The organism is Bradyrhizobium sp. 157, assembly GCF_023073815.1.
GTDB lineage: Bacteria > Pseudomonadota > Alphaproteobacteria > Rhizobiales > Xanthobacteraceae > Bradyrhizobium.
In genome coordinates this window covers 514,164-571,834 of sequence record NZ_JADPKF010000091.1, presented here as the reverse complement: position 1 = coordinate 571,834, position 57,671 = coordinate 514,164, and the positions used below count along the sequence as shown (strand labels likewise).

At 57.4% G+C, this 57,671-nt stretch carries 46 protein-coding genes and 8 pseudogenes (1 of these 54 only partly in view); 20 read left to right on the top strand and 34 right to left on the bottom strand.

Annotated elements, in window-relative coordinates; genetic code table 11:
• Position 1: 1 nt before the first annotated feature.
• The 4 genes and pseudogenes from IVA95_RS29445 to IVA95_RS29430 form a co-directional block, all read right to left on the bottom strand.
• Positions 2-436 (bottom strand): DUF2478 domain-containing protein, encoded by a 435-nt coding sequence (locus tag IVA95_RS29445; RefSeq protein WP_256470312.1) that lies wholly within the window; start codon positions 434-436, stop codon positions 2-4.
• A gap of 304 nt (positions 437-740) precedes the next feature.
• Positions 741-1,952, bottom strand: a pseudogene (modC, locus tag IVA95_RS29440) (molybdenum ABC transporter ATP-binding protein).
• Positions 1,928-2,614 carry a molybdate ABC transporter permease subunit gene (modB, locus tag IVA95_RS29435; RefSeq protein ID WP_247513643.1) on the bottom strand — a complete coding sequence of 229 codons (687 nt, stop codon included), beginning with the start codon at positions 2,612-2,614 and terminating at the stop codon, positions 1,928-1,930. The pseudogene modC and the gene modB overlap by 25 nt, the downstream one beginning before the upstream one ends.
• A complete protein-coding gene (locus IVA95_RS29430; RefSeq protein ID WP_247513642.1) occupies positions 2,551-2,952 on the bottom strand; it encodes a substrate-binding domain-containing protein in 402 nt (133 codons plus the stop codon). The genes modB and IVA95_RS29430 overlap by 64 nt, the downstream gene beginning before the upstream one ends.
• Before the next feature lie 953 nt (positions 2,953-3,905).
• Here IVA95_RS29430 and IVA95_RS29425 point away from each other — a divergent pair.
• Both IVA95_RS29425 and IVA95_RS29420 read left to right on the top strand, forming a co-directional pair.
• A complete protein-coding gene (locus tag IVA95_RS29425) occupies positions 3,906-5,078 on the top strand; it encodes a TlpA disulfide reductase family protein (RefSeq protein WP_247513641.1) in 1,173 nt (390 codons plus the stop codon).
• A gap of 636 nt (positions 5,079-5,714) precedes the next feature.
• The gene (locus IVA95_RS29420) at positions 5,715-5,999 is read left to right on the top strand and encodes a hypothetical protein (RefSeq protein ID WP_247513640.1); all 285 of its coding nucleotides are present in this window, start codon (positions 5,715-5,717) and stop codon (positions 5,997-5,999) included.
• Between the two features lie 295 nt (positions 6,000-6,294).
• On the opposite strand, the gene IVA95_RS29415 is transcribed toward IVA95_RS29420, so the two are convergent.
• The 9 genes from IVA95_RS29415 to IVA95_RS29375 all read right to left on the bottom strand — a co-directional run bounded on the left by IVA95_RS29415 (position 6,295) and on the right by IVA95_RS29375 (position 13,476).
• Complete coding sequence (locus IVA95_RS29415) at positions 6,295-6,627, bottom strand: hypothetical protein (protein WP_247513639.1); 333 nt, start codon at positions 6,625-6,627, stop codon at positions 6,295-6,297.
• A gap of 2,248 nt (positions 6,628-8,875) precedes the next feature.
• Entirely contained in the window at positions 8,876-9,418 is a 543-nt protein-coding gene (locus IVA95_RS29410; protein WP_247513638.1) for a hypothetical protein, read from the bottom strand.
• Entirely contained in the window at positions 9,415-10,545 is a 1,131-nt protein-coding gene (locus tag IVA95_RS29405) for a hypothetical protein (protein WP_247513637.1), read from the bottom strand. Before IVA95_RS29405 ends, IVA95_RS29410 begins: the two co-directional genes overlap by 4 nt.
• Before the next feature lie 327 nt (positions 10,546-10,872).
• Positions 10,873-11,109 carry a hypothetical protein gene (locus IVA95_RS29400; protein ID WP_247513636.1) on the bottom strand — a complete coding sequence of 79 codons (237 nt, stop codon included), beginning with the start codon at positions 11,107-11,109 and terminating at the stop codon, positions 10,873-10,875.
• Positions 11,106-11,528, bottom strand: coding sequence for a hypothetical protein (locus IVA95_RS29395; RefSeq protein WP_247513635.1), 423 nt, complete (start codon positions 11,526-11,528; stop codon positions 11,106-11,108). The genes IVA95_RS29400 and IVA95_RS29395 overlap by 4 nt, the downstream gene beginning before the upstream one ends.
• A gap of 181 nt (positions 11,529-11,709) precedes the next feature.
• Positions 11,710-12,231: a hypothetical protein gene (locus IVA95_RS29390; protein ID WP_247513634.1), complete on the bottom strand. Its 522-nt coding sequence runs from the start codon at positions 12,229-12,231 to the stop codon at positions 11,710-11,712.
• Positions 12,228-12,545 (bottom strand): hypothetical protein, encoded by a 318-nt coding sequence (locus tag IVA95_RS29385; RefSeq protein ID WP_247513633.1) that lies wholly within the window; start codon positions 12,543-12,545, stop codon positions 12,228-12,230. Before IVA95_RS29385 ends, IVA95_RS29390 begins: the two co-directional genes overlap by 4 nt.
• Before the next feature lie 163 nt (positions 12,546-12,708).
• On the bottom strand, positions 12,709-12,909 hold the full coding sequence (locus IVA95_RS29380) for a hypothetical protein (protein ID WP_247513632.1): 201 nt from the start codon (positions 12,907-12,909) through the stop codon (positions 12,709-12,711).
• Between the two features lie 318 nt (positions 12,910-13,227).
• Positions 13,228-13,476, bottom strand: a complete 249-nt coding sequence (locus IVA95_RS29375) for a hypothetical protein (RefSeq protein ID WP_247513631.1) — start codon at positions 13,474-13,476, stop codon at positions 13,228-13,230.
• A 3,478-nt stretch (positions 13,477-16,954) separates the two neighbouring features.
• On the opposite strand from IVA95_RS29375, the gene ald reads away from it, so the two are divergent.
• From ald to IVA95_RS29360, 3 genes are all read left to right on the top strand, one after another.
• On the top strand, positions 16,955-18,067 hold the full coding sequence (ald, locus tag IVA95_RS29370) for an alanine dehydrogenase (RefSeq protein WP_247513630.1): 1,113 nt from the start codon (positions 16,955-16,957) through the stop codon (positions 18,065-18,067).
• A gap of 319 nt (positions 18,068-18,386) precedes the next feature.
• Positions 18,387-19,331 carry a CBASS oligonucleotide cyclase gene (locus tag IVA95_RS29365; protein WP_247513629.1) on the top strand — a complete coding sequence of 315 codons (945 nt, stop codon included), beginning with the start codon at positions 18,387-18,389 and terminating at the stop codon, positions 19,329-19,331.
• 1 nt (position 19,332) lies between these two features.
• Positions 19,333-19,833 (top strand): hypothetical protein, encoded by a 501-nt coding sequence (locus IVA95_RS29360; protein WP_247513628.1) that lies wholly within the window; start codon positions 19,333-19,335, stop codon positions 19,831-19,833.
• A 71-nt stretch (positions 19,834-19,904) separates the two neighbouring features.
• Here the strand turns inward: IVA95_RS29360 and IVA95_RS29355 are convergent, their stop codons facing one another.
• Positions 19,905-20,057 (bottom strand): hypothetical protein, encoded by a 153-nt coding sequence (locus tag IVA95_RS29355; RefSeq protein ID WP_247513627.1) that lies wholly within the window; start codon positions 20,055-20,057, stop codon positions 19,905-19,907.
• 27 nt (positions 20,058-20,084) lie between these two features.
• On the opposite strand from IVA95_RS29355, the gene IVA95_RS29350 reads away from it, so the two are divergent.
• The 3 genes from IVA95_RS29350 to IVA95_RS29340 are packed head-to-tail and all read left to right on the top strand — an operon-like array spanning position 20,085 to position 22,443.
• Positions 20,085-20,726, top strand: coding sequence for an ATP-binding protein (locus IVA95_RS29350; RefSeq protein WP_247513626.1), 642 nt, complete (start codon positions 20,085-20,087; stop codon positions 20,724-20,726).
• Positions 20,726-21,892, top strand: a complete 1,167-nt coding sequence (locus tag IVA95_RS29345) for a hypothetical protein (protein ID WP_249810484.1) — start codon at positions 20,726-20,728, stop codon at positions 21,890-21,892. Before IVA95_RS29350 ends, IVA95_RS29345 begins: the two co-directional genes overlap by 1 nt.
• Positions 21,889-22,443: a 3'-5' exonuclease gene (locus tag IVA95_RS29340; RefSeq protein ID WP_247513624.1), complete on the top strand. Its 555-nt coding sequence runs from the start codon at positions 21,889-21,891 to the stop codon at positions 22,441-22,443. Before IVA95_RS29345 ends, IVA95_RS29340 begins: the two co-directional genes overlap by 4 nt.
• A gap of 888 nt (positions 22,444-23,331) precedes the next feature.
• On the opposite strand, the gene IVA95_RS29330 is transcribed toward IVA95_RS29340, so the two are convergent.
• The 3 genes from IVA95_RS29330 to IVA95_RS29320 all read right to left on the bottom strand — a co-directional run bounded on the left by IVA95_RS29330 (position 23,332) and on the right by IVA95_RS29320 (position 27,571).
• Positions 23,332-24,027, bottom strand: coding sequence for an HAD hydrolase-like protein (locus IVA95_RS29330; RefSeq protein WP_247513623.1), 696 nt, complete (start codon positions 24,025-24,027; stop codon positions 23,332-23,334).
• Positions 24,020-25,606 (bottom strand): hypothetical protein, encoded by a 1,587-nt coding sequence (locus tag IVA95_RS29325; protein ID WP_247513622.1) that lies wholly within the window; start codon positions 25,604-25,606, stop codon positions 24,020-24,022. Before IVA95_RS29325 ends, IVA95_RS29330 begins: the two co-directional genes overlap by 8 nt.
• Before the next feature lie 1,182 nt (positions 25,607-26,788).
• Entirely contained in the window at positions 26,789-27,571 is a 783-nt protein-coding gene (locus tag IVA95_RS29320) for an enoyl-CoA hydratase-related protein (RefSeq protein ID WP_247513621.1), read from the bottom strand.
• Here IVA95_RS29320 and IVA95_RS29315 point away from each other — a divergent pair.
• Positions 27,524-28,144 carry a DUF3800 domain-containing protein gene (locus IVA95_RS29315; protein ID WP_346658068.1) on the top strand — a complete coding sequence of 207 codons (621 nt, stop codon included), beginning with the start codon at positions 27,524-27,526 and terminating at the stop codon, positions 28,142-28,144. The two genes, IVA95_RS29320 and IVA95_RS29315, sit on opposite strands and share 48 nt — an antisense overlap.
• Before the next feature lie 27 nt (positions 28,145-28,171).
• On the opposite strand, the gene IVA95_RS29310 is transcribed toward IVA95_RS29315, so the two are convergent.
• The 4 genes from IVA95_RS29310 to IVA95_RS29295 form a co-directional block, all read right to left on the bottom strand.
• On the bottom strand, positions 28,172-28,867 hold the full coding sequence (locus IVA95_RS29310; RefSeq protein ID WP_247513619.1) for a hypothetical protein: 696 nt from the start codon (positions 28,865-28,867) through the stop codon (positions 28,172-28,174).
• Positions 28,867-29,490 (bottom strand): hypothetical protein, encoded by a 624-nt coding sequence (locus IVA95_RS29305; RefSeq protein ID WP_247513618.1) that lies wholly within the window; start codon positions 29,488-29,490, stop codon positions 28,867-28,869. The genes IVA95_RS29310 and IVA95_RS29305 overlap by 1 nt, the downstream gene beginning before the upstream one ends.
• Before the next feature lie 278 nt (positions 29,491-29,768).
• Complete coding sequence (locus IVA95_RS29300) at positions 29,769-30,278, bottom strand: hypothetical protein (RefSeq protein WP_247513617.1); 510 nt, start codon at positions 30,276-30,278, stop codon at positions 29,769-29,771.
• Positions 30,275-30,784, bottom strand: a complete 510-nt coding sequence (locus IVA95_RS29295; protein WP_247513616.1) for a hypothetical protein — start codon at positions 30,782-30,784, stop codon at positions 30,275-30,277. Before IVA95_RS29295 ends, IVA95_RS29300 begins: the two co-directional genes overlap by 4 nt.
• Before the next feature lie 192 nt (positions 30,785-30,976).
• Between IVA95_RS29295 and IVA95_RS29290 the strand changes: the two genes are divergently transcribed.
• Both IVA95_RS29290 and IVA95_RS29285 read left to right on the top strand, forming a co-directional pair.
• Complete coding sequence (locus IVA95_RS29290) at positions 30,977-31,351, top strand: type II toxin-antitoxin system RelE/ParE family toxin (protein ID WP_247513615.1); 375 nt, start codon at positions 30,977-30,979, stop codon at positions 31,349-31,351.
• Positions 31,348-31,668, top strand: a complete 321-nt coding sequence (locus tag IVA95_RS29285) for a helix-turn-helix transcriptional regulator (protein ID WP_247513614.1) — start codon at positions 31,348-31,350, stop codon at positions 31,666-31,668. The genes IVA95_RS29290 and IVA95_RS29285 overlap by 4 nt, the downstream gene beginning before the upstream one ends.
• Positions 31,669-32,641: 973 nt before the next feature.
• Here IVA95_RS29285 and IVA95_RS29280 read toward each other — a convergent pair.
• A complete protein-coding gene (locus IVA95_RS29280; RefSeq protein WP_247513613.1) occupies positions 32,642-33,661 on the bottom strand; it encodes a zinc ribbon domain-containing protein in 1,020 nt (339 codons plus the stop codon).
• Between IVA95_RS29280 and IVA95_RS29275 the strand changes: the two genes are divergently transcribed.
• Positions 33,660-34,352: a helix-turn-helix transcriptional regulator gene (locus tag IVA95_RS29275; protein WP_247513612.1), complete on the top strand. Its 693-nt coding sequence runs from the start codon at positions 33,660-33,662 to the stop codon at positions 34,350-34,352. The genes IVA95_RS29280 and IVA95_RS29275 overlap by 2 nt on opposite strands.
• Positions 34,353-34,624: 272 nt before the next feature.
• Here the strand turns inward: IVA95_RS29275 and IVA95_RS29270 are convergent, their stop codons facing one another.
• From IVA95_RS29270 to IVA95_RS29255, 4 genes are all read right to left on the bottom strand, one after another.
• Complete coding sequence (locus IVA95_RS29270) at positions 34,625-35,683, bottom strand: hypothetical protein (protein WP_247513611.1); 1,059 nt, start codon at positions 35,681-35,683, stop codon at positions 34,625-34,627.
• A 100-nt stretch (positions 35,684-35,783) separates the two neighbouring features.
• Positions 35,784-37,097 (bottom strand): DUF2130 domain-containing protein, encoded by a 1,314-nt coding sequence (locus IVA95_RS29265; protein WP_247513610.1) that lies wholly within the window; start codon positions 37,095-37,097, stop codon positions 35,784-35,786.
• Positions 37,098-37,112: 15 nt separating this feature from the next.
• On the bottom strand, positions 37,113-37,454 hold the full coding sequence (locus IVA95_RS29260; protein ID WP_247513609.1) for a helix-turn-helix transcriptional regulator: 342 nt from the start codon (positions 37,452-37,454) through the stop codon (positions 37,113-37,115).
• Complete coding sequence (locus IVA95_RS29255; protein ID WP_346658067.1) at positions 37,451-37,819, bottom strand: type II toxin-antitoxin system RelE/ParE family toxin; 369 nt, start codon at positions 37,817-37,819, stop codon at positions 37,451-37,453. Before IVA95_RS29255 ends, IVA95_RS29260 begins: the two co-directional genes overlap by 4 nt.
• A 139-nt stretch (positions 37,820-37,958) precedes the next feature.
• Between IVA95_RS29255 and IVA95_RS29250 the strand changes: the two genes are divergently transcribed.
• Positions 37,959-40,643, top strand: a complete 2,685-nt coding sequence (locus IVA95_RS29250) for an AAA family ATPase (RefSeq protein ID WP_247513608.1) — start codon at positions 37,959-37,961, stop codon at positions 40,641-40,643.
• Here the strand turns inward: IVA95_RS29250 and IVA95_RS29245 are convergent.
• A complete protein-coding gene (locus tag IVA95_RS29245) occupies positions 40,546-41,079 on the bottom strand; it encodes a recombinase family protein (protein ID WP_247513607.1) in 534 nt (177 codons plus the stop codon). The two genes, IVA95_RS29250 and IVA95_RS29245, sit on opposite strands and share 98 nt — an antisense overlap.
• A gap of 1,197 nt (positions 41,080-42,276) precedes the next feature.
• On the bottom strand, positions 42,277-43,308 hold the full coding sequence (locus IVA95_RS29240) for an IS110 family transposase (protein ID WP_247513606.1): 1,032 nt from the start codon (positions 43,306-43,308) through the stop codon (positions 42,277-42,279).
• 43 nt (positions 43,309-43,351) lie between these two features.
• Between IVA95_RS29240 and IVA95_RS29235 the strand changes: the two genes are divergently transcribed.
• Together IVA95_RS29235 and IVA95_RS29230 are read left to right on the top strand one after the other, a co-directional pair.
• Positions 43,352-43,813: a (2Fe-2S)-binding protein gene (locus IVA95_RS29235; RefSeq protein ID WP_247513605.1), complete on the top strand. Its 462-nt coding sequence runs from the start codon at positions 43,352-43,354 to the stop codon at positions 43,811-43,813.
• Positions 43,810-46,091, top strand: a pseudogene (locus IVA95_RS29230) (molybdopterin cofactor-binding domain-containing protein). The gene IVA95_RS29235 and the pseudogene IVA95_RS29230 overlap by 4 nt, the downstream one beginning before the upstream one ends.
• 487 nt (positions 46,092-46,578) lie before the next feature.
• Here the strand turns inward: IVA95_RS29230 and nodU are convergent.
• Positions 46,579-48,242: pseudogene (gene nodU, locus IVA95_RS29225) on the bottom strand (nodulation protein NodU).
• Between the two features lie 694 nt (positions 48,243-48,936).
• Here nodU and IVA95_RS29220 point away from each other — a divergent pair.
• Positions 48,937-49,863, top strand: coding sequence for an FkbM family methyltransferase (locus IVA95_RS29220; RefSeq protein ID WP_247513604.1), 927 nt, complete (start codon positions 48,937-48,939; stop codon positions 49,861-49,863).
• Between the two features lie 326 nt (positions 49,864-50,189).
• On the opposite strand, the gene IVA95_RS39170 is transcribed toward IVA95_RS29220, so the two are convergent.
• On the bottom strand, positions 50,190-50,735 hold the full coding sequence (locus IVA95_RS39170) for a hypothetical protein (RefSeq protein ID WP_247513696.1): 546 nt from the start codon (positions 50,733-50,735) through the stop codon (positions 50,190-50,192).
• On the opposite strand from IVA95_RS39170, the pseudogene IVA95_RS29210 reads away from it, so the two are divergent.
• Positions 50,640-51,311 (top strand): annotated as a pseudogene (locus IVA95_RS29210) (IS5/IS1182 family transposase); the annotation flags it as partial. The gene IVA95_RS39170 and the pseudogene IVA95_RS29210 overlap by 96 nt on opposite strands.
• A gap of 290 nt (positions 51,312-51,601) precedes the next feature.
• Here IVA95_RS29210 and IVA95_RS29205 read toward each other — a convergent pair.
• A pseudogene (locus IVA95_RS29205) lies at positions 51,602-51,736 on the bottom strand (IS256 family transposase); the annotation flags it as partial.
• Between the two features lie 241 nt (positions 51,737-51,977).
• Between IVA95_RS29205 and IVA95_RS29200 the strand changes: the two are divergent.
• Positions 51,978-53,194 (top strand): annotated as a pseudogene (locus IVA95_RS29200) (IS110 family transposase).
• Positions 53,195-53,457: 263 nt separating this feature from the next.
• On the opposite strand, the gene IVA95_RS29195 reads toward IVA95_RS29200, so the two are convergent.
• From IVA95_RS29195 to IVA95_RS29185, 3 genes and pseudogenes are all read right to left on the bottom strand, one after another.
• Entirely contained in the window at positions 53,458-53,622 is a 165-nt protein-coding gene (locus IVA95_RS29195; RefSeq protein ID WP_247513603.1) for a transposase, read from the bottom strand.
• A 211-nt stretch (positions 53,623-53,833) separates the two neighbouring features.
• A pseudogene (locus IVA95_RS29190) lies at positions 53,834-55,201 on the bottom strand (IS1182 family transposase).
• A gap of 55 nt (positions 55,202-55,256) precedes the next feature.
• Positions 55,257-55,352, bottom strand: a pseudogene (locus tag IVA95_RS29185) (transposase); the annotation flags it as partial.
• A 732-nt stretch (positions 55,353-56,084) separates the two neighbouring features.
• On the opposite strand from IVA95_RS29185, the gene IVA95_RS29180 reads away from it, so the two are divergent.
• Entirely contained in the window at positions 56,085-56,543 is a 459-nt protein-coding gene (locus IVA95_RS29180) for a (2Fe-2S)-binding protein (protein WP_247513602.1), read from the top strand.
• On the top strand, positions 56,540-57,671 hold the 5' portion of the coding sequence (locus tag IVA95_RS29175) for a molybdopterin cofactor-binding domain-containing protein (protein ID WP_247513601.1). The gene runs 1,187 nt beyond the window's last position; only the first 1,132 of its 2,319 coding nucleotides appear in the window; the start codon lies at positions 56,540-56,542; its stop codon lies off the right edge, out of view. Before IVA95_RS29180 ends, IVA95_RS29175 begins: the two co-directional genes overlap by 4 nt.

The window sequence follows — 57,671 nt, the reverse complement described above, 5'->3', positions numbered from 1 at the left end:
CTCAGCGCACACAATGTCCTGACAAGCCTCGTGATCGCCGTGCTTGAGGGCACCACGAACGCTCAAAAGAGTGGGCGGGTACCGGGCGGTTTTCGTCGATGGCCATCAGGCCGTGGACGATGACGGGCTCAAGGTTGGCGATGCCGTGTCGGCCGTGATCAAGTCGTCGGATATGATGATCGGTAAATAGCTCTAGCCGAACTGGAATGTGCCCGGACGCGCGGCAGGCGCCCTGTGATGTCGCGCCATCATTTCCCCACGACTTGGTGCTCGCAAGGTGTCGTGCCGAAATCTCCGGTGAAAGTCCGGAGGCGGCAAGGCATTTTTCGGGAACGCCGGTGAGGAGCGGCACGCCAGATATGATCGCACCGGCAAGTTCGTCGCGCAGATCTTGCCGGGACGCCTCCTGCTTGGAGAATTTATTGAACACGAGCAGATCGACATCCTTCGTTCATCGCGCAAGAAGGGATAACTGTGGCGCTGCCAAGCTCATTAACTTGGAGCTTACACCAAATGGCACCGGTGCCGAGTGGCTGGCAGATCGAAATCTCGTGCCCGTCATTTCGAGCGGGACCATGGTCTCGTGCTCATTGCGTCCTGAAGTTTCGCTGGACGATGCTGCCGACGCGCGCGCGTTGCCGCGCGAGATCCTGGGTTAAGTCGGCGAGCAGCATATCGACTTCCTGTCCTGGGCCCGGTAGAGGATTGCCATGACGTGGTTGGGATCAATCTAGGAGAAGTTAGTGATCATGGCCTTGGTCCTCTTCCGCTGGTATCAGGCCGCGGCGCTTTCCTGTCCAGCATCTTCCGCTGGCATGGAAGCCGTTATAGCCGGCAGCGGAGGTCCAGACACCGTGACCAGTGAGAAGGGCAAATACGTCCATTCCATTCTCGAGCCCTAGCGTATCAAAGGAGAAACGCGTAATGCGCGCCAAAATCTCCGCGCCAGAGCCTCCGCTGCCGAGCCCAAGCAGCAGCGTGAGCTCACCCGGGCAGAGCGGCAAACAGGCCTTTATCCGTGCCGGAAAGACATTGAGGATGGACAGTTTGCGAGCGGCGCTTCGCGTGCAAGGCTGACGTCGCTGGCTGTGATGCGCAGCCGCTGGTGCACGCCGGGTGGAAGAGGCGCCGCCGGCACCAGCAAGCGCGCACCTTTGACGGAGAGGATGAGTAGGCCATAGCGTCTGTCATAGCCGGCGGTCACGGCATCAAGGCTAACAGTGGCTTTGCGGCTTGCCGCAAGCGGCAGCGCAGGATCGGTCTGCAAGACATGCAACGGCCCGGCCGCGGTCACCGTGCCACGCTCGATGATAATGAGATGATCGGCAAGGCGTTCTACATCAGCCATGTCATGGCTGATGTAGATCATCGGCAGCGCGAACTTTTCATGCAGGCACTCGAGCAACGACAGGATCTCGCTCTTGGCGCAGCGGTCAATGCGGCAAGCGGCTCGTCCATTACAAGCAATTTTGGCTGGGACAACAGCGCCCGGCCGATGGCAACGCGCTGCCGCTCGCCGCCGGACAGGTGCGCTGGCGAGCGGTCGAGCAGCGGCGCGATACCCAGAAATTCGAGTACCTTCTCAAAGACGATCGGCATCGGTTCGGCTTTCGTCGTGCGGTAAAGAAGGTTGCTCTTGACCGTCAAATGCGGAAAAGCTTTTCCTCCTGGAACACATAACCGATGGGGCGCAAATGCGGTGGGCGGAACATGGTCTCATCCTGCCACACCTCACCATCGATATCACAGAAACCGTCAGGCAAATGCTCGAGGCCGGCGATGCAGCGAGCGATCGTAGTTTTGCCGCAGCCAGGCTGTCCGAAAATCGCTGCCACACCTTTAGCCGGTACGCTGAACTGCGCGTCGAGTGGAAAGCTACCCAACTGCCCCTTGAAGGCGATTTCGATCCGGCCTGGTGTGGCTGTTCTCACGTGCACCTCGTTCCGCAGCATTTCTCGATCAACGTTAAAAGGATGATTACCGCAAAGGCGAACATCACCATGCCGCCGGCAAGCTGATTTGCTTCGCGCCAGCGCGACGCTTGGACATAGTCGAAGAGAAGGGCCGACACCACCTTGGTGCGTCCAGGAATGTTGCCGCCGATAATCAGTACGAGGCCGAATGCGCCGATTGTATGCGAAAAACCAAGCACCGCGGCTGTGAGAAAACCCGGTCGCGCCAGGGGCAGGGCGACGGTAAAGAAGGCATACAATGGAGAGGCGCGCAAAGTGGCCGCAACTTCCAGCGGACGGTTGCCGATGGTAACGAAGGAGTTGCGGATGGGCTGGACCACGAAAGGCAGCGCCCACAACACCGATCCTACCACGAGCCCCGCAAAAGTGAAAGCGAACGTGCGTCCGCCCCAGAGAGAGGCGAGAAGGCCGCCAGGGCCGCTCGGGCCGAGCAAGACCAACAGATAAAAACCGATTACCGTTGGCGGTAGCACCAGCGGCAGCGCGATGAGCGCGGCCACCGCCTCAGCCCAAAAGCTCTTTGACCGTGCTAGCCACCACGCGAGCGGCGTACCAACGATTAGCAGGATCAGGGTAGTCAGGCTCGCGAGCTCGATCGTGAGCCCGAGCGATTGCCAGATTTCTGTCGAAAAGCGCCCCATGCACGTCTACTCCGGTCGTCGAACCCGTAGCCATCGCGCGCGACGACGGAGTGGGTTTCCGGTGTTTCGAGAAAATTGACGAAGGCGCGTATCACGTTGCTGCCGGCGCAAATCTTGACCAACATGGGGCCCTGCGGGATGGGGATATAAAGCTTCTTCGGCACCAGACAACGCGAACCACTGGCGCCGTTGGCCGAGAGGAACATCTGAAATGAGGCGCCTTGGGTGATCTGGCTGTACAACTGTCCACTCGCCCCAACCACGGCCTCGTCCCAGGTCTTCTGCTCGAACGAAGCTGCAATCTCCTTCGCGGGCTCGCGAATCGCGGCGAGCGCCACATTGGTGTTCGCCGCCTCCGCATTTCCGAGCATAAGCAGAATCAGAGTTGCATTGTTCAGGATTAATCGGGCAAAGTGTCACCGGACAGCTCCTAGGGACGGAAACGGTGCCACTGCTTTCTGGTCACAGCGGCTCTTCGCTGCTCGATACTAGCAATCGGCGTGCCGCTCGCAGAATTTGATGCGTGCCTTGCTTGAGAAGAGTGAAGCACGCATAGACGTCAGCTTGCCTTCTGGAATGGCGGCACCCGTTTTCGGGTGTCGGAAATCCACGTCATCAACCGCACACGGACTGGCATTGCAAGATGGGGGGCTGACGTGATGCCGATCGCCTCTCGTCCGAGCTTGAAGATTGCTTCAGAATGATGAAGGCGGTGTCGGGACTAATCGTCAATGTCACCAAGTACGCGCGCGTTAAAGACCTTGGCTGGTTTGTCATAGGCCCGTTCGATTCGACAACTCATGGATCTCGGCTTTCATACAGCACAAGCGGCAGTGCCTGCGAATGATTTCATGATCGTCTTCAGAACACGCGTCACTGCTCCGCGGCTTTATCGTTCGACCCGTGATCTGCATCGTCGCTCTCATCTAATCCTGATTGACGTCGGATAGGCAGCTCGACACCCACAATATTAACCACGCTGCTCTGGCGTTGCCAACCGAACAACCCGTGTTCAATTTCTGACAACGGCACAAAAGCACGTCGGGTTCAAAACACCGCGGCTTACGCCGCCGTGGAGGTTTTGAAACTGTAGTCAGGCGCTTAAGCGCGCTGACGGCGCTGGCATAAGCGTTGCTATTGAGATGCCTCAACACGAAGTGAGGGCTGAAGGCACGCAGACGCGCAAGACAGGCGATGCTCTCCTTCCTTGAACCCGCGCGCCCCCGTTTCCTACAGAGACAAGCTCGCGCATAAGGTCGCGCAGCTTCTGGCAATAGCCTTGGAGAGCAAAATGGTACTGCGCATGGAATCCGAGGCTCCTCCCATAAAAGTGCAAAGCTGGTTGCGTGGCCAGCCCCTGAGGAGCTTCCAACGCGGAAAGGTCTACATCATCGAATTTTGGGCAACTTGGTGCGAAGCATGTGTGGAGGCGATGGCCCATTTGGTGCGGTTGCAAGAGGAATACAGAGACAGGGGACTTGAGGTCGTCGGAGTCGCAGCTAGCGAAGAAGCGCCAACTCTGGACGAGGCTCGAACCAAGTTGGACGCGTGGTTGACCGAAAAAGTCCCGAAGCTGGGCTATCCTATCGCGCTCGACTATTCAGGAGAAATGAACAAGCTTTGGATGGAGCCCAGTTCTTCACTCGGGATTCCCACCTCGTACGTCGTCGACCGTGACGGCCGCATCGCCTTTATCGGTCATCCGACGGAACTCGATAGCGTTTTGGCGAAAGTTCTCAATGGCATCTGGCGCACCAGCGATGAAGCGAAAGCCGCCGATACGAAGCGAATCGCCGAAGGTCGGCGCAAACTGCGCGAAACACGCAAGCGAGCGTTGTGTGAGCCGATACTCGCCAAACTTACGCCCGCGATAAAGGCCGAGGATTGGGTGACGGCGCTTTCAGCAGTCGAAGAGGCCGTCGCCGTGATGCCGGACGACATCAACTTCCGCCTGCTTCATGTGGATCTTTTACTTCACAAAATGCATGACATGCGGACAGGCTTGCCGGTCATGCGCCGATTGGTTCGAGACGCGATCAGCCAAAAATCCGAGGTGTGGATGGCCGGAGTAATGGGCGAACTCTTCGATCCGGTGAAGGACAACTCCTACTTTCCGCCTGCCGAGCGCTTTGCGATGGGCAAGGAGTTATCCGAACACATGCTGACCCTGACTCCTCCGCAGCGCGGCGACGGCTATAAGTTCATGTCCTATGGAGCGATCGCTCAGTATTATTACGAGAGCGGCAACAAGGATCGCGCGATCGAGTTAATCGAGCTGGCGCTGAAGTCGTTGGACCATCCGGAGCCTATCCAGGACGAAGTGAAACAGCTCTTCGTGCCGCGGTTGCTCCAGGCCCTGGCCAACTACAAGGGTGAGAAGGTTTGTTACGGGAATTTCTGTTCGGCTCCGCAAAACAAGTCTCCTGAGGTGCCAAAGCGCAGGCGCCGGAGGAGGAAAGAATAAAAAAAGGGATGTTAATCGGAATTGTATTTACTGGCCAATTCGCCCATCTCTCTGGCGGCCCACTCGCAAGTAGTCGTCTGTGAAATACCTGATTTTGAGTTAGATTGATCAGGTGTCTGGCGAAGAGACTGGCCGGGATTTGTCACAACAATAGGCTGAGCTACCTAAGACGTCGGAACTTGTGGCCGAGGATGGCGTTGGTGACATTGCCCTCGCGGCACAAAAGTAGTTGCGGCCCATTCGACGCTCGGACTAAATGTGGCCGATGACCGGCTCCGACCGCGGAGCTCCTCGCAAATTCGCTGGTATTCGGCTCGTCTGCCGCGTCTACCCTGAGGTGAACACCCGCGTATAGTCCGTCGGGGCCGCGGTATAGGTTTGTCAGCATAAGAGGCTTGATGGCGTTCCCGATCAGCGCCTCCCATTCCGAGATCACGGTTAAAGCGCGTGGCCAGCGTGAGGCGTGCTGGGCAGCCTCTTAACATGGTGACGCATTTTTGCCTTTAGCATGCGCTCGCGTCGTGGCCACTGACATGGGGCCGGCGCGCCTTGCCCTTGCTAAGGCACTCGACTCCGGCGCAAGAAGCGAATAGACCGTGGGTCCGCGCTGATGCTGCTTCTGATCGAACACCCGTCGTGCCAGTTCCGCCTGCGCAGAAGCGCGCTCTCGCTGAGCAAGGCAGCGTTTCCTTCGCTGCGAGCGATGGCGCAAATGATGTGGCCGAGATAGGTCTGAGCGCCTCCGGGCCCGGTTGGCGTGCGCTTGAACTGCTTGGCGTGACCATGGTGCTGATGCTTGATGAGCGCGAAATTGCCGACCCGCGTATAGGACTGGCCCTGTTGATGCCGGCCTTCCTGAGGAGCCATTACCTTCGGTCGGGCGCCGTTGAGAAGCCCGGATTGCAAACAACAGATGCCTAATCGTACTGGCGGGCGCCGCGCAGAAATCGATAACAAGGCCGATATAAATGGGGATGTCGCACAAAGCTATAGTACAGCGGGTGCGGAGTTGTCGAGCCCCTCGATATCCGAACAATTCAAATGATAGATCAGAAAGCGTGCTCTTGAGCACGATCTTTCAAACGACGAACAAGACTATAGCGGCCGTCACCGAGAAACGGGTTTCTCGACCTGCCAGACAATTGTCGGCATCGGCTGCCACTGCCAGATTTGCAACTTGAGACAGAGACTCGTTAGCAGCGCATAAAAACTTCGTTCAATGCATTTCAGCAGATATTGTCTCCAACAATCTTTGAAGCGCTTGCGCGCCATGACGCTGTGTTGAATGGCAAACAGAGCTATCGGTACTGTCTACAGCAAGCGCTTCCGCGCACGTGTGCGGAACCTTGTCAATCGGCGCGAGTAGAACGAAACCGACAGCAAACAGAATTGCGATGAAGAAAGCGATGTCCGCGACCGATTCGTAGAGAAAATTGACAATTCTTGAGGAGCCAGTTCTGGAAGCCTCCTGAGGGATTTGTGCCATGATCGGCTCCGCCAAACCCAAACCAGCCGCACGCAGTGAGGCGCCGACGAATAGCGAAATCACTCGCTCAACGCCATAGGCGCTTGGCTTGTCTCTAACACGACAACGAGTGTTTCTTGAGGAAGGAATCGCGCGGAAACTAGTCAACGTGGAGCAGGAGGCTTCTCGATTCTGGTAGCTGAACAGAATTCGACGATGCGCTAGGCGTTTCCAACCATGCAGTCGTTCTTGAGAACGGTCGCTGTATTTCCACGGCTCGCCGCGAAGTTACGTCAGCAAGAAGCCGCTGACGCATGCCGTTTTAATTTTGGTGACACAGGGGAGACCGACCATGGGTCCCCACAATCTGGCGCGCAAGATGATCCATACGGCTCTTCCCGGCTGGAGATGGTGTTAAAGGACTTCAGTCTCCGGTTAATGCATGATGTGGCAATGGCTTGATCCGCTGTGCGCAGCGCTTGGTTGGGCCGTCGTTTGAAAATGATGATCCCAGAAATCTGACGATTGAGATCATCCAGGCCCGCATCGATGCGAAGCAGAGGCCGACCATTCAGCACCAAGTCGGCCGAAACAAACATCAACCACCACGAGACCTCATGCAAGCCGGCGACCACGTTCCCTTGATTTGCGCATCTTGCGCTGCCGCAGATGTCGTCGCAAGAGCGACATACAGGAACGAAATGGTGACGTGCAACAGTCAGTCCGTAAGTCGCGCGCAGGAAAAGCATGGCCGCTGGTGCGAGTGCTGCATTTTGAACGCCGTTGGCACGGCCGTTGCTTTTGAGACGCCAACAACACTGAGCTAGACTCATGAAGCACAGTATTACGGTTGAGTTCGAGGAGTCCACCATCGGCAAGACCGCCGCCCAAATCCCCGCTTGCTGGAGGGTTAAAAGACCCCGGTAGGCTTATTCCGACCATCCGTTGAAGGAGGCGCGTCTGAATTATTTGCGAGCTCACGTTCGGGTCGTGCCGAATCCCTCACGTTCATCGCTGGATCGGTATATGGCATCTCGCTCGGAGATTCTGCGGTCTCAGTCAATGTGCGGGTGCCCTCTGCCGCATGGCACCGCCATTGATGTCGAAAGACGGCGTGAACACGACAAACGCCGGCGCGCGATCACGCGTTCGTGCCGTTTAATTCGAGTGTCTGGTCTGGCTGATCCGCGCTGAGCTCGGCGAGGAAGTCCGTCCGTCCGGAGTAATGCGTAATAGGTCAATAATCGCTGGATCTCTGCGCTATTTCGAAGCTAGGTTCGCAAGTTTGCGCTGCTCTTCCGACTATAGAAGGTCGTCTTCCTAAGGAGAATTGCGAGTGAGGGGCAATGTTACCAAGGAAGTAAAGGGCGCACCCGTACCGCGTTGACCTTACGCCTCTAGCCAGCTGCGAATATGTGGTGGCTGGTGACAGTCGAGGCCGACGCCGGCGCCGGAATCTGGCCGCAAAGGACTACAACCATCGTAAAGCCGGAGGAGGCGCAGCTGCGAGAGAACCACATCCTCTTCAGTTATCTTTCATCTGGCGCTGGACCTGGAGCATGTGCGTGGCTCAAAGAGGACTAGCCCAGAGTGCCTTTGAATGATCCAGCTGCCGTAGCGGCAATCGTCTCAACTTTGCGGCGTGTTCACGGCGACAACATTGCACGTACGTTGCTCGCAGACGGCGTGAGCTTGGCGGTACTTATTGATGCGGCGTTCTCCTTGCCAATAAGCAACAGTGACGCTGTCCGAATGATCGCAAGGGCGCTTGACTCTGGCGATTTCGGCTTCACACCGGAGTTGGGGCCGCTCTGGCGCGTGCGGTACATTTATGAAGATCGACGTGCATCGATGCACGTCGTAGATATGGAGATGTTAACGCCGGGCAGGACCTTCGCGAGCACTGAGATTTCGTTGCGGCTGTCCGTGTGAGACGAAGTCAAGGTCCCTCTGATATTCTTCTGTCAACCGGTTTGCGAACTTGGAGTCAGCCTGGGTCCCCAGCTCAGCAGTGAATATTGCAATCCGCAATAAATATATCGACGAAGTAGTTGATTTTCTTAGTTATTGCCCAAGAACAAACCGTGTTATGACGCGCCTATGACGCGCCTATGACGCGCCGGAACTATGTCTCCGCGGGAACGCGGGGGCTCGTAACGCGCCAAGTAGGCCCGGCCACCACAGGATGGCGCAGGGCGGACCGGGCTTTTCCAACATCCAATTGCCATCGTTTCTGACGTTGAGGCCAATGTCGCCGCATGACCATCGCTCCGTAGTGACAAGTCTGCGTGAGCCTCTAAGCGAAACGAAAATTATATCGGTAGGAAGAAACCTAGATTTTTGGAGCGCGCGTGGTTGCAATTTTGAGCCCTGCTAGTGCAGCAAGCTCCTTTATCAAGGTGAGCGTATTCTGAGAAAACGCCTCGATTGCGGCCTGAGAGTTCGGCAAATCCTTTTTTGCTTTAAGCTCGCCTAGGGCCGTACGAACGCCGTCAAGGGATTTCTGATAGCGTTGAACCGCATCCATGCCCGGAGTGCCCTCAAAGATCACGGCAAGTTCGATAGCCTTCCATTGCATCTCTGCAATTTTGGAGGATATTTTCTGAACCGCTGAACCGTCTATTTCGCCCGTGCGAAGCACGTTGAAATGCAAGTCAGACACATCGCTTACCAATGTGCGAGTTCTTGAATTCAGATCATCTAGATTGCGGATAACAAACTCCGATTTGATTTTCTGCTTTTCAAGACCTTCATTGATTGAAGGAATGACGAAGTAGGTGCCCAACGCACCGATTACGATCCCAAGAATTGTTGCCCAGACCGGCAACTTGTCCTGCACGCAAACGCCTGCGAGGTAGCGGAGAAAGCGTCTCATTTGGCTTTCACTTTAATCCGAACGGGCGTGGTCAAGCCGATTTGTTCCTTGGCACGTTTGCCAAGGTGATTGATCTCCTTGATCTTATCGTTGTGAAGAGATTTGAATAAATAATCCAGCTTAATGCCCGAGTCCTTATTGATGTGAGCATCTTGTGGTGAAACTGAGTTTGTGACCTCGATGCCCTCATGGAGGTCGGACGCGTCCAATTGAGAAATCGCTATGGCAATTCCAACGCTGACAAAGGTCCCAAGGACTGCCGATAGCGCGGAAAGTGCGTACTTGCCGGGGGAATTGAAATTCTGCGTAAACGACTGAACAAGCTCTGGATCGTAAAACTTTTCGATGGCTGCGGGAACATTGAGAGTTGTGAATGTCTCGAGCTGTTCTTTCTCAATAGCATGGAATGCTGCGATGAAGTACGCGACCAAATAGTTCGCTTCGATTGTAGCAAGAGGATTTTTGCCGTCGTATTTCGGTCCGTCCATCATGACCGCCGACTTGTCCGCTAGAACATACGCTGGGTAGGCAAATCGAAAGAAGTCCTCAGTTTCAGGTGATCGCGCCACATGAGCGATAGCTGGCGGTTTCGCGAGATATCCTTGCAAATGCTGAGGTACGATATGTCGCGGCACACCAGGGTTGAGCCATCGGACGCGACGGAAGGGTATTTCTTCTTGCCCGTAACGTTCGACTTGCAACGTGTCTTCGGTCTTGAAGGAAGCTGTAACCTCGCCGAAATAGACCGGATTAAACATCCGACCGGGCACAACTACGAGATCACCCGACTTCATACGCCCAAACATCTTGCGCACACTGCTGGCCAGCATACGCAGACCCGCATCTTTTATTGGACTGTCAGCATAATGGTTCGGATTGCGCGACGGGAATTTCTTCGCTTCTGAGTGCAGATGATATTCTGAAATAGCCCCTGACATCCGAACATGGCGGCGAACACTCGGATAGTCATTCGCCATTTCCGGCCGAAGAGCGATGCCGGGCGTTTCAAGAAACACGTGCTGTTGGCGCAGAAAATTATTGATGAAGCGTCGTCTCCTGCCCGGAAAAACCACCCAGATCGATGTTTCTGGCGAGATGATTTTTGTAGCAATGTCGGCTTGGATCACTGCGTCCCTCGCGGTGCAATAAAAGATGTAGGAAAGCCCTCATGCCTATCATGAGTCGCAGCGAAAAAAGCCGGAACCTATAATTGTACTCCAGGTTATGTTGGGCATGCGCCAGCTTGCAGGTCGATCCGTCATGGCCTCACTAGAACAAAAGAAGAACTCAGAGTCCAGCGCGCTTGTCGCGACGTGATTCTGTATTCAATTGGTTAGCGAAATGCCCCGTTTAGAGCGTCCTGGAGCGGGTTTTCGGGGGCCGGGGGCCTCGTCGTCATGCGGGGACGCGTTTCGCGCGCTCCATCCCGCTCCCTGCGCGACGTATCATGGGCCCTAATTACGTCGAGGTGGCCCCGCCGCCATGGGCAACGACGAGGCCAATGTTGTCAGTAGATTCTGACGCGGAACACCGTCGTCGTCTGCGCCGTCCACGCGCACCCCATACGAAAGACCGAAAACATCATTGATGAGGCGCGCCGCGTTCTTGACGCTCTTTAGTGCTTCTTTCGCTCCGCGGTTGCGAGCGATGCCGTTGTAGGCAGTGGGGTGGTTCAATGCGAGCACGATCATTCCGCGCGTGGCGACATCGCTGCGCCTTCTTTGGTAAAGTGCTTGCGACATTCGGCGAGAACCATTTCGTGGACGGCGTTGATCAGCCGCGCGTACTCAAAGGCAAAGTGTTCGCTCTCGACCAAACTCTGATCGTTGTGCGGTCTCACGGCTAGTTCAGGTTGCTTTGCGGCAATCGGCTTGCGCTTACTCATTTTTTCGACCTTTTGGCTTACCGAAGGCGAGACCAATTCTCCCTTCTGAAAGGACATACTGAGAGCGCTTCTCGCAGCGGGCGATTTTTGTGTGGTCGCCACTTGCCAAACTACTAGATGCAGCGGCAGAGAAAAATCTTCCGCGAGCCCGCTAAAAATAAATACAAAGTTGACCCCGTCGCCGCGCTGCAGGAAGTCAGAACGACGGGGCCGTTCTTCGATCACGGCTCCGGACCGGAATCGATGATGCCCAGCGCGTCAGGAGAAGTCGAGCCTGACCGTGTGCTGTCGGGTTCTTTCAATGTGGTCGGACACTCACCGACTTGTCCGCCCCCGGTCGCGGATGGACAACACGACCGGGCGGTCACCCCTCCGCGGAAGTCGCAAACGCAGGAGGGGAATTCAATCACGCGGCGTTCGCCTTCGGCTTCGACACGACGAGGCCGAGCAACGCGGGAATTGAAACGTTCGGTCGGTGGTCGATCATCACGGCGTTATCGAGTGCATCATCGATCAGCGCTACCTCTAGCCGTTCCGCGTCCGCAAGCTCCGCTTTTATTGCGGCGAGACGCTGGGACTCCTCCGCAGGCGTCATTGCAAACTTCGGCTTGGGCATCTCGTCGATCAGTTCGTTGAGCTTGTCTTCGAGGCACTCGGGGTCAAACCATGCGAGGAGTGCCAATGGATCGAGCGTCGGTGTGAACGCCTCAGGGTCCATAAAGCTGAACTTCACGTCGAACTTTTCATGCGTCGCGACGATTGCAGGTCTCGCCTTGATTGCCCGCCGCGTGATCCACGCCTTTGCCTGCGCCTTGATCTCGTCCACGGGGAGTGCCGCACGTTCGACCTGGCTGCGTTCGCCGATCAGCTTGACGATGCGAATGCGCAAGTCCGCGACGAGCTGCTGATGGGTCTCGCCGGGCTTCAACTTGATCTTGGCTGGCTTGCGTCGTCGATCACTGCATCTGCAGGCAGCATGTAGAGGTAGCGCCGGATGCGGCCGTTGAGGTCGGCTAATGCGCGGTGACGTTCTCGGTGCGTCTCCTGCACTTGCTGACGGCGGTCACTCTCTTCCTTGAGTTCGCGCTTGCGTTGCTCGTCCGACAAGATGTCGTATGCCTTCGCCAACTCTGCGATTTGCCGCTGGTTGGAGTTCAATGCGGTCAGTGCTGCGGCCTCCCGATCAGCGAGTGCGAAGATCTTTGCGCGGCACTTCGGGGGTAGTCGTTCTCTGTCGCTCATTGTTTAACCTTCCTGTTGCTGATTGCATCAATAGGGATCGTGCATACACAGGAACCTTCTTCCGCGAGCATAACCTTCGGCAATACGCCGAGTGGTGCGAGGAGCAGCGGTTCATTCTACGGAAAGATGGGCGAGCCAATTCCCGCCTGGCTCCGTGCGTCTGTCAACGAGGCGAGAACGGGTGCTTGATGATCGCGTTGAAGTCCTTTGGTCCGAGCTTGGGCATCACATGGGTCTCGACCTGCTGCCACATGACTCGACCGGTCCTCAGCTTGTGCTGTTCGATGTAGAGCTTCTTGAAGTTCCCTGCGACGAGCTTGCGTTGCCGTGCGTCCGGTATCAAAGCCGCAAGCACGCCGGTCACATTGACCAGCCCAACATTATGCCCAGAGCCGCCGACTCCTATTTCGCGATCCGCCTGTCGATGGCAACGATACCAAACGCGATGTTGAGCGGCGGCGCTTCACGCGTCCGAGCCCGTGCACTGTGCCTGAGCAATTTTCGATGTTATGTCCAGCCAAGGGCAATGGGCAACTACTGACCATGAGCAGCGCACCACCCAACGAAAGCGCGATATCTTTTCTCCTCATGATCAGTTGTTTCGTGCTCAGTTCGCCGTACATGGGACCAATGCGTGCGCGTGACAGGGATTCTCTCTTAGTTCAGCCGAGGCAGGGCTATACTATAAGTCCCACGGTCGTCCTAGTTCGGTGCGAAGCTTCCAAATCGCGCTGTTTGCAAGATGGAATATGTCCTGCTCGCCGTTTTTCAGTGAGAGTTCCAGATTAGCTCGTAGTCGATCGCGCAGCAATTCCTGAGCATTATGCACGAGCAATGGATCCGTCTCGACAAAGCGCCATGACTTCTCAAATGCGGCGCTCACCAGGTTGTCCCCAGAGGCTTGGTGCCGCGCGGGTGAAGTGTGGTCCATGATTAAGAACTCCAGCGTGGCATCCTCATAGGACGGATAAATCAACCCGCCCGGTGGAAAGTGGGTAAGTCGACCGGCCGGCCAGCGTGTTGGCAAAGACTAAAGCCCAGCCTCATTAAATCCACCATACAAGCACTTCCGCCAAACAGATGCCAAGCGTTGCAAGTCAGATTGTCATAACGCTTTAGTGCACCTGAAGTTCTTTAGTTTGTTGAAAGCACTCTCGATGCACTGACAAAGCTAATAAGGACGTTTGGTGAAGCTGAGATGACTGCTTTCGCCTTCAAGCCCAATAAGATTTCGTGCAATTTGGAATCATCATAGGCGCCGTTACAAAGCATGTGTTTCGGCGGTCTCACTCTGCGGATCAGTGGTTCCGCGACGGAATAATTGTGTCCTTCACCTCTGCTGAGCAGGATGCGATCAGACGACCCTTAGCACCTGAGAGCGTCTGGATCTCCGTTGTTGCAACGTTACGCGATCTGCGATCTGCACCTCAATGGGATAACGGCTCGCGCTCCTCGCATTGAGCAGACTGGTGCCCACAAGGGTATGCTGCCCTGCAACAAATCTCGAAAAGAATTTGTGCCTCAATGTTTAGGAGCGGCTGGCTGAGCTCTCTCGACATTATTGGGGAGCGCTTGCAACGATGCAGGCGATCAGTCCATAGCAGAGCTTACCTTCGCCTGATCGATCCGGATCGACTACCTCGTGTTCGAAGATGATCAACTCGTCGGCCGCATCCGCCTACGCTCGCGAGTGCACACCAGTATGAACTTGCCGACACGCGCGATGCAGTAAGGAAGCGCTTCAGCGCCGCATGGCGGAGATTCAGGGGCAGCCACGGGGGAGATGAAGTGGCGCGCGGCCTATGCGCGCACCAACTGCAGCAAGCCGCCCGACATCGATAAGCAGGAGCTAAAAGAACCCCCTTGCGCACCGGCCGACCATTTACGACGGACCCGCGACATCTCACCGTACGGTGTATGTGAAGCACAAGAGTGCCCGATAATCAGATATCAGGGCTGGATCGTTGATGATTTCTAACCGAGAAGTAGAATCTGGTGTCGTGATCAACGCCGCTGTACGCCGCCAAGAGCCTAGGTGTCAGCTGCCTACGCGAGCTCGCACCATAGCGATACATGTCCGATAACGCGCCGCTAGCATGATACCGGTTGTCATGGCCTTATCCGGCCGCTCTGTTCCGCCGTACGGAGACACTGACCTATCATACCCACGGGTTTTCGTGTTCGTGCACGCTGAGGACATCACGGCGGAGACCGTGAGTTGATTGCGACCGCAGCCGCCCCCAAGTGCGGTTTTATATCGCCTCACACACATACACCAACAGCCAATCGCCACAGAAGCTGTGGCGGAGCGGCCCTGAGACGCGCTGTCAAGCGCCGAGGCTGCCCCTACATCACTGCGACGGCCGTTAGTGGTGCTGCCTTGGACAGTGCAAGCAGCGTACCAGACGAAAGAATTACAGCGTCTGCCGGCATTTCGCGCTGGCGGTGTTCGAGGGCTCGATCCGCACGTTACGTCAGAACGTTGATATTCTCTCCGGGCTAACAAATCGGCGCTTCTGGTATCGTACGCCGGGCGAGATCGGTGCATTGCTTCGAATCTTCTACCGAAGGGCAGACTGCGATGCGATCGAGAGCTTTCCATTAATGAATAGGGCTAAGATCTGCCCATCATTCCAAGCAAGCACGTGAAACTTTATTCCTTGGACGGTCTCACGTGAAGTAATGGTGCCTGCGCAGCCGAACAGGTAAACAAGGTCTGCGTAGTTTGAGCCCAACTGAACGTTGCTGAGCTCCGAATCCTTGACGCGACAATGCCCGGCCGGAAGTGAGCGAGCGTTAACTGACTTGTAATCCGCATCCAGGTCATCAGGGGTGGCCGGATTGACGGGAGCTCCGCTTGGCGGGGCGCCGGCTTGTGCCGGTGGAGGGCCGCTCGAGATCTGGGCTAGCTGCACGAATAGCCACGTGAAGGCCGGAATCGCTGGGATCCGCAGGACTACTCGCCAGTTGATGGAACAGCCTATCAGGGCGAATGCTTGATAGATTTTCATCGAATGCCAATGCGTTTAAACTTCCATATTCAGCCACTCACGTAGCAAGGCGGCAGGCCACCTGCAATCCAAATCAAATGCTGTGCGCGAAAATGTGGGCTTCACCTCGCGCTACTTTCGCTGAGAAGTCGGACGACTTGTCGTGGTCAAAGCACCTGTACTCCCAAGCCATTCGGTGCGAGTATTAAGTTCGACGTTTCACCGGACAGGTTAGTAGCTCGCAGCAACGTAGCAGTGGCTGGCATAGTCGTATCCGCTAGCTGCGCCGCGGAACAAGTCGATCTCGCAATACGCACACCTTTCGAGTTCATACATTCCGACGATATGACGATCGAGATCATGAACCAACGCGACCGCAGCTGTCCGAACGTGCGGTTTCATATCGCACCGCCTGCCGATTGGCCGCAGAGAGTTGGGCGGAGCGGACCCAACGTTGACCGAGGGCGCGCGGAGTCCATCCCTATATGATGCGCGCATTGATGATGCTGCCTGAATGCAAGCAACGTGCCGACATGAAGAACGTCAGCTTCTGCAGGCGCTTCGCATAAATTTGTTTGAGCCGGCTTGAACCTTACGTAGCGTCAGGGTGTAGAGAGTCTCACCAAGGTAAAGAATCGAGGCTTTTGGTGTTCGACAGGACATCCGACGAGACTCGTGTTGCCCAAACGAAACTAAGTGTCTCGCCGATGCTAATTGTTATTCTGCTGTCCATCTCTTTCGCTATGTTCGGCACAGTTTACGCCGTGAGCGCATGGCTCTCCCATGGGAAGCGCGAGCGCGACGCCCCTTGCTTTCGCCCTACCCAAAGGCCCAGGAGGCGAGCATTCTAACCTGAAACCAAAAGAGCGCCTCACGCCATGGGCCGCACTCTTAGTGCGGCTCGCCGCGGCCTCTAAATCCATCTGCAGGAAATATGCGGTGGCGGGTTATAGCGATTTGCTAATAGCCGCGCATTCTCCCGAAACCACCTCGATATCGCGGGCCGGAACTATGAGAAGAATCTTCATCGCCGACATCAAAAGCAGCGACTCACTGATGGGCATTTGACGAAGCCGGTTTCGAACAAATTCAGTGCCTCGTTCTTTGACTGTCGAACGTTAATCTAACCAGCACGGTTGTGTTGAGGCCGAACCGGTTCAGGTTAAGCATCGCCCAGATACACGGTGATATATCCTTTCGTCTCCAGTGCGCGCTGCCGACGCGCGATCGCGATGACCGATAATCGCATTCGAGTCGATCCGCGCGTTGGTGCTGAGCTCGGCGATGGAACGTCATCCCGATGGAATACTGCGTGACGTTACTAAGAATCGCTGAATTTCGGCGCTATTTGGCCGTCAGGGTCGCAGGTTTGCACCGCTCTTTCGATATAAATCGGTAATCCAAGTTAGGAGATTGCAATTGAAGGTCGGCGTTCCCAAGGAAATCAAGACGCACGAATACCGCGTGGGGCTGACCCCTGGAGCGGTCCGCGAATATGTGGCCGCAGGCCATACGGTGCTGTTCGAGACCAATGCCGGTGCTGGTATCGGCGCTACAGATGACAATTATCGCAAGGCTGGCGCAACCATTCTGGAATCTGCTCGCGAGGTGTTCGCGTCGAGCGAGATGATCGTAAAGGTCAAGGAGCCACAGCCGTCCGAATGGACCCAGCTGCGAGAGAACCAGATCCTCTTCACTTATCTTCATTTGGCCCCGGACCCCGAGCAGGCTAAGGGCCTCATTAAGTCTGGCTGTACAGCAATCGCCTACGAAACTGTGACTGACGCGCATGGCGGTCTTCCGCTCCTTGCGCCGATGAGCGAGGTTGCGGGCAGGCTTGCGATCGAGGCGGCCGGTGCGGCCCTGAAGCGGTATGGGGGCGGGCGCGGGCTGTTGATCGGCGGCGTGCCGGGTGTCCAGCCGGCTCGTATTGTCGTCATTGGAGGTGGCGTTGTCGGCATGCACGCGGCACGAATGGCGGCAGGCTTGGGTGCCGAGGTCACAATCCTTGACCGTTCGCTTCCCCGGCTTCGTGAACTGGATGAACTATTCGAAGGGCGCGTTCGTACTAGGTTCTCAACGATAGAAGCTGTTGAGGAGGAAGTATTTGCGGCGGACGTTGTGATCGGCGCCGTACTGGTTCCCGGCGCGAGTGCACCGAAACTTGTCAGCCGGAGCATGTTGAGCTCGATGCGCAAAGGCTCCGTCATCGTGGATGTAGCTATTGATCAGGGCGGATGCTTCGAGACATCGCGTCCCACGACGCACGCTGATCCAATTTTCGAGGTAAACGGCGTCATTCACTACTGTGTGGCCAATATGCCGGGAGCTGTCCCGCTGACCTCTAGCCAAGCACTGAATAACGCCACTCTGCCTTTTGGCTTGGCTCTCGCTAACAAGGGATTTGCAGCCGTCCTCGAAAGTCCACATCTGCGGGCAGGCCTCAATGTCTATCGGGGTCGGCTGACTTACAAGGCGGTGGCCGAGAGTCTCGGGTTGCCATTTTCACCGATCGAACAGGCTGCGGCCTGATCCCAGAGGCCCTCAAGGGCGTTTCCTCCCTTACTTGGGCCACTCCTTCGGAGTGGCCCCTTTTTTTCGGAGGCTACGATTCCCCTCAACGCAGTTTGATTGTCCTCTCGCAGGATCAAGTCGGGCAGCTCTCCCAGAGAACATCCAGTCATCGTTTTCAGCTGCCCGGCGACACGAAAACTTGGGGCTGGTGGAGATAGCGCCGTCGGTCTGAGCGCTCGCCTCCCGGTTTTGTAAACCGCCAAGGAGACCGGCTACCGCGGCTTCCATCCATTCGGGGTTGGCGGTGGGTAGACGCCGAACGAGAAAGGAAGGAGTGATGGCGTTGAGCAACACGGAACTGCGCTACTACGACAGCAATGTCCTGCGCCTCCCTGACGACAAGCGGAAGGAATATCATGAACAGGTGGATCGCCTGATCGCCGAACTCTGCAAGACCGTCCGCGATAAGACCGAAATCAAGATCACAAAGGTAGTAAAGGCTGGCTCCTTCGCCAAATATACCATCTTACGAAAGACGAGCGTCGATCCGGTTGATGTCGACGCGGTGTTCTATATTTCCGGGCGTGATGCCGAGAAGGAGACGCTCGATAGTCTGAACAACACCATCTACGACCTGCTGATCGAGCAGTATCCCAACAAATCGGTCGAAGATTTCGAGATCCAGCGCAGGGCTGCGACCGTGACCTTTGTCGGCACGGGGCTGAGCGTCGACATCGTCCCAGTGATCCAGGACGAGAACCGGCCAGACTATGGCTGGCAGTTTGACATCCATGACGGATCCAAAATCCAGACCTGCGCTCCCTGCCAGATCAAGTTCGTCCGGGATCGCAAGAACCAGGACAGCGATTTCCGCACGCTGGTGCGCTTAGCGAAGAAGTGGCGCAACCATGCCGAGATCAAGCCGCTCAAATCCTTCGCGATCGAGCTCATCATGGCCCATATGCTGGCGACACGGGGTAATTTCGGGAGCATCGAGCAGCGCTTCCGGAATTTCCTTCTCTACATCGCCCAATCGGGTCTGAAAGAGCAGATTAGCTTCCCCGAAAATACGGCGCCATTCGGGACCTTCACCGATCCCGTTGTCATCCTCGACCCTGTTTACAGCCTGAACAACGTGACAAGCCGGATTTCGGAAGCCGAGCGCAAGGAGATCGTCGCAGCGGCGGAGGCGGCGTGGGAGACCGCGAATTTTGCATCGGCCGAAAATGACAATGAGGTCTGGAAGGAGATCTTCGGCCCTCGCTTCAAGACGGAGGACTGAGATGAGCCAGACCAGAACTGCCACTGCCAGTGCCACCTACACGGTCGTCGACATCGAGAATGTAGTTCGCCGCGTGAAGGCCGATCTCATCATGATCGCCGACAGCACGGGCGCCTGGACTGCTGCAGAGGCGGCGCTCTATGCCCATGATATCGAGGTCCTCGCAAAAGCAGGCTACCTCGCGTGGGTTGACGTCACGCTTCTCAGTAATGGCATCGAGGTCAAAGCCGTCAGGTTTGAGGTCGACACGGAAGCGGGTTCGCTCACCACGAGCCGCCCTGGCGGAGTGCGTTGGCCGAAGGTCGCGGGTGCATATCTCCGTGTCATCCTCAGCTACACCGAAGCTTACACGAGCGCGGCGCGCGAGGCGGTGAAAGGAAAGCTGAAGATCGGCTGGGTTACGTCCTACGAGGACACCAGTCACGCCAACTTGACGTCTTCAGGCGGCCGCAACTACGTCAGCAACGCCTATGGCATGCAGAGAAAGGCTTGGGTGAAGTGAGTCAGCCGAGTATCTTCGATAGCGAAACCCCACTGCCTAGCGAGGCGCTCGCCAAGCGGGAAAAGACGTTGCTAGGATTTGCCGCGCGTTATGCCCGTATCCATGACCAGCTTCGGTTGCTGCTGAATGTCGGTGGTCTCGGCGAATGGAACCGCAAGCACCATGGCGGCAAGCTCGCGATCTGCGATCTCGTCGCCGAGCAGTACCCGCTCGTGATCTTTCATGGCGACGTTGGGACCGGCAAGACGGCGATGGCCGAATGCATCGCCAACAAGCTCGTCGCCGGGGCGAGGAGCGAAGACTCGATCCTTTTCAAGCTGTCGAATCGCGTGCGCGGCAGCGGCATGGTCGGCGAGATGGGAACGCTGATTGCGGAAGCTTTTCGCAAATTAATCCAGTCGGCTGGCAAGAGCCGGCGTGCCATCCTGATCATCGACGAGGGAGACAGCCTTGGCGCCTCCCGCGCGCAGGACCACAGCCATCACGAGGATAAGGTGGCGGTGAACACTCTGATCCAGGGCGTCGACGATCTTCGGCAATATGGCGGCCGCATCGTCGTCATCCTCTGCACCAATCGACTCTCGGTGCTCGATGCCGCGTTGCGTCGGCGCGCAGCTATCATTGAGGAGTTCAAGCGGCCCTCGGACGAAGAACGCCGCCAACTCTTTCAGATGGATCTCGCTGGTCTGAATCTTCCGGCGACGCAGATCTCCGATCTTGTGGCGGTCACTGGTGCCCGCGGCAGCAATCCGGCTTGGACATATTCGGATATCCGCACGCGTCTTTACCCCGCCGCCCTAGCGAAAGCCTATCCGCAGCAGCCGCTCCGGTTTGAGCATTTAAAGTCAGTCGCCGCGGCGCTTCATTCCTCGCCGGTGATGGAGGATAGGTAATGCCGCGGTCCCCTCTCTACGGCCGGCGCATCCACATTTCCGGGAGCGTTGTGGATGATACGACAGTCGCGCCGGCAAGCGATGTCCATGGGGCGAGGGAGCTGATCGCTGGGCTGGTGAAAGAGCTGATCAAGCGTGGCGCCAACTTCGTGGTCCCTGTGGATGCTGAGCCGCTGCGCAAGGTCGACGCTTTACCGATCTGCTTCGATTGGCTGATCTGGAAGACAATCAAGGACAGTTTGGCGCTGCGGCCGGTGAACGTGCCGAGTCCACTCGCGGTCGCGGTGCAACATCACAAGACTGAAGATCAGATTCCGGAGGACTATGTAGGTCTATGGGACGAGCTGCGCGCCTCACAGCTAATCAAAATCGAGAGCGCGGCGCAGTGGAACATGAACAGTAAGCGGATGGAGGCTCAGGCTCGGTTTGGCGATATCCTCATTGCCCTGGGAGGCACCGAGGGCGTGCTCTATCTTGCGAACCTCTATCATGATGCCGGCAAGCCGATTATTCCGCTCAACCTTGCCCTCTGTCCCGAAACGACCGGCGCGCGGCGCCTCTATAATTTCGGCCTGGCCAGCAGCCAGACCCGCCGCCTGTTTCAGATTGCCGACGACGGTGATGCACATGACTGGGTCAACAGGATTCGCTTCCCGCAGCGGCAGTCGATCGCGGATCGCGTGTCTGTCCTGGTCGAGCTGCTTGAGTCACTTGAGAAGCCCAAAGCCTTCGCCGTCCGACTACTGAACCCTGATCTGCCCGACTATGCTGACGTCCAGAATTTCTTCGAGACGGTGGTTCAGCCCGTGGTCGAAGGTGAGCTGGGGTATCACCTCGTCGTCATCGACGGCCGCCAAGCTTATGAGTATTCCCGAATCGACCAAGAGATATTCGCGAAGCTCCATCGCAGCAGCGTGGTGCTAGCTGACATCACGGGCGCGCGGCCAAACTGCTTTCTTGAACTTGGATACGCCCTCGGCCGCGGCTTACCGACGATGGTAATGGTGCGTGAAGGCGCGAGCTTGCCTTTCGATATTACGACATTCTCTGGGCTTCATTGGAAAACGTCCGGCACTGTGGACGACAGGCGGCGGGCGTTCCGGGAGCACTGGCAGGCGATCCGCAACCGCCCCTCACTCGTTCCAGCGGAGCCGTTGATCTCATGAGCGACAAGCGCGAAGTTTTCGTCTCGGTCGACGTGGAAACCGCCGGTCCGATCCCTGGCGAGTTCAGTCTGTTGTCGATCGGTGCCTGTTCCATCTACGAGCCAGAGAAGACATTCGCGTGCGAGCTGAAGCCGATCAACGGGAACTTCGATGCCAACGCTTTGGAGGTGAGCGGGCTCTCTCTAGACGAACTCGCGCGAACAGGACTTACGCCCTCCAATGCCATGCGAGCCTTTTCGCACTGGCTCTTGACCTTGGCGCGTCGGAATGAAACGCTCGTATTCGTCGGTTTTAACGCGCCGTTCGACTGGTCCTTCGTGAACTACTATTTCCATCGGTTTAGCGGCAGCAATCCATTCGGCTTCACGGCGCTCGATATCAAGGCGCTCTACATGGGTGCGACGGGCTGCGGCTGGAGTGATACGCGTTCGAGCAGGATCGCTGAAAAGCTCAAACCAGCTTTGGCCGGGACGCATGATGCGCTGCGCGACGCGTTGTACCAGGCTGAGATTTTTCGGCTGATTAGGTCCGAGCTCATCGATAAGAGCTGACAGCACAGTCTGAGTCTGCTACCCACGATTACTCGATTGCGTTCGCGAATGCTTCCGGAGTGGCTACGCTTCTATGCGCGGTGCCACTACATTACGTCACCCTCACGGCACAGAGCCACGGATTGTGGCCTTGGCTGTCTCTGTGGTTCTTCCGACCGCCTCTTCGTAGCGTGCCCGGAACTGCCAAAATGCTCATTCCTTCCCAGTTGCTCTCTCCAAGCCGGAAAACCGATTTGTTGAACAGCCCTCGGCCGTCATGAGTTATACACGAGGACCGACCGTGCATGGGGCGACGGGCACGCGCCACCCGTCCGCCGAAAACGCTCCGCAATACACTGGTGTGCAGATGCCAAGAATGGGGAGGCGACCTGAAGGTTCGTGGACAACGCCGTAGATATCGTGGCCTCACTTGGGGTGCAGGGCTAGGAGAGATCACCACTGCGAGCGGCTTGAGGTCAACAATCTCTGACGCAGCAAGAACACCGGCGGCCACACGGAAATTTATCCGACAATGGCGTTGAGAAAGCCTTGCTCTGCATGCTCCGGGCTTCCCGTTACGGGGACATCTATAAAGTTTAAACCGTACTTTTGGGTCTGTTCGGCCAGAGAGTGCATTGAAGCAGGATAGGATGTTGTGCGGTCAAGGACCAAAGTTCGTCGGGTAAACGGGCGATCGATCCGTGTTGCTCGAGGCAGACTGCCTCAACCCGCGGCTTGAAGGCGATGACAAAACGAAAGCATCTACATGCCGCGCCAATTCAGCAACGAAAGCCCGTTCATAGGCTCCCACGTCGATCCATGTCAGTTCCCATGCGTCCTGCGCCGAAGGCCGATCCTTTGTCCCGTCGCCGTAGGAGGGCGGTTGTTAGCGGAGTTTCAGTCATGGTCCTATGCGTTTCGAAAAAAGCCGTGCCTTTGCAAAATTGGCAGCAGCTCATGATGGTCATGAATGATGTAATCCGGCTGTGCAGCCTGCAAACGCGACTCGGAAACAAATCCGCCGGTAATGGATACGCTGATAAGCCCGAGGTCGCGTGCAATATCCGTTTCAACCGGCATGTCGCCAATGATAAAGGTGGACTCGGGCTTCAGATTATTTGCTAGCATATATAGGCGAAGCCGTTCGCCTTTGCACATGCTTTTGAATTGAGTGGCGCGGCTTTCGAAGGCGAGAACCTCGCTGACGCAATCGTCGATTCTAAGCCTGCGGATTTGGGAACGAAGAGGGTCGACTATATAGCTGCTGAGAATGATCGTTGAGACCGCCTGTTGACGTGCCGCTTCTAAAATGCAGCGCGCGCCTTTGCGCAGATCGGCCTTGCTCGCCAACGGTTCGTAGGTGTCGTGAAAAATAGCGCTGCCATCGTTATCAACGATTGCGGCTTCACCTTCCGACATTCCGACACTGCGGTAAAGGACAGACAGCGGGAGCTCGCACTGTTCCCGAAAAGTTGGCATATCGATATCAGGGCGACCGAAGCGCCCTAGAATGGCGTTAATCGTTTTCAGCAACGCATCGGCGTCGTCGAGCAGCGTGCCATTCCAATCAAATACTAGAGTAGGTTTCATGATGACCTCAGGCAACGGCTGATTCCGGGAAGGGAAGATCGGCGATTAACTTGTTCAAATTCTTATTCGCGCGCTTTTGCCCCGCTGGGGTTGGCATCTCAAACGTAAACGGCGACAAATCGATTCCATCATGCCCCTGCGGAAGCAAGGATACGAGAACTTGGAAGGGTAGATAAGTGATAGCCGCAGCATTGATGGATACAGCAATTGTGCTTTCGATAATCCTGAGCATTTGCGGTTCGATGTTATGAAAACGCAGGCTTTGCTTGCGCTGTTCGGGTGGCAGGGTCTTCCATGTTTGCCAGAACGCCAACTCATCCATGGTGTCGATACCCATGCCGTAGTAATTTGGGGCCACTATAGGCGGTGAACCGATTACCCAATGCACAGCCTTGGCCCCGGCGGCAAGGAGCATATTCGTGACAGCCCGACTTGTATCGCCGCGAATGAGGGCTTCATCGGCCATGATTATGGTGCTGTCGGTAACGTCCTTCTCTGCGAAGCGGTATTTTTGGGCAATAAGAGATTTGCGCTCGCCAACGAAACCTATAAGCGTCCGTTGAGAAAGTTGTGTTGCGATGAGTTCGTGACGTTGGACGATGGCGCCGCCTTCGGCCAGTGATGCAAACAGACCATCAGCATACGGCCCTCCAGTTCGCGGCATAGAAGAAACGATAACAGGGGCGGACCCCAATTCTGCTGCCAGTCTTGGCGCAATAATTTTACCAAGAGCAACCCCGATATTGTAACGGGTTTCGAGATTAGATTGGCGTTTCGACGTGTTGGGGCTTCCCAGGTAAAGCCTTTCATAGGCGCACAGCCTGGTGTTATGTCGAGCATCGCACAGAGAGCGATCAAGACATACTCCCGTTTTTCCGTTCACATACTTGATGTGGCCTGGTAAAATTTCTCCTGCCTTGCCTCGGAGTCCGGCAAAGGCACAGTTTTCCGAAGCAAAAAGCAAAAAACCGTCTTCGGTTTGCATGAATTCTAGGGGTCGCAGACCATATCGGTTGCGGAAAGCAATGAGATTCCCTTCACCATCCAACAAGAGTGCGCTGACGGCGCCATCGATACGGTTATCGATCTCCCGAAACAGTCTTTCGTGATTCACCGGCAGACCATGCCGCCAATAATCACTTTGACAAGTGCGCTCAATCAGTTTGAGCAAGAGCTCGGCATCGGTTTCGCCGTCAAAGCTATACCCTTGGACAAGCAATTCTTCTCTAAGTTCATCAGCGTTGACCAAGGCCCCGTCTAGGGAAATAGCCAAATGGCGGAAACCGGCTTTATCGTTGTTAACGGGCTGAACGTCGCTCTCGTCCTGTTCCCTCCTAGACGGACTACTGATGTGTGCAATCGCTGCGTGAGGCCTGAAATTCGCATACAGTTCATTATAGTCAAAGGTTTCTAATTCGCTTGGCGACTGAAACGACCTTGTATATTGAACGCGCTTTCCATGCATGTAGGCGGCAAGACCGAACCCCGCCTGCCCACGAAGTGCAAGTTTCGGAAGCAGATGCTTGAGCCGATCATAAACCGTGTGCTGGGAGTGACTTGAAGGCAACAGAAAAGCGCCAGCCACACCGGACATGCCATTTATCCTTCAAAGACGACAGCACTCGACACTGCGTGTGTCGTGTTCAACCAAGACGCCGCGTCCCGAGTCCGACCCCTAAGGCAGATGTATTCCGCCGGCGCGGCGCGAAGCACGTCGTTCTGCTCGCGTTTTAGCAAGGCTCGTGCCAGCGTCTTAGGCGGCGTGCTCGTGCGGGCATATTGGCTACGGGTTTTGAAATGCGAGCGTTTTTGATCATTCGGCCGCGGTCCGAGCTGTTGGATCTACGACACGTTAGCTGAGGCGCGACACGCTTTGCGCAAATAGGTGTCACGAATTGAACGTCCGCAGCGGCAGCGGCAGCGGCGGCAAGGCGAAAATCTTCCACGATCGCCCGCCTGCGATGTCGCGGTGATTGGTTACAAGATCATCGGCCCGGTGCACCGTATGCGGTCCGCGTGAGTGCGGATGACGCAATCAGCCTCAAGAAGGACATGCGCCTGACTATAACGAAAGCTCTGCGGCTTGACCGACGGGTTGCAGGGTCGGCCTAACGCTCCCCGGTGGGCGCAATCCGCTCCGGCTTCGAAGCGATTGGATCGTAGGGAGGAGCAGGCGAGCTGCAGATAATCGGTGCCGTTGAGGTGCTCGGCATCGATCGCGATGTCACAACCGCCGCACTGAGGAGTCGTTATTAACCGTGTGTCTTGGTACGAAACCCGCGTCTCTACCCGAAGAACAATAGGTCTTTTGTAGAAGAGTGCATGGATCACTCCAGCAAGAAGACCGTGATACAGCTCTCATAGAATATGCGTCGAGGCGGGCGGGCTTACCGGGGTTGAACATCGGTTGCGAAAGCCAGACGGCGCTTACCGTTAGTAACGATGCAGGGCGGCGCCGCTCAGGAATCTGGGCGGTAGCGTTCGGGAATGCTTGGGAATTTGGAGGGATGTGCACCAAGGCAAACTTCCTGGCCGGCACAATGGCCCATCAAGGATCATCGGGACGCAACTGCGGGCCGTCCGGGGGCATTCTGAACTGATCGGTCAGCTGGCCGAGCGAAGCGGGATGTCCTCCGCGGTCACTCGCCGGTTGAGATGTACAACGACGTTCCGCCGAGGTTCGGCGAGTTGATGGAAGTTCTCCGGAGCACGATTTCGGAAGCGAGAGTCCAATTGTTGTTTCCGCCGGCGCAGAGCTCGGATGATCTTCTGTCTTCTAAGTCCCCCGATAATTAGGCGACCGCTTCTCAAAAAAGGCGTTCATTCCCTCTTGCTGATCAGACGTCGTGAATGCGTGCCTGATGGATTGTCGTTCAAACTCTAGACCGACATCAAGCGGCGTTTGGTAGGCGGCGAGTACAGCCGCTTTAGCCAGTTCCGTGGAACGCGGCGGCTTGTGCGCGATAATTTCGGCGATTTCGAGGGCGCGGCTCTGTGCCTTGCCGTCTGCCGTGACCTCGGCAACAATCCCCGCCTGAAGGGCTGCGCGCGCAGGGATAGGTTCCCCGGTCAGGATCATGAGCATCGCAAGCGATTTGCCGGCCACGCGGGTCAATCGCTGGGTTGCTCCGTCGCCTGGCAATATCCCAATATTGATCTCCGGCTGCCCGAAGGTGGCGCCTTCACCGGCGATCACGATGTCGGCCAGCAGCGCGAGCTCGTGACCACCGCCAAAACAAATCCCCTCAACCGCGGCAACAAGTGGCTTGGGGAAATTGGCAACGTCCCGCCATGCAGAACGTCGCGCGTAATTGTCGACGGCTTCGAACCCCCGTTGCCGCATTTCCTTGATATCGGCGCCGGCGGAAAAGAATGCATCGCCGCCAGTAAGAACGACGCAACGGACGTCATCATCCAGTGCGGCCTTGCGAAAGCAGGCCCCGAGCTCCGCGATCAAATCATTGCTCAGCGCGTTTCGTTTCGATGCCCTATTCAACGCCAAGAGCACCACATGAGGCAAAGGAGACGAGCAAAGAATGAGGTCAGGCTCGGCGTTCAACGTAGCACCCTTTGCAAGTTTCGGATCAGCGTCATATACACTGAAACTGTTTTCGCGAACAGCCGTCCTGCATGCCAGCTTAGCTTGCGAGGCTTCCGATCTCTGGGAAGCCTCGACTTCATCGAGGGATTTCCCTCCAACCTTTTGATCGATGAGTTCAGCACCTTCTACCGGGGGCGGATCGCGACATTCAAGTACTCCAGCCATATTCTGGATTTGGAGGACACTATCCGGGATCAGCTCCTGAAGACGCCTCTCACTAGCAATGGCAAGCCAGTCAAGAATTTTCGTTTTGTGGATCCAAAAGCAGAGCCTGGCATCCAATTGTCTGATGTCGTTGTGGGTTTACTCGGAAAGATGCATACGTACCTTGCTAATGCCGAGCGCGACGAGGACGCCGCGGATCGCGAGACTCTATCTGGGCCGAGCCTGGAAAACGCAAATCTTCTCCGCGATCTTCTTTCCGCCTCCCACGAAGCGAACATTGCCTTCCTCAATCACGTCGCGAGCGTGCACGATCTGGATAAGCTTGATCTGCTTCTCCGGTTTGCAAATGGAGAATACGCAACCTAACGTCGGTTCTTAGGAGGCGAGGGGACTCTATGAGCGTTCTTTTTCGTTCAAATCCTTGAGATGAAAATATCGCGGAAACTCGCTCATCCAAACAAGCCCGATGATGTCACGAACATTGCGTGTTACTGGGGCGAGCGTAGAGCCGTCCTGCTTTTCAAATACCCTTTGCAGAGCCTCGATCGCTGAGAGTTGCTTAAATTCGCCGTCAGAACGTTTACTGGTTGCGCATTCGGCGATGGCAGTGGCGAGATCTTCGGGTAGGTCCAGGTTACATTCCATCAGCGAAAGGGCAGCAAGGCGCGCAGCCGCAAGCTGTGGGCCGGGATCAGCCGCGTTGGCAAGAAAGCGATACCGCTCCAGCGCACGTATGGTGGTCGCCAACCCCAGCAACCGTTCGCTGGCCGAGCCGTGTTTGCTTTGCATGAGATCCCAAAGCTTCTGGAAACGCTCGTTATTGGATACGAGCTTTTCCCGGAGATCTGCACGTTCAGCGAGATCAATCCCCACGAGTAGAGTACCCACGCATAGCTGGAAGATCTGGCGGCCATAGAGCATGAGTGAACCGAAAATGCCGGTAACCTGCCTTTTGTTGGTGCCACCAGGGTAGAAGTATCGATCGCGTACCTCGCCCTCATGGGCCACGCGCGAGCGGGCATCATAAAATTGTTGAGCCCACTCACCGAGACGCTCTGTTCGCCCGAGGAGCAGCGAGATTGCGTCCACTAAGCGCTCGGTCTTTGAAGACTCGGGAAGGCGTAGGAGCGTTTCAAGGCTACCGCCAAATTGAGGAGGGCCTGGCTCGGGTTGAGACCATTCTCATTTGCTGCATTAAACCAACGCAGCGCCGAGAAGATGCGCCGCGAAGTCGATGTTTCCGGCTTATCCAATATATCCAGCAGCAGGTGATGATAGGGTAACCCCGTCATTCGATGTTCCAGATCGATGGAGAGGTCTTGTGAGATATTCAATGTCATATGCGGCTTGGGGCCGTACAGCCGTGATCCTGGCTGGACCCAGAAGGCATGCCGGAAATTGTAGAGGCCGTTGTAGCCCGGCACGTAATGATGCTGATCTGGCGCCGCTCCCGGTGTGGTCGAAATACTTTCGGTATGGTGTTCCGGACGGGTAAGCGAAACGCTCACGCGCGAAGGCGTAAACAGCACCAAGCTTGTCTCTTCAGGCGATAAAAAGACGTTCTCGAATACATCGTGCGGAGCTGCATATAAATAAGATACAACTTCGCGCAGGTTGGCGAGATGATTGAGGCGAAGATCGGCCGAATGAACTTCAATTCCTGGTAGGACAGCGTAGGAGGCGGACTTTACGCCGCAGATCATTCTGCGCAAATAGCATCGAGGCAAGTTCGCCGACTGCTTTAGCTTGGTCCGGCGGCAAGCCTTCAAGGTCTGTTGTCGAACGGAATGTGTAGCCGCCTATCTGTACGGACGATCTCGTCTTGAGGAACGGGAATATTGCTATCGCGAATTGTGGATCAATCATAAGAGCACCATAGCACGCGCGGGCCGCAATCCGGTGATAGGATAAGTACTCCATCAAATGGTGTTGGTCAAAACGATTCCGTTTTTGCACGGCGGCCTTCCGACGAAAGTTGCCTAACCCGACCTCAACGGTTTGGAGTTTGCCACTTGTCTTTAAGTAGTTTCGATAGGTTCGCGGATTCTCCTACCGTGAGATTTGACATCTCGTCCACCAGCTTCAGCAGATGGGCTGCAGGTTTCCTTGCAGGGGAGAAGAAGACCGCTCGGTCCTCTTCAGTACTCAGGTTATAGCTGGCCATGTGGTGATCCTTGACTTCAACCTGGTCAGAGAAGAGCTTGTAGGGCAGTTCATCGAATCCAATTTCAGCGATTATCGCCGAGAAGTCTTTGGCGTAGCAGTCTTGGAGCACCTTCATGTTCGTCGACGGAAAGCTGTCTTTGAATTTCTCGTTGAAGGTCGGCCTGAAGTAGCGAATAAATGCCGCCTCAAAGAGGCTCACTCGTTCCTTCTCGTCGGTGCCGAAAAGCTTATCCAGCCCGGCTTTGATCCTTTCGCCGCCTTGAGTTTGGTCTTCGGCCTTGGGGTTGAATACAGTGATCACACGAGTGCCTGGCACCACTTCAAGTAAAATCAATTCAAGACGATATCCGTCTGGCACGCCCTGGAGTGCGATTTTTGCAAGGTTTCGTGCTTTCGGAGGCGATCCAGAGCGTTGCGGGAGCCATCTGCGCCATATGCTTGCCCGATGTATTGGATGTCAAACAGTAGGCAATCATGGAGCCGTGCCATTCTTTGGAATATCTCGTCTTGAGTCACAAAGCCTCGCGTTCCCTGCTCATCAACGAGAAACCAGGCTCCATTTTCTTCCTTCAGATTCATGCCGTCGGGAATAGGCCAGTCGACCTCGTACGTTTTGCCAAGCACTTTCATTGAGACGTACAGGGTCCGTTCTGATTGCCTGGCCCCTACGAAGTCCATCTTGGGGACTTTGCCAATAAGGTAGATGTGGCAACGCTCAATCACCGACATGTACGGTTTAAGTGCCTCTTCGTCATAGATGGCGCGGGCAGGAAAGAGTGAGAAACTGTCGGCGTACAGGTGCAACGCATGTTCGACGTTAAACTTCTTGTCTTCCAACATCTCGTCAGTCTCCAATAGCGGCGAGGAACATATCTTCAACCCAAGATCGAGGCCATCAAAAGTACGCCTAACGACATTGAGGATCGGGGGCCTGAAGAGTCGTCGAGCGGCAATGCCGGAAATCCGCCATTTATAAGCCTGTCAGGAAACCCTTGAAAAAAATATAGCACTAGTGCTATAAGCTAAGGACGAATGACCACACAGAAGCCCGTAGTTTGGATCGGATCGTCAAAGGACGATTTACGGGCTTTCCCGGACGAGGTTCGCCGCGTCATGGGGTTTGCGGTCAACGATGCACAGAACGGCGACGAGCATCCTCGTGCCAAGGCCTTGAAGGGTTTTGGCGGCCGGAGTGTGCTGGAGGTCGTCGACGATGAAGATGGTGATACGTTTCGAGCCGTCTACACCCTGCGCTTCGCGGGCGTCATCTATGTCCTTCATGCCTTCCAAAAGAAGTCGAAGAAGGGGATTGAGACACCGAAGCACGACATCCAGGTGATCCAGGCCAGGTTGAAGGCAGCCGAAGCCCATTACCTGGAGAACTACGGAAAAGGAGGCAAGAAATGAGTAAGGCTATCAAAGCAACCGCCGGCAGCGAAAACATCTTCGCTGACCTTGGCTTTGCCAATCCTGAAGAGGAACTCCTCAAAGCCAAGCTTATCCGTGAGCTTCGTGCGATCATCAAGCGTCGCAAGCTTACTCAAACAAAGGCTGCAGAGCTGCTGGGTCTCAAACAACCCGATGTATCAGCCTTGGTCACCGGCCGTGTAGGGAAGTTCTCGATCGACAGAATTGTTCGATGCCTAGATCGGCTTAACTATCGGGTAGACGTGGTTATTCGCCATAAGCCAGCTCGCCGCGCATCTTCGCGAGCTGCTGCCTAAGATCGTTTCAGGCATACAGCCTAGCCACCATTATTGTGTGCACGATCGCAACGCCCTCCAACAAGATAGGACGCGAGCAGCGTCTGCCTCAAAGTTAGCTCGGGCGCATGTGGGACACGTCGAACTTCTCGGTCGAACGGCGGACCTTTCTTGATGGTGGCTGCAGCTTTGAGACTATTGTGGAGTCTATAGTTTCAGAGGCGAGGATCCTGAGAATTTGGTTGGAGCCATACCGCACAGCGAACCCAAGAGATCGGGCGGAGCGTTCGGCTCGACAGGTGTGCTTCCGTGTCCTGGTATCTCCACAGACCTTTGATTTGTTTTACAACTCTGCCGATGGTCTTAGAGGGCGGTACTTCCAAGACCCCAATCTAGGTTTCAAAGCCACCAAACAGCTCATTCACATGCTCAAACCGAGTTTAATGCAGTTTGCGGAGGCGAACTCTCCCAGGTTTGAGGTAAGGAGCAGATACGCAAGTGAAATGAGTATTACGGACGTCGGGGCATCTTTGGGTGCACCTTCCACGAAGGTGTGGGTAGGGGAAGAAGTCCTGACCTCCGGTCAGCCTGGGTTGGTTGTGCAAAGGTGGCTTGAGAACGAGGGGAGGGAAATCACGGGTTTGAGGAGCAAAGGTCCCCGATGGCGCTGCGCCCTTGAGAACGGAGAAATCGCGGTCAAGGGTGCCTTTGTTGATTCTGACGGAGTCGAGCACGTACCGGAAAGCAAGGTCAGGCGATCAGAAGAGATCCACTACTTCGGATTCACCTAGGGAGAGGCAAGGCATAGCTCCGGCGGATGAGCTCGGTAGCGAGGCGATAGCAGGTGGGAGCTTCGTCAAGAATGCTGCCTAAATGTGTGACATCTATCACACTTTGGGTGTCTTAAGCCGCTAATTTAGAAATGCTAGCACAAAAAGATTTTGAGAGGAGATAATAGAGTAATATCAATTTATTAGATCAATTGACATCCGTCTCATAACCTGAAGGTCATAGGTTCAAATCCTATCCCCGCAACCAACGCTTCCCTAGACTCTAGGGGTTCAGCCGCCCTCTCGGAAATCCTGAGCAGGGCGGCGAGTTGGCCGTAAATCTCGACCTCCACCGGCTTGTACGCCCCGCGTGAATGAATAACGACCTTCTCGACAATCTCGCGAATGGCCTCGTTGGCCTCTTTACGGCTGTCCTCGTCTGATTCGGCTAGCGCCCTTTTCAGGTTCCGCACCTTGTCGCGGTAGGCGTTCGCCGCATGCGGATGGAAGACGACTGCGGGAGGGGCGACGGCCGCAATCTCCGCCTCGATCTCGTCGCGTTCGGCATCCAGGGCCGCGAGGCGGCCCCGTAGGGCACGGCTTGGCGTTTCAGCCAGCAAGACGTCTACCGCTTTTGCAATCGCGCCGTAGATGTTGCCCAGCCGCTTTTCGAGGTCGCGGTGGCGGTTAGCTGTGGAGCTGTGCAATTCGCGCGACATCCGGTGATACTCACGGACGTACTCGGCGATCAGTTCGGGAGCCGCCAGGTTTTCCTCGATCCCCTTCAGCACCAGCGCCTCGATTGCCTCGCGCGCCACGGTGCGCCGGTTATCGCAAAGGCCAGTTTCTTTCATGCGCGTGCAGACCAGGAGGGAGCCGCGCTTGTCCCAGCCGCCAACGACGTAGCCCGCCCCGCAGCATCCGCATTTGACCAGACCGGAAAGCAGGTTCTTTGGCGGGTCGCGTAGGCGCCTTTGGGGCCGCCGCGATCCTCGCGCCGAGCCTGCACCTTGTCGCCGAGCGCAGCCGCTTGGATCAATGAGACGTCGGACTGGCCCAACGTCTACCCCGGCGTGCCCATATTGGTCACCGACGCCCAAACCAACCAGACGCGTGTTTCGCCGGGGGTCATTCAATTTTTGCCCGCCTGAGGGTATCCGCCGGCCTTGTCGTGCACTGTCGGCATCCTGCCATGTTCGGATCGGGCCCCCTTGGCCTATGGTTTGGTCAAAGGAGAACGACATGAACACCATCCTCATCGATCCGAAAATGCTTGGCTTCTGGGCCCGCTGTATCCGCGAGGCCCAGCACCTCTCCCAGGAAGCCCTCGCTGCCAACGCCTCCGTTGACATCAGGACCGTGCAGCGCTTCGAAGCGGGCAAGACCGTCAACGTCACCTCGCGGCGCGCTCTGGCCAAGGCGCTGGGTTATGACAATCCCGATGTGTTCGACGATCCCAAGTTCGCTGAGGAGGTCCTGAAGTTCTTCGACGGGCTGAAGGCCATCCAGCAGAAAAGTCTCGATGACCAGCATCCCGACCGCGTTCGGGTCAAGGCCGAGGCGCTGGCCTCGGGAACCGAGGCGATGCGGTTTGCCGACGCCGTCAACGCGATGTCGTTCGACGTCTATGATGGCCTGTCGGACGCGGCGAAGGAAGTCGCGGCCGGCTTCTGCGACTACGTGCAGGAGCTGATGGACCTGGACGACTTCCCGATGTCGGGTCGCCTTGGCATCGCCAAGGATCTGGACGATCTCTTGCAGGATCTCCGCGAGAAGGGCGCGCATGCCTACATTGCCACACGCGACCGCAAGTTTCGCGGGCGGGACTGGGGCGACAAGCCCTCCTGGGACGTGACGATCGGCTTTCTCGTCATCGTCCCGACCGACCGGCAGATCAATGAGCTGTATATCCCGCGGAAGTCCAGGTTCGCCTAGGGTAAGCCTGCGGATCGACTGACGGTTTGCGCAGGCCTCGGTTGACCAAAGTTGCAATGTGCGGCTTTTGCCGAAGTTAAGTTTGCTAAGCTTGCCTGGAGCATCGCGCTCCGGATGAACCAACCGCTATCTCGGCTGTCAGCAGACTCTCCGAACCCTAATGGAACGGTCGCATAGTCAAGTCAAACGCCTCTGCTCTGCAGGGGACGTTTTTTATTGTGCGTCGCCGCGCGTTTCATCCGCTAGCTGACATGAGCGCGGGAAACCATGACTTATTTTTTCGCGCGTGGTTTTGCCCGCTGTCCGTTTAGTTTGCCATACGCAGACAGAATTTGCGCCGTCTCGGCGCCGTCGATGATGCAGTATCGTCGTGGCCGGCGCGGATCGTACGCAAGGCTCTCAGTGGTACGAACAACGGTGTTTTCGATTTTATTGCAGTGCTGCACCACGATCAGATCGACCGGTTCATCGAACGCGCGGATCAGTTGATCGCCACGCTTGCCCATGTTGCCGGGATGGAGCGGGCCAGACACGGACGGTCCTTTAAATATAAAGGCTGCCGATGTCGGCTTGTCTTCGATCGTCAAGCGCGCCGTCTGCAGGTCGGATTTCTCGCCACCCCAATCCTTCGATACATAAGGCTCCCCGATAATGTCGGCGAAGGCTTGTTTCACCGCTACCTCAGGCATGTTCTCGATTGCTTTGAGGTCGGCTGCTGTTGGTTGGGGACTGTGCTCGACCCGTGAGAATTGATCGATGTCCTGCGCATAGACGCGGATCGACGTTGCAATAGGCATCGGAAGGGGACCGGCAGCTTCGATCTCCTCGCCGATGATGTAAGGAAAAACCTCAACTCTATGACCATGAAATTCGAAATGACCGGCAACAAGCATGCGCTTCTTGCCCTTTAATACCCCGACAGAGGTTGTCGAGAAGAAATGATCGTTGCTCATCTCTCCAAGCATGTCGAACTCGGTTGCCGCTAGAGGAATAGCACCTCTCAGGGTGGCGTTCCTAGGCGGCTTTCCTTCTTGTGCCCGCCTGATCGCCTCGGCTGCACCGGAAAACGTAAAGACGCCCCAGACGAAGCCCAAAATGCGTTTGTCGTCGACATCCTTGGTGGCAACAACCTCGGCGAGATTTGAAAACCGACCTTGTCGCAACAGGTCTTGAGCTGTCGCGGCAACGTCTCTCATTGCAAGTACCCGATCGCCTGAATTTTCGACGAGCGGGTTTTGCGCTTCGATCGCGAAATTAACGTCAGCGAGTAAGCCAAGCCGCCGGCTATTGAGATAGTACGGAAAAAGTCGATGGCGCTCAAAGCCGGCCATGGTCAACGCACTCCAATACTCGCGCTTTCGCGTTGTTACCCCGTTGGTCAGTGTTCTCTCTGAAATCCCGCTAGCACAATGCTGGATACGTCCCGCCAACTCATCCGGCCTCCCGTTCCGTGCTCATGCTGTCTTCCAGCAGCGGCAGGTCTAAGCTCGGAATCTCCGGCATGGCCTTGCCAGCGATCGCCTGAAGGTCTCCGACCATGCCAACCGTGGAGTCGACGACCGCCAGTATCTGCATCTCGCGCTTGGCCCACTGGCGCCCCATGAATTTGCGCTCCTTATCGAGATCGTCGCGCATGTCGTTGAATTTCTCGACTACGGCTTCCACACGCTGCTTGAATTTGGTTCCGGTCAGGTAATGGTAGACCTGCTCCATCTTTGTTTGCTGCCCTTGCTGGACGAGACGAGAGCTGCTCACGTCGATCAGCGCTTGGCGCAGAGCGACGGCAACCGGCAAGGCACAGCGCGGGTGAGCCACCCATATGCCGTCAACCAGGTCAAAATGCTCAATGTGTTTGGGCAGGGTATGAGAAACGATGAGCGCGACATCGGCCCCGGAGCGGCGCTGATCGTCGCGCAACTTGGCAAGCCACCCGTCGCTCCAGGCTTTGGTACGCTTGGTCTCCCACAGGATGATGCCGGCAGGCTGGCCAAGCTGGCCGTTGACCTGCTGGATCATATCGGCACCAAGCTCACCCTTGCCGACGGGTTCAATGGCGTCCATAGGGAAACGGCTTTTCAGAAGTTCCTCAAGCTCAAGTTCGAGAACCTCACCCTGCGACTGCTGCGATCCCTGCTCGGCCTTACGCTTCAGCTCCTCGATGGTCCGCGTCATCGACTCGATGGTCTGGTCTTTCTCCGCAACCCGCAGCCGTGCGGCCTCATCGGCTTCCTGCCTAGCTTTTGCGTGAATCTGGTCGACCGACGCCTGAACGCGCTTTTCGATGGTCAGATCGAGTTCACGCTTCTCCTCATCAAGCGCCCGCTGCTTGCGCATCAGCTCGGCCTGGGCCTGCTGCGCTTCGGCCAGCTTGAGGTTGTTGGCCTCCAACGCTTGGCGGAGCTCGGCCGTCTCGTCTGCCTTGGCCTTCAATTCGGCTGCGGCAGCTTCGCGCGCCTTTTTGGCCTCGGCGGCAACCAACTGGCTCCGCTCTGCGGCCAGACGTTGCTTGACCTGGTCATCGAGCGTTTCCCGATATTTGGCGAGCTGTTCGCGCTGCTGGCTCAGCTCCTCGGATTTGCGCGCGACCTCGGCATCCTTGCTGGCAAGCTGTTCCTGGAAACGCTGGCGGGTCTCCGCGAGGAGGGGGGCCGCCAGAGACTCCGTCAGCCGGATTTCGTAATTGCAATTGGGGCAGTTCAGGAGGGGTTCATGCGCGGCTCCAGCCACGGTTGCTTTGAATGTCATGACCCCCCAGTACCTTTAGGCCGGAATGAACGTAATCCGGCCGGCCTCGCCGCGCTTCCTGTGCGGCTTTACCGTTATTTCGACATCCTGGTCGAACGCTGTCAGCATCCGCATCAGCTTTTCCACTGAAACCAGCTTAAATTGACCCCGGAGCAGCTTGGATAAGTCAGGTTGTTTCATTTCGACCAGCCTAGCGGCCTCGGTCTGCGTGATCTCGCGCTCAGCCATCAGCCGCTTCAGCTGGACAACAAGGGCAGCTTTGAGCTGATGCTCCTCGGCATTGGGCAGGCCGAGATCAGCGAAAATGTTGCCGGAGCCCCGGCTGTGGGCGGGCAGCTTCTTCTTGATGCTCATCATCGGTCTCCTTTTGTTGCTCTATGAATAGCCTCAGCCTCCCGTAGGCGTTGCCGAATGAGGTCAACGTGCCTTTGCGGAGTGGCGATTCCGCTGGTGGATTTCGTCTGAAACGCGTGCAGGACGTACAGGACGCCCTCCAGCCGCGTTGTGTAGACGGTCCGGTAGGTATCGCCGTCGAAGTTGTCGCGAATCTCCAGAACCCCGCTGAAACCTTTGAGCGGCTTCGCATTCCGCGGATGTTCGCCGAGCTGCGCTTCAAAAAGGGACTGGCCGAATCTCGCTTCGGACAGCCACGGGAAACGCCCGCAGGTCTTTCTTGCTCGAACCCACGAAAACTGTGGGTTTGATCGCGCGCAGTAGATCATTCACTCGAATATAGCAATATACCTATAGGGTACTGTCAACAGTGTCCCCAGCCTGCAGCTTGACAATGCAACCCGAGAGACATCCACTGCGCAATCAATGATTTTATCTAGTTATACCTACAATCGACATTGGGTAGCCATGACAGGCGACAGCGATTTATTTGATTGGTGTGCCACACGTCCCAGCTGGCAACAGGAAGCCATCCGGCTCTTGACCGCCAAGCCGAGACTGGACGCTGAAGAACTCGACCAGCTGGAGGACGCTGTAAAGAAGGATGCGGGCATCACCGCGGGAACGTCGCCGGTCTGGCCTGCCTTGACCAAGACTCATCTCAAGGCTGGCAACAAGTTCGCTCCCGTCACCGTTCTGGGCTCGATCGGCCCGCTTCGCAACATTGACCGTCTGGCGGCAAAGCAGCCACCGCTCAAGTTCGCTATCAATGGCATCACACTCATCTACGGGGCCAACGGCTCGGGCAAGAGCGGCTATTGTCGCATTGCCAAGAAAATCTGCCACTGTCTGCATGACGTGACCTTGCGCGGCAACGTGTTCGAGCCGGCATCGGCCGATCCGCGCGAAGTTACCCTGACCTTCCGCGTCGATGGGGAGAAGGCCCGTACCGTCGTTTGGGATGATCGGAATGCGCCGCCGCCCGAGCTGGGCCGCATATCCGTCTTCGACAGTGATGCGGCCGGGCTTTACGTCGACGCTGAGCGCAACATCGAGTTTTTACCGTTCGAACTCGCGCTGCTGACCAATCTCGCCGAGGCGGTACGCACCCTGGACGGCCGCTTCAGGGTAGAAGAAGCGCGACTGGTCAAAGCGCATCAAGCGCCACTGCCGCAGGGATATGACAAGACCACAAAGATCTCGATGATGCTGGCAAAGGTGAAAGCTGACGAGCACCTGCCAGACGAGGCTTCCATGCGTGCTTTGGCCGTGTGGGAAGAGAAGGACGAGGCTGATCTTCAGGCCATAAAGCTGGAGCTGGGGAGCGACCCGGCGCTTGTAAAGAGAGTCAAAGAGGCGACCAAGTCAGCGGTCGACACGATCGTCGCCGATGCGAACGCCATTTTCAAGGCGATCGGCAATGACGGTCTGGCGGGCTTGAAAGAGGCGCGGCAGAAAGCCGCTCAGACGCGAGACGCCGCGAAAGCAGCCGCTTCCGCTTTGGCAACAGAATCAGCGGTCCCGCAGCTGGGCAGCGACACTTGGCGTCAGATGCTGATGTATGCCCGCGATTTCGCGGCCGAAGCGTTCCCCACCGTTGAGCCGCCCCAGCTGGCTAACGCCAATACTTGTGTGCTCTGCCATCAGCCGCTCGATGCGCGGGCACAAGCGCGCTTGGCCGCTTTTGACGCGTACGTTGAAGGCCGCGCCAATGCGGATGCTGAGGCGGCCAAAAAGGATTTTGGCGAAAGGGCCAAAGCGATCCTCGACCTCAGAATTGCTGGCGGTCAGGACATCAAGGACAAGCTGGTAAATTTCGTCGAGGCATCGGAATCCCGCCACGCGCTGGTGGACCGGCTTGAGCAGTTTTACACCGCCAGCCAGGAGCGCCACAGTCTTGTTTCAGCAGCCATTAGGGCCGTCGACTACGCGGGGCTTGACGGTCTCCCGGATCTCGACCGCACAGTGATCGACGATCTGGTGGCAGAAGCCACTGTCCTTGCGAAGGAGATCGACGACCTGAAACCGACGCCGGATCAGGCCGCCAAACGCCTTCAGCGTCAGCAAAAGCTAGATGAACTTGAAGCGCGGAAGAAGTTCTCCGCCGATATCGAAACGTTCGTGGCCCGGCGCAACTCGCTTGAGCTGCTGGTCAAGACCAAGGCCTGCACAACAGCCTGTTCTGTGGCCGGCATCACGGCGCTCATTACGCGTATGCGGCGCAAGGTTTTGACCACGTCGCTGCAAAATAGTCTTCAGGACGAGATTGACGCCCTCGACCTCGGGCACCTGCCGTTAAAGCTGTCTGACCGTGGAGAGGTGGGCAAGAGCAAAGTTCAGATCGGGCTGGAGACCAAGCAGAAGGTCGGCAAAAACAGCGACATTCTGAGCGAAGGAGAGAAACGCGCACTTGCTCTGGCAGGCTTTCTTGCCGAGCTTAAAGAGGTCGGCGTCAGGCACGGCATCGTCGTTGATGATCCGGTATCGTCGCTTGATCATGCCCGGATGGAGGCCGTCGCAAAGCGACTAGTGAAAGAGGCGAAAGCCGGTAGGCAAGTCATCATCTTCACGCACAACCTGTTCTTTCATTACGCCGTATTCGAAGAAGCTAAAGATATGAAGGTCCCGCTGCGGCAAGAATGGATTGCCAAGCATGGTGATGGACGCTTCGGGATCATCGACGTCGGCCAGCAACCGTGGATTTCGATGAGCGTTGCCAAGAGGCTTCCGATCATCGACGGCTTGCTCAAAGCAAAGAAGCCAACGTATTCGGAAGCCGACGAGGCCGAGCGATCGTTTGTGACCGGTGTTTACACCAAGATGCGCGAGACCTGGGAGCACACCATCGAGGAAGTTCTATTCGCCGGCGTGGTCGGGCGATTTCGGCCAAACGTGGCTACCATGCAATTAAGAGCAGCCCATGTCGACAAGTCGGACTATGAGGCGGTGTACGCTGGAATGACGCGGTGCTCGAAGTACTCCGGCCATGATCAAGCCGCAGGTGTCCCGGCTGATCTTCCCAAATTCACGGAGATAGAAGCGGATTTTAACAAGCTCAACTCATATGTGGTCGCGGCGAATACTCGCCGGAAAAAACTCGAGGAGGAAGGCCGCAATTCTGAAAAGAGTCCGATGGCAGCCGACACGCTTTGAAGCATTGGTCATTGGCCCTCGGGCGGAATTCGATCACCGCAAATGCCGCAGTCTTGCTCCCTTCGGCGGTCCTGGCCCGGATCAGCTCGCGCTCGAACTCGGCCATGCCGCCCATAACGGTGACCATAAGGCGACCGTGCGGCGTTGTCGTATCCGCCCAGGGATCACCTATAGACCGGAAACCCGCCTTCTTGCGCTCCAAGTGCGCGAGGATGTTCAGAAGGTCGCGTGTTGACCGCGCCATGCGATCCAGGCGCGTCACAACGACCACGTCGCCCGCCCTGACCGTGCGAAGGAGCTTTTTGAGTTGCGGCCGGTTCGACTCGGCGCCGCTGATCTTCTCAGCGAATATACGGCCAGCTTCCAGGCCAAGCGCGGCGAGCTGGCCCGCCAATGACTGGCCTCCCGTGCTGACCCTGGCATAGCCGTAGATCATGCCGCGGCCCTTGCAATACTCCTGATTTTGCAAGAGGGCGGGACCGCTAGGCATCTTGGAGCCGCTTACGTCCCTTGGTGAATCTTTTCAACAATATGCATGGTTGACTCAACATCCGGAACGCTTTTCATTTTCGTCATTATTGTCGCCTAAGCGCCTAAAGCGTAAATCAGAAATTTTGCGAATCTACGCCGCCGACTTACCCCGCGTTCTGTTGGGGGGAAGAGCAGAGTTGGAGGCTTCAATGGTCTTTGCTGTGGCTTTCGGGGTCCTCATTGGGCTCGTCATCGTGGGCGTGCCCTGGATGTTGCTCATGTGGTTGACCGGTGAATTCAAGTACCCCTCCAGGCCAAAGCACAGCCCAAACCAGATCAGGAGATTTTCATGAGAACGTTCCGCGCGCTTGCGGTCCTGTCCGCTTGCGCACTGCTGTCAGCATGTGGACCAAGCAGCAGCGATATTGCCCGCGCAGTCGGAAGAAATGACGTCAGCGACATGAGCTGCACAGCAGCGGTCGGGCAACCGGCATCACGTGATGGCATTCGCGTGGGGAAGTTGCCGACCGGCAGAACCGAACGCGCGAGATTGGAGATAGGTGTTTGACGTCCGAAAGAGGACCAGGGAATCGCCGAGAAGCGTCATGTTTTCGCTTCCGCGCCAGCGCTCACGCTTTGCTCTCATTGGCCGCGGTCGTTATTCCGGACGGTAGGCTTCGTTTGAGGTTTTTCGCCTGTTGCCTGATCGGCCCGGTGCAGGTCAGCGGCGGGCGGGTGCCGCAAATTTGCGAGTTGGAGCAGCTTTGCGATGCTGCCATTCGTTTTCACCGGAATGTAGTTAAGTTCAATCGCCTCGAATTCGTCCCGTAAGGAGGTTTTTGGCAAATGGCAAAGTTAAACATCAACGGCAGAGATCTCTCCGTGGATGCGGCACGCGATATGCCGCTGCTCTGGGTCACGTGTGGACGGCGCCCTGGCAAGAACTTTCTGACGTTTTGCAGCATTGGTCGGGTGCGGTCACGTGTCCGGCCTGTTGATGCGGCAGGTGTAGCCGCTGGCCCTAATGCTCTGCGCGGATCGGGTCCCAATCGTTCGCATGCACTTGAAAGTGCGTTGACCCAAACGGGCTCTCCCAATCCCCGGAACAACCGTATCTGCATTACGTCGTCATGCCCTCGCCAATCGTTGAAACTCCTATTGTCTATGCTGCTGGCAGCAATCTTGGCTCTTTGAACTGCTCTCCGCGTACCATCATGGCCCAGGCCATGCGCGCAATTTTATTGGCAAGCGCCACGGCGGCGACCTTGATCGGCCGGCGCTCCATAATATGCGCAAGCCAGAGGCGCCGCGTGCCATGCTGCCGCGCATATCGGATAACGGCCATGGCGCCCGTGACGAGCAGCCATCGCAAATACCGGTTTCCCTGCTTTGAGATTCTACCCAGACGTTCCTTGCCACCGGTCGAATGCTGCTTGGGAACAAGCCCGATCCAGGCGGCCAGGCTTCGTCCGGACGAGAACTCTTTCCAATCACCAACTTCTGAGACCAGGGCGGTGGCGACGATGGGACCAACGCCTGGGATCTGCTCGAGCCGGCGACTTTCTTCGCTTGAACGATGCCAGGCATGGATGCGCTTCTCGATAGCTCCGATCTCAGCTGCGATCGCGGCGTGTTGGCGGGCAAGAACATCGAGGCTGAACCGTGCGGCCGCGGGTATCCGACCATCCTTCTCGTCAGCAATGATCTTGAACAGCTCGGCTGTGCCGTTGCGCCCCTTTGCCGAGATAATGCCGAGCTCGGCCAGGTGACCGCGGATCGCGTTCGACAGCATCGTTCGCTGACGGACCAGTAGCTGTCGGCTGCGATGCAGCATCAGGCCTGATTGTTGCTGCTCGCTTTTGGTCGGCACAAAACGCATCGACGGACGTGTCACTGCCTCGCAGATCGCCGCAGCATCATTAGCGTCGTTCTTACTGCGCTTGAGATAAGCCTTCACATAACTGGGCGGCATCAGCCGCACCGTATGGCCGAGCGCCTGGAGCTCACGGCTCCAATGATGGGCACTTGGGCAGGCTTCAATGCCAACAACGCAAGCCGGCAAAGTCGAGAAGAACTCCAGCACCTTGGCGCGGCTCACACGCTTGCGGATCACAACCGCGCCATCAACATCTGCGCCGTGAACCTGGAAGACTGACTTCGCAATATCGAGACCAATCGTGCTAACCTCGCCCATGGACGGCTCCCCTCAAAGTGGTTTGCTTCAACGCAACCACCCTATGGCACTTCGATGCCGCAGAGTGGGCGCCGTCCACAGCATCATCCGCGAGCAATTGCAGATGACCGGTACGAAGTTCGGTTGCGGCGCAGGCCTCTGCGGCGCCTGCACGGTTCACGTCAACGGCGAAGCCGTTCGTTCCTGCCAGACCCTGGTGAGCGATGCCGTCGGCAAGAAGATCACCACCATCGAGGGTCTTTCCGCCAAGGGCGACCATCCGCTGCAGAAGGCCTGGATCGCCGAGCAGGTACCGCAATGCGGCTATTGCCAGTCCGGCCAGATCATGCAGGCGGCAGCGTTGCTTTCCAAGAATTCGAATCCCACCAAGGATGAAGTGATCGCGCATATGGACGGCAATCTGTGCCGTTGCATGACCTATTCGCGCATTCAGAAGGCGATCATGCGCGCCGCATCGGAAATGCGTACTGCCTCCAACGCCGGCACCGAGCGGAGGGCCACATGAATAAGCACATGAAAGTCAATGATAGCGCGCCGGCCGATCTCAGCCGCCGCTCGTTCCTGGTCGGCTCGGCAGCCACCGGTCTCGTGCTCGGCTATGCCGCGGTCCCCGGCATCGATTCTGCGCTCGCCGCGCCCTCCAACTTCGAACCTTCGGTCTGGTACTCGATCGCGCCCGACGGCCTGGTCACCGTCACCTGCGGCAAGGCCGACATGGGCCAGCACATCGCCTCCACCATGGCGCAGATCGTGGCCGAGGAGCTCGGCGCGAACTGGAAGGACATGCGGGTCCAGCTTGCCTCCAACGATCCGAAGTTCAACGATCCGGTGCTCGGCGCCCAGATTACCGGCGGCAGCTGGAGCACGATGATGAATTTCGAGGCGATGAGCCGCGCGGGCGCCGCGGGGCGGATCGCATTGACGGAAGCGGCAGCAGGCATCATGGGCGTGCCCGCGGGCGAACTGGTGGTGCGCAATTCCACCGTCTCGCATCCGAAGTCGAAGAAGTCGATGACGTTTGCCGAAATCGTCAAGAGCGGCAAGATCACCAAGACTTTCACGGCTGATGAACTCAAGGCGATCAAGCTGAAGACGCCCGATCAGTACACCATGATCGGCGTGTCGGTGCCGCAGCTCGACATTCCGCCCAAGGTCAACGGCACGGCCAAATACGGCATCGACGTCATGCTGCCGGGCATGGTCTACGGCAAGGTCGTCACGCCGCCTGTGCGCTATGGCGCCACCGTGAAATCAGTCGACGATTCCGCTGCCAAGAAAGTGCCGGGTTTCATCAAGGCGGTGACGCTCGACGACCAAACTGGCAGCACGACCGGATGGGTGGTGGCGGTCGCCAATACCTATGCCAACGCCCGTAAGGCGGCCGATGCGCTGAAGATCACCTACGACAACGGCCCGAACGCCAAGCTGTCGAGCCAGTCGTTGCTCGACGAGGCCAAGCGGCTGCAGGCGCAGGACGATTCCGGGCAGTTCTTCGTCAAGGACGGCGACCCGCGGCGGCCTTCGGGACCGCGGCCAAGGTGCTGGAGGCCGAATACACCACCAGCATCAACATCCATGCGCCGCTGGAGCCGATGAACGCGACCGCCGAGTTCAAAGGCGAAATCCTGCACATCTATTCGGGCAACCAGATTGCGACGCGCACCGGGGCAATCGCGGCCGCAGCGGCCGGGATCGATCCGAAGTTCGTCGTGATGCACCAGATGTGGCTTGGCGGCGGTTTCGGCCGGCGGTTGGATGCCGACATGATGGTGCCGGCGGTGCAGGCGGCGAAGGCCGTCGGCAAGCCGGTCAAGGTCATCTACTCGCGCGAAAACGACATGACCATGGACTATTCGCGTCCACTGACCTTCCAGAAGGTCAAGGCGGGCCTGGATGGCGACGGCAAGCTGATCGCGCTCAATCACGACGTGGTGTCGGCCTGGCCAACTGCGCGCTGGGGAATCCCGGATTTCCTGACGCCATCGGTCGACAAGAAGGGACCGCTCGACTCGTTCACCGTGAACGGCGCGGACTTCTTCTATTCCGTGCCCAATCACAATGTCCGTGCGATCAAGAACGAGTTGGCGCATACCGCGACGCCGTCCGGTCCGCTGCGCTCGGTGGCGCCGGGCTGGACCTTCTGGGCGGTCGAAAGCATGATCGACGAACTCGCGCATGCGGCCGGCCAGGATCCGGCGCAGTATCGGATCGCGTTGCTTGACGGTAAAGGCAAGAAGGATGGCGGCGCGCAACGGCTGCGCAACACCCTGCTCGCAGCGATGGGCATGGCCGGCTACGGCACGACCAAGCTGCCGAAGGGCGAGGGCATGGGTATCGCCTGCGTCTCGTCGCAGGAGCGGGCGACCGCAAGCTGGACTGCCTGCGTCGCTCATGTCGCCGTGTCGTCGTCCGGCGAGGTCAAGGTCAAGAAGTTGACGGTGGCAACCGATGTCGGCATGCAGGTGCACCCTGACAACATCGGCGCCCAGGTCGAGGGCGCGGCGCTGTGGGGCCTTTCGCTCGCCATGTACGAGAAGGCGACGCTGAAGGACGGCGGTATCGAACAGACCAATTTCGATAGCTACACGCCGTTGCGGATGAGCCAGACGCCGGAAGTCGCCGTCAACGTCATCGCCAACGGCGACAAGCCGACCGGCGTCGGCGAGCCGGCGGTCACGGTCGTTGCGCCGGCGATCGGCAACGCCATCTTCAATGCCTCCGGCGCCCGCGTCCGCGCATTGCCGATCACGCCGGAAGCCGTGAAGGGCGCGATGAAGGCGTAAGCCCCGGTCACAAACACCCGACAGGTACGATTCGCCGGGGGCCTCTCCGGCGAATTTCTTTGCGAATTGCACTGTCTAAAGCGGGCAACCGAATAGGTGGGTTAGTTCGGTTCCCGAATTCCGAGGATCCCCACAAATTTTCCTATTAGCGGGGAATTCGGCTCAGGACTGGCTTCGGCCGGCCGCACGGACCAGCGCTTGCTTGCAAGGTTTCGGTCGCGGGCGCCTGGCACGCCGGCTGCCGATCCCGCATTGGTTTCGGTATGACAGGCTTTACCAGGCCGTCACCGTCAGCTGTTTGCATCAAAAGACCTTCAGGAAGCGCTGCCTGACGCCGCGACAGTGCCGTTCTGGTTGGGGACCGCGTGGCAGTAAAGATGCGAGTGTTGCGCTCCTCGTCCTTCTCACGCATCACCAGCTTTGCGGTGACGGTGTCCCCGAATAGACCGGGCATCGAAAGTGATGCCATATCGGTAGGACACTTCACTTACGGAGTTTTCGTCCATAGCATGCCATCGCACCATACGTGCTCAACCCGTCCCCATTCGCAGGCGGCTGCGGCATCCGGGAAAAACCCACGTCCATGGAGGTTAGCACTCGTATTGCAAAGCAGCGGAATGCCCGTGAGTTTTTCATATTCCACGAGAAGTTCGGCGACTTTGTGCTGAGAGCTCCTGCAAACGGTCTGCAATCGCGCCGATTGGTCGAGATGTACAACAGCAGGGATTTTGTCGCGCCATTCTGCTCGTGTCTGGTGATCGAAAAGCATGTAAGGGTCTGGCGTTCCAGGACTGAAAATATCCGGCGCACGATCCTCCAGGCATATCGGCGCCACCGGCCGGAAGTGTTCGCGAAGTTTGATGTCGTTGAGATAATCCTTCATTCGCGGCGAAGTTGCGGCGGCGAGAATGCTTCTGCTACCTAATGCCCGTGGTCCAAGCTCGGCGCGGCCGGCAAGGAAAATTACAGGCTTGTTGCTGGCGAGAATGGTCGCAAGTTCACGCATACTACACGGCGCGACCTCCCATTCTGGCGGGACATCGCGAGCTTGCAGGGCTGGACCACTATAGACCGACCATTTCAACGGCACGAAGCCCCTGTCCGCCGCCAGTGCAGAGCAAGCGGCGCCAATTGCCGAGCCACTGTCATTCGGAAAGGGCGGCACCCAGACCGCATCGAACAGGCCGCTAGCACGTAGTGCGCTGTTCCATTTGATATTGAGACCACAGCCTCCGGCTATACACAAATTGCGCGGCGGTACACACGAATGCCGCTGCAAAGCGGTCGCCATTTCTTGGAGGAGCAGACGCTCAAGAAAACAATGAAACGATGCGAGCACATCTTCGGGTGCCTTGGCCTTCAACAGGAGAACGCTGGCCTCGAAAAAATCATGCACAGCCCCAAGCGGGGAGCCAGCGCCACGCGAGGCCTTCGCGATGTAACGATGGACAAGCTCAGTGTCGGCCGCAAAGCGCTCCCGATAGAGCTCCTGAAATACCGTGACGATGTCTTCATCAACAGACCCGAGCGCGATGTAGGCCATCAGCTTGCCGGCCACACCGAGGTCCCAGTCGGTACGGTTCACCTGCTTAAAGGGTCCGAAGTGACTGCCCGCGGCAGCATAGACTTGACCAATCATCGGGAATAGGCATCCGAGAAACCGGGCTGCGCGGCGTTCTACATAATAGAGACGTGGAAAGGTGCCGCCGTCACACACCAGGCAGCCGCGGGTTGTCCGGCTTTGGCAAAGGGGCTAGTGCAGTATGCGGATGCCACATGGCCTGTGACGTGCGGATAACTTTTATAACGGAAAACCGTGTCGTCGAGCATCAGGCCAAAGCCGTCGCGCGAAGTGAGAAGGCCTTCGGTATGGCGCTCAAAATACGTCGCCCCTTTTAGAGTGATAGGCGCCGCCCCACTGAGGAACTGCGACTCTACCTCGCCCCACCAGCCGTCTACGGCGAATTGATCGACATCCCGCAAGTCCAGACCGTGCTCCGCCAAAGTGAGAACAACTGCATCGAGCTTGTCGATGCGTTGATACCGCGGATTGTTGCTCCGCTTTTCCTGCTCGACACAGAAGACAAGCCGTCCATCCTCGACCAGAGCGATCGCTCCGTCATGCGTCAGCTTGAGACCGCAGATGCGCATAGTGTCTCCATAGCTAAAGCGGGCAATTCGATTCCTATCGAGTGAATCGGACGCTGAAAGCATGCAAGTAAGCATTCGTTGAATGAGTAATGATTTGGGCCACTGGAATCAGAAGAATCCCTCGCCGTTTCCCAGCTGAATCTCGCGTTCGCAATCAACTTGGCGGGTTTCCAACATAGGCACGTATGTTTTCGGACAGAAGCATGCGTGACGCCCATCAACCGTGAAGCGTTCTCCGAAGTAGGCCGCGAGCCGGATTTTCCGTCTCGGGCTATCTATTCGATTTGTCAGGTCAGGAGTTGAGGTGCCGCAATACGCCGACCATCCATGCATTGATCATCGATAGCTACCGCGTAGACGCCAAACAGGCGAAGGAACCTGGTTTTGCTTTGCAGTAACCTCGGCATCGACCGGTGGTTCGACCGTCTCGTTTCCTCGACGTGGCCCTGAAAGAGCAGGAGCGTCTCGGCTAAGCCAGGCTTAAGCCATCGGTTCGCCGACGTTCGTCAGGCGGCTCTTGTTTCGCTTGCCGAGCGATCAGGCGGTCCACTTGCCCCAGAGTTGCGAACGGAGCGGGCAAGCTTTCCAAAGAGGGTGCCGCATCGCGATAATGCTTCCAGCGAAATTGAACCTCGCCGTCAGCGATGTCGAGCGTGTGGCGTGCGCCTGATGTCGTACCAAGCATGTCCGGTTGATGGCGCCGATGTCGCGAACCCGACAAAGTGTCGCGGCCATTCCAGCGGGCATGCTGGCACGCATGCGGGTTTCACTTTCGTTAAGCAAGCGAGCACCATATTCCACGCGTGGCACGCCGATTGCTGGGATGATGAGCAAAGAGCCGCCGCGGCAAAAGCGGCATGCGATGGCTATTTTCCTTACATTGGAGGGCGAGCCTATGTTTTCCGAGCTTGAAAACCATTCCATAAACCGGGAGGTCGATAGGCTCAATCTTCCAAACTCTCGGATCAAGCACTTCGCGCCGGCTAGCTATGCACAAGCCGGAGAAGACGTCATTTTGGAAGGAATCTTGGCCGCAAGACTCTGGAAAAGCCAAAGATCTTGGGCCAGTGTATTCTATGTCGAGATCGGCGCCAATCACCCCATCTCTACCTCGAATACCTATCTTATGTACCAAAGAGGCGCGCAAGGTATTCTAGTTGAACCCAATCCTGAATTGGGAGCACTGATCCAGACGGCGCGCCCGAGAGACGTTCTCGTGCCGTCCGTTGTCTTGCCCGCTCCGCAGGCGTCTGCCACGCTCTTCATCGGAAACGCCCATGAGCTTTCTTCTGTGGATGAAGCACATGTTAAAAGTTTCGGCGACTTCGACGGCATAGGAGGTATCCGAGAACATATCGAGGTGAGCGCTCTCGGTATCAACGATCTATTGATCCCTTATGCCGACAAGGTCGATTTCTTATCGATCGATTGCGAAGGACTGGATTACGATCTCGTTAAGGCCATTGACTCCGAGCGCATCAAACCTGCCGTCATCCAGTGCGAGCCAAGCGAGCATTTTATAAAGGGCAACAGGGCTCGGATCGTCAATCTGATGGAAGGCAGATCATACCGGCTTGCTGCAATGACTGACATCAACGTCATCTTCGAGCGATTGACCTAATGCAGCCGCCCAAATCAACCGGCTGTCATCAAACACATGCCCAAGCTCTGCCATTGGGTCCAGCCCTCGGTGATATATCTCGAAAATCGGTGGTCCGGGCGGTATCGCCAAACCCCAACACGCTGCCCAATAGCATCGCCGTAACATCCGGGTTGTCGACCATCATGCTCGGATAGCTAGCTAGAGCGTTTCACATTTTTTGACGGAAGCATATTCGGCATTTGCGAAGGTTACTGCATTCGCCGGACTGGATGGCGGTAACGAGATCTCCCATGTGTCGCCGAGGGTCTTCGAGGGGGCTCTTTTGAGCGATGCGCAATCCGGTGTTAATCTTGGCGAATGCCTGTTCGTATCCATTCAACGTAGGCCGCAGGGGTCACCGCCTTAGCAGTCCAGGATTCTCTTTGTAGAGCCTGATAAGCTCGATCAGGTTTTGATTCCAAGTCGGTGAACGCCTGGATGCCGTCTTCTCCGACACCATAGATCCGGATCACGCCCTCTTCGATCTCCCATTTCAATGGCCACGTCCCACAGCCAATCTTCGTCTGCGCCGCGGTCTTGTTGAGTGCGCCAGGCACTTGTGCGCTTGTCCTGTGGATGCCGGATATGAAGCCGGCTCTCACCGCGATGGAGCGCCTCAGAGGCTGTGAATCTTTGCGCCTGATTGGCATCGAGTTCGAGAGGAGAGCGTGATTCGGTGACCGAAGCGATTGCAAGGGGCTGCGATGTCCGGCGATGAACTGTTTCCTGATCTTTCGACCCAGCGGCGAGCCGAAGTGCTTGAGGAGGGGAAGCCGCACCAGCGGGAACCGGTACGCGATCAGATTGAGCTGTGCGCGGTCGATCTGGAGGCCTTTGTAGCTCCGGATCACCCGGCCCGGGTGATCTGGGGTTAGGTCGAGAGGCTTGATCTGCGGGAGTTGCAGGAGGCGATCCGGGCGCGAGCACACGCCGGGCCAAGCGCCTGCGGGCCAGCGGCTTCTGCTGGCGCTGTGGCTTTATGATATGCACGAGTGAGGGTTGGAAGCGCGCTAGCGTTGGCGCGGCTCTGCGAGAACCATGATATCTATCGCTGGCTGCGCGGCGGGGTGGGCGTGAACTATCACGGGCTTGCCGACTTCCGCACCATGCGTCCGGACCTGCTCGATCGGTTGCTGAGCGAGAACGTCGCCAGGGTGATCGAACTTGACGAGGTGGCGCAAGATGGGGTGAGGGCTGTGCGTCGGGGGCACGAATCGTTCCCACGACGCAAGAAGCTGCACAAGGAGCTCAGGAAGGCACAGCGGTCGGTGCAGCGGCCGAGGCAAGAAACAACCGACAGTCTGCATGCCAGCAACCGCCGGATTATGGCAGCCAAGGAGTGCGCCGCGCGGGAACGCGAGACCCGCGTCAAGACAGCGCTCGCGAAGATGACAGAGATCGAGGCGTTGCGCGAACGGCGCGCAAGACCAACAAGAAGGGTCGTGGAATGTCCGAAATTAGACATTGAGGGGTCGCATCGACGGCATGGCCGTCAACTCTGCTTGGCCGAACCGAGCGGTCAAGCCCCGAAGCCGCGCAGCGGCGCGCCGCAGGCGCGGGGCTTGACGGCGAAGGTTCGGACCATGCGATCATCGTCGGCGCCGTGATGTCGGTTGTGATCATTCGCGCGCTGCTCCCGGAAAGCACGCGCCGAACTGGATGGCAAACTGTCCCATTGCGGCGGTCCATTCACTGGTCGGCGCCAATGGACGCCAGCGTTCTTGATGGCGAGATACAAGAGCTTGAGCGCCGCCTCGTCGGTCGGGAAGCTGCCGCGGGTCTTGATGATCTTGCAAAGCGACCGGTGCAGCGCCTCGACCGCATTGGTAACCGGTATGAGATTTCTCGGTGCTAACGTCCGCTGCGGTGTTCTACATCGTGGCGTATGGTGCGACCATCGGGACAGAGGCACCGGGAGCACGAAGTGCGGGCAGGCCGATACACACGATGAGCCGAGAGCTCGTGTTAGTAGCTGGCCGCCTCTGCGACTCGCCCGGTTGCGCCGTGAGCGCGAATCCGTAGTTGTCGTGTCGCCCGCCGCTCCCGCTATAACCAACAGAAGGGAGGACGCGCAGATGCGACGCGTGATTGGTATTGATGTTCACCGAACCTTCGGCGAGGTGGTAATCTGGGAAGACGGCATCCTTCGACATGCCGGTCGGGTCGACATGACCCGGACCGCCCTTGAAGGAATGGGCAAGAGTCTGCGGTCGACCGATGACGTGGTGATCGAGGCGACCGGAAATAGCATGGCGGTGTCGCGGGTGCTGGCGCCATTCGTGGCGCGGGTGATTATCGCCAATCCGTTGCAGGTGAAGGCGATCGCTCAGGCGCACGTCAAGACTGACAAGATCGACGCCGGTACACTCGCCAGCCTGCAGGCAGCAGGCTACCTGCCGCAGATCTGGACGCCTGATGCGGCGACCGAACGCAAGCGCAGGCTGGTGGCGCGGCGCTACCAGGTCGTGCGGCATCGCACGCGGCTCAAGAATGAAGTGCATTCGATCCTGCATGCGCACCTGATCCCAAAGTGCCCGCACGCCGATCTTTTCAACGCCCGCGGCCGGGCGTGGCTGGCCGCTCAACAGTTGCCGGACGATGAGCGCGCAGCGATCGATCGGCACGTTCGTGAGCTTGACCGGCTGGCCGAAGACTTGGCCCTGCTCGACCGCGAGATCGCACAGGACGCCATCGACGATCCCCCGGTCAACAGATTGATGACGATCACCGGCGTGAATCTGGCAGTCGCCGCCGGGATCGTGGCGGCGATCGGCGACATCAGCCGGTTCAGCAGCCCGCAGAAGCTGGTGAGCTATTTCGGGGTGAACCCGCGGGTGCGGCAGTCGGGACTGGGAGTCGCCCATCACGGTCGCATCAGCAAGATCGGCCGTTCTCACGCGCGCGCCATGCTGGTCGAGGCGGCCTGGGCCGCGGCCAAGGCGCCCGGTCCACTGCATGCGTTTTTCGTGCGCATCCGCGCCCGGCGCGGCCATCAGATCGCCGCGGTGGCCATGGCTCGCAAGCTCACTGTGCTCTGCTGGCATTGTTGACGAGGGGCGAAGATTACCTGTGGGCGCGCCCAGCGCTGGTCGCCAACAAGACCCGCGCGATGCAACTTCAAGCCGGACATCCGCAACAGAAAGGCAACCGGCGTGGACCAGCCTATGCCTATAACATCAAGTCGCTGCGCGACCGCGAGATGTTGATTGCCGCCCAGGCAGAGCAAAGCTACGAACGGTTCGTGTCACAATGGAAACCGCGGCGGCCAAAATCCGGGGCGCGGGCGCCTCAGCTCGGCAGGACAAAATAGGCAGTCCGGTGACGCTTGCAGCCGATGCGCTTCGCCACGAGGTCGCCCGCGCCCGACAACCATAATCGCCGCTGACGGCAAGTGCCAGCCAGGAATGCAATCCCGTTCCACACCAGCATGCCGCCGTGCTCGGGCCGGTCAAGGCCAAGCCTTGCGGTGGCCGTAAACGCGGCCAGCCTTGACCGCCCCTGCGCGCGGCGGCTGAGTGATCGGTGGCCGGGACGGAAGAATGACCCGCAGCGCGACCGAACAAAAGAATAGACTTACAGCGGTCCGCAATCGTCGTCTCGGTCTTGAAGAAATCGCTTGTTCATCTCATCCGTCGTGTAGATCATCTTGCGGATGCCTGGCGCGAAAGCGAAGAACCGCACCACGTGCTCCCACGCGTTGCGCCAGATCTGGCCGACGGCGGGATAGCGCTTGCCCATTCGGCCTCGAACTCCGCAAGCCGCACCAGAGCCGCATCGGCGCTCTCGGCCCGATAGATCGCCTTGATCGAGGGCAGAATCGCCTTGCGGTCCTTTCAGGAGACGAAGGCAACCCTGTTCCTGATCAGGTGCACGATGGGGTCGTTGAAGAAGCCCGTTCTTTGGATTGACTCGCGTCCTTGCCAGATGCGGGCGCGCCGCTGGTCGGGCCTCAGGTTGAGGCGATCCTTTGAAAACGGATCCGTTCATTAACGTGGGGAGCGAACACCAGCAAAATGGCGAAGAGCGCTGCGGCCAACCGCTTCAGATTGACAGCAGCGGCAGTCAGGAAAGCTTGGATGCGCATGTTGTCTCTGCCACGACGGATGGCGCGAGCGAGACCGTGCCAAGTCTTGGCTTCGCCATGCACCCCCTCGACTCGCCAACGATGACGCCGATAGAAATGGTGTTCATGATTTCCCCATCTGAGCCTCTTGCGCCGCGCTCGAAGCAACGACGGGTGGTTAATATTGAATACGACCACACGCGCATGGCGGGAGGGGCTCACGCAACGAGGCCGGAGGGGACAGGCCCGACAGTCTTCGCGACTCGCATGGAAGTATTGAAAGGCGCCCCGTTGCAGCTTGCTCTTGGGCCGTAGGATCTTGCCAGTTGGACAGCGCACCAGGTTGTGCTTGGCATCGAGCCTAAAGCGCCGCGTCGGTATGACCTTGCCAGGTTGCCGCTCGGCCTTGGCCGGTACGATGGCATCGATCTGGCGGTCCTCCAACGCCCGAAAACCTTAGCATAGGCGTAGCCTGCATCCATGGTCGCCGTCTTAATAGCGACACCGGTCGTCATGGCGATGGCATCAAGCTGAGCTTCTACGGCCATACCTTCGTTCTCTTCGCCGGTCGTCACCTCGACGTCGACAACGACGCCCTTCACATCATCGACAGCCGTATGTTGTTTGTAGGAGGGTTCGAGACGGCGGTTACGACCGTTCGTCGCCATAGTCGCATCGGGATCGGTCGTGCAGATCTTTTTGTATTTGCCGCTCTGACGGTCTTCCCATTCGAACTCGGATGGATTGGCCGCCTCTATGTCGGCAACATGGCGCACTGCCAAAGCGTCCCAGTCTCACATTCGCGCGGATCAGCGATGCATCGATATGAACGATCTCGCCGGTCGCAATCCTGGCTGCGATGCACGCCTTCACCGTGCGCTTGAAGATGTTGCGAAAGCGCTCGGCACCCCAGCGCTGGCGAATGCGCGTTAGCGACGAGTGGTCGGGCAGCACCTCGTGCAAACCGTAGCCCACGAACCAACGGATCGCGAGATTGACCTGCGCCTCGCGCAGCAGCCGTCGGTCATGGATGATTCCCAGCAGAAAGCCGGCAAGCATAAGCCGAACAGCCACTTCCGGGTCGATCCCAGGGCGTCCGTTATCTGTGCAGTAGAGATCGGCGACCTCGTCACGCAGCCACGAGAGGTCCAACACGCGATCGACGCGAGCGAGGATGTGGTCGTCTGGAACGAGCTGTCGCAACGAACCGGTGATGAACAGCTCCAGCTGATCGCGCTCTTTCCGACCCAGCATCCTGCCCACCTCGCGAATCAAAGAGAACCGGCGAGATCAGTGAATCGACGACCGCAGACTTTTTCAACGACCCCACGATGCAGGTCTGCACCAAGGTTTGCGGGTAGACCGACGTGATCGCCTCAGGCAAGCCCTTCAGTCCGTCGAAGACCGGATGGTCTGGAGCCGGAACGATGAGACCTGCTCGGCGAAGAGGGAGCTTTGCAATGTGTTGGGCGACGCCGGCGATATCGTCCTCGCGAGAACGAACGTTCGGTGCACCAAAATAGTTGGGTCCAAGGAGCCGAAATCCGCTGGAAAGTAGCGTTGAGGTCGGCATAAAAAAACCTGACCTCCGGCTGAACGAGAAGCACCTCGATCCGAATGATGCCGCGGTGAGCCTGAATCGCCGGTCGCCATATTTAGTTTCTTTGTGGCCTTGATGACTCTTTCGGCAAGCTCGGTCCTCACGCCGCCGAGGTCCTTGAGAACCCCCTCGACGGTTGCGGTGCCCACATTCGCCTCGCGCGCAATGTCTCTGATCGTCGGCCCCCTCAAAGCCTGCCTCGGTGTTTGATGGATTTTGATCAGCACGGAACGAGATTGCAAGCAGCGGCTTCGGTATCACTTAAGCTGGCGATTTCGATCTTCGGAAGAGCTGAAATTTGCTGAAGACAATAATGGGAGGGTGGACGACAGGCACGGAATCACGTGCGGGGCCGATCAATGTCCAAGCGACGAGCCTCGCTCCCTATTGAACCCGATTGATTGCTGCCGATAGCTACGAGACTGCGCGTCTTGGAGCTCGGGAGGTGTTGTGCGTCCGCCCGGATGTATCGCTGTCCACAATCGTCGATCGCTTGGCTTGCAAGCCGCAAAGCTGGAGATCTGGAGGACGTCGGAGATGAGTATTGAGCTTACGATAAACAAGAGATCTTATACTGTCGACCTGCCGCCGGATACGCCGCTGCTGTGGGTACTGCGCGATGTGATCGGACTAACGGGTACTAAATATGGGTGCGGCATCGCTCAGTGCGGTGCCTGCACGGTTCACGTAGGCAGCGATGCGGTCCGCTCGTGCATTACGGCCGTCGGTGACGTTGCGAGACCAGTCACCACAATCGAAGGATTGGATGCAGACGGCAATCATCCCGTTCAGCGCGCATGGCGCGAGGAGCAAGTTCCGCAATGCGGCTATTGCCAGGCAGGACAAATTATGCAGGCCGCGGCGCTCCTTGCTGAGATCAAGAACCCCTCCGACCAGCAGATCAGCGATGCAATGGCAGGGAATATTTGCCGCTGCGGCTGCTACCAACGAATCCAGTCTGCGGTTCGCGCAGCGTCAAGAGGGGTCCAACAATGAACATGCATGCGCCGAGATCCTCATCCATTCCTTGCGTGAGAATCGAGAACGTTAGCCGCCGTCAATTCCTTCGCTCGACGGCAGCTGCAGCGTTTGCTCTTGCTGCCGAGATTTCTAGCCTGGAGCCGGGCCTGGCGTACGAAACCGGTGGCGCTCAGATGCCGCATGGGATCGTAAACGATCCGCATGTCTTCGTGTCGATAGATTCGTCGGGCATCATTTCGATTACCGCCCACCGTTCCGAGATGGGCACGGGAATTCGAACTTCACTTCCGATGGTGGTTGCGGAGGAATTAGAGGCCGATTGGTCGAAGGTTCGTATAGTCCAAGCGCTCGCCGATGAGCCGCGGTACGGCAATCAAGACACGGACGGCTCTCGTAGCATGCGTCACTTCTTCCAGCCGATGAGACAGATCGGCGCGGCGATGCGCCAGATGCTGGAGCAAGCGGCGGCGAAACATTGGGGAGTTCTCTTATCAGAGGTTCAAGCTACAAATCACGAGGTGATACATAGCCCGACCGGCCGTAAGCTGGGTTACGGTGAACTCGCGAAAGCTGCGATGGACTTACCGGCCCCACCAGCAGAGTCCCTGAAGTTCAAGCCCGACAATACTTTTCGGTATATGGGCCACGGCAACGTCCCAATCTATGACTTATTCGACATCACTGTTGGGAAGGCGCAGTACGGATACGATGTGCGATTGCCTGGCATGAAATACGCCGTGATCGCTCGTCCTCCCGTTGTCGGCGGGAGAATAAAATCTTTCGATGCAACGGACGCCCTCAAAGTTCCCGGCGTCGAAAAGGTATTGGAGCTCAAGGTTAGCTGGGCGCCGCCTGCCGCATTCTCACCTCTTGGAGGGATCGCGGTGGTGGCCACGAATACGTGGGCGGCCATAAAGGGTCGAGAAGCCTTGAAGCTCGACTGGGAAGACGGCGAAAATGGCGGTTACGATTCCGCCGGGTATCGACGGCAGATGGCCAAAGTCGCGAACAAGCCGGGTCGCGTTGAGCGCAATCAAGGAGATTTCGACAAGGCGTTCGCCGCTGCGTCGAAAGTTCTATCCGCCGAGTATTACGTGCCGCACCTTGCTCAAGCTTCTATGGAGCCGCTGGTTGCGACAGCGA

Bases quoted from the DNA above. Each gene is read 5' to 3' on its own strand.
- IVA95_RS29255 (WP_346658067.1), bottom strand. From the start codon at position 37,819: ATGATCTACTGCGCGCGATCAAACCCACAGTTTTCGTGGGTTCGAGCA.
- IVA95_RS29295 (WP_247513616.1), bottom strand. From the start codon at position 30,784: ATGTTGGAAGACAAGAAGTTTAACGTCGAACATGCGTTGCACCTGTAC.
- IVA95_RS29240 (WP_247513606.1), bottom strand. From the start codon at position 43,308: ATGGGCGAGGTTAGCACGATTGGTCTCGATATTGCGAAGTCAGTCTTC.
- IVA95_RS29360 (WP_247513628.1), top strand. From the start codon at position 19,333: ATGAGCCAGACCAGAACTGCCACTGCCAGTGCCACCTACACGGTCGTC.
- IVA95_RS29315 (WP_346658068.1), top strand. From the start codon at position 27,524: ATGAGGCAAAGGAGACGAGCAAAGAATGAGGTCAGGCTCGGCGTTCAA.
- IVA95_RS29220 (WP_247513604.1), top strand. From the start codon at position 48,937: ATGGCGCCGATGTCGCGAACCCGACAAAGTGTCGCGGCCATTCCAGCG.
- IVA95_RS29350 (WP_247513626.1), top strand. From the start codon at position 20,085: ATGGCCGAATGCATCGCCAACAAGCTCGTCGCCGGGGCGAGGAGCGAA.
- IVA95_RS29325 (WP_247513622.1), bottom strand. From the start codon at position 25,606: ATGTCCGGTGTGGCTGGCGCTTTTCTGTTGCCTTCAAGTCACTCCCAG.
- IVA95_RS29375 (WP_247513631.1), bottom strand. From the start codon at position 13,476: ATGGACCACACTTCACCCGCGCGGCACCAAGCCTCTGGGGACAACCTG.
- IVA95_RS29400 (WP_247513636.1), bottom strand. From the start codon at position 11,109: ATGATCGTGCTCGCATTGAACCACCCCACTGCCTACAACGGCATCGCT.
- IVA95_RS29410 (WP_247513638.1), bottom strand. From the start codon at position 9,418: ATGAGACGCTTTCTCCGCTACCTCGCAGGCGTTTGCGTGCAGGACAAG.
- IVA95_RS29345 (WP_249810484.1), top strand. From the start codon at position 20,726: ATGCCGCGGTCCCCTCTCTACGGCCGGCGCATCCACATTTCCGGGAGC.
- IVA95_RS29235 (WP_247513605.1), top strand. From the start codon at position 43,352: ATGGCACTTCGATGCCGCAGAGTGGGCGCCGTCCACAGCATCATCCGC.
- IVA95_RS29385 (WP_247513633.1), bottom strand. From the start codon at position 12,545: ATGAGCGACAGAGAACGACTACCCCCGAAGTGCCGCGCAAAGATCTTC.
- IVA95_RS29340 (WP_247513624.1), top strand. From the start codon at position 21,889: ATGAGCGACAAGCGCGAAGTTTTCGTCTCGGTCGACGTGGAAACCGCC.
- IVA95_RS29355 (WP_247513627.1), bottom strand. From the start codon at position 20,057: ATGAAAGATCACGAGCGGGTACTGCTCGGCGACGAGATCGCAGATCGC.
- IVA95_RS29245 (WP_247513607.1), bottom strand. From the start codon at position 41,079: ATGATCTACGGCTATGCCAGGGTCAGCACGGGAGGCCAGTCATTGGCG.
- IVA95_RS29285 (WP_247513614.1), top strand. From the start codon at position 31,348: ATGAGTAAGGCTATCAAAGCAACCGCCGGCAGCGAAAACATCTTCGCT.
- IVA95_RS29265 (WP_247513610.1), bottom strand. From the start codon at position 37,097: ATGACATTCAAAGCAACCGTGGCTGGAGCCGCGCATGAACCCCTCCTG.
- IVA95_RS29195 (WP_247513603.1), bottom strand. From the start codon at position 53,622: ATGGGCAAGCGCTATCCCGCCGTCGGCCAGATCTGGCGCAACGCGTGG.
- IVA95_RS29425 (WP_247513641.1), top strand. From the start codon at position 3,906: ATGGTACTGCGCATGGAATCCGAGGCTCCTCCCATAAAAGTGCAAAGC.
- IVA95_RS29275 (WP_247513612.1), top strand. From the start codon at position 33,660: ATGAACACCATCCTCATCGATCCGAAAATGCTTGGCTTCTGGGCCCGC.
- IVA95_RS29290 (WP_247513615.1), top strand. From the start codon at position 30,977: ATGACCACACAGAAGCCCGTAGTTTGGATCGGATCGTCAAAGGACGAT.
- IVA95_RS29250 (WP_247513608.1), top strand. From the start codon at position 37,959: ATGACAGGCGACAGCGATTTATTTGATTGGTGTGCCACACGTCCCAGC.
- IVA95_RS29280 (WP_247513613.1), bottom strand. From the start codon at position 33,661: ATGTCGTTCTCCTTTGACCAAACCATAGGCCAAGGGGGCCCGATCCGA.
- IVA95_RS29365 (WP_247513629.1), top strand. From the start codon at position 18,387: ATGGCGTTGAGCAACACGGAACTGCGCTACTACGACAGCAATGTCCTG.
- IVA95_RS29260 (WP_247513609.1), bottom strand. From the start codon at position 37,454: ATGATGAGCATCAAGAAGAAGCTGCCCGCCCACAGCCGGGGCTCCGGC.
- IVA95_RS29270 (WP_247513611.1), bottom strand. From the start codon at position 35,683: ATGGCCGGCTTTGAGCGCCATCGACTTTTTCCGTACTATCTCAATAGC.
- modB (WP_247513643.1), bottom strand. From the start codon at position 2,614: ATGGGGCGCTTTTCGACAGAAATCTGGCAATCGCTCGGGCTCACGATC.
- IVA95_RS29180 (WP_247513602.1), top strand. From the start codon at position 56,085: ATGAGTATTGAGCTTACGATAAACAAGAGATCTTATACTGTCGACCTG.